This window comes from Myxococcus faecalis (genome assembly GCF_050039385.1).
GTDB lineage: Bacteria > Myxococcota > Myxococcia > Myxococcales > Myxococcaceae > Myxococcus > Myxococcus fulvus.
On record NZ_CP144336.1, the window covers coordinates 4,190,773 to 4,248,443 of the forward strand.

The following is a 57,671-nucleotide window of genomic DNA, read 5'->3' on the forward strand; positions in this document are numbered from 1 at the left end:
TAGCCCCAGTTGTGCCGGCCGGGGAAGCTGGCCACCGGCATCAACTCCAGCGCGGTGATGCCCAGTTGCTGGAGCTGGGGCAGCCGGGGGATGAGCGCCTCGAAGGTGCCCTCGGGCGTGGCGGTGCCCACGTGCACCTCGTAGAGGACGAGCGAGCGGGGCTCCACGCCCTTCCAGCCCGCGTCCGTCCACGCGAAGTCCGCCGTCACCACCTCGGACGGGCCATGCACGCCCTCCGGCTGCGAGCGCGACCACGGGTCCGGGAAGGGCCCCTCCCCATCCACGCGCAGCTTGTAGCGCACGCCCGCGCCCTGGCCCTCCAGCACCGCGCCGAAGCAGCCGTCCGCCTCGGGCGTCATGGACAGCTCGCGTCCCGGCGCGCCCTTCGCGTCGAACAGCACCACGTCGACCCGCTGGTGGCCAGGGGCCCAGACACGCCAGCGCACCCGGGGGCCCGCCTCCACCCATGCGCCCAACGAAGGGGTTTGCGACGTCTTCACGTTCCGCGTCTCCGAGAGAGCACCCATGAGGGGCCTCCCTGTAATGCGCTCGCGCCTGCCTGGGGAGCACTTGCGCGCGTGGATGTCCGACCCGTCCCGCGCGGATGTTCACGGGTGGGCGTTCCCGCCCGGCGCGGGGGCTCCCCGCTCGCCTCAGTGCAGCGTGGGCTCGCGGTGCAGGAGGAAGGGGATGACGAGGTGGCGCACCAGCGGCAGCTCCAGGTGCGTCATCGCCAGCAGCGTGTGCCCCTCCAGCCAGCGCACCTCGTCCACGAAGGGACGCCACTGCCAGCCGGCCCCACGCGGGTACTCCACCTGGAGCGAGGCGCGTCCGTCCACGCGAGAGACGCCGTCGCGCAGCACCAGCGGCACCGAGCGCGAAAGCCCCCCCTCGCGCCGCACCAGGTTCACCCCGTCGCGCCCTCCCGCCGCGAAGTCCTTGCCCCACCAGCCACGCAAGCCCAGCAGCCCCAGCCCCTGTCGCACCAGGCCCTGGAACCAGGCGGGCCCCAGCAGCTCTCCCCGGTAGCGCCCCGGCAGCGTGTCGCGCGCGGGGGTGGGGAGGGTGCGGAACAGCGCTCGCCACTCCCCGTACCGGCGCGGCTGGGTCACGGGCACGAGCGAGGGCAGGGACAGGGATGGGAGGCTCATTCCCCCACGCTATGCAGCCGGACGCCCCGCGCCCGCGCGCACCTGCCCGTCCGCCCTCCCGGGGGCTGGGCGCCGGGCCCTGCCGCTCGGGAGGGGGCTCGAGCTCGCCGGGCTGCTTGTGGACACCCCGGAGCGCCGGGATGATGCGGCCTCTCGGGTCCGGGGTCCTCCGGCCCGACGCCCCCGGAGCCATCCTCGATGACTGTCGTCCGCCATGGCCTGGAGCCCCGGCCCTCTCCCCGCGGCGAGGATGTCGTCGAGCGGGTCGCCGCCATCGAGGTCCTGTCCCCGCGCGAAATCGACGCGCGCCTCACGGACCTGGGCTACCGCGGCCAGCCCGAGGCGCGCCGCGCCGCGTCCGTGCTCGCCTACCGCCACCTGCGCCGCATCCGCCGCCTCCACCTGGAGGGGCTCGCCCCCGAGCCGGGCCTGCGGGAGAACTGCCTGTTCCTGGGGCCCACCGGCTCCGGCAAGACGTTCCTCGTGGAGCTGCTCTTCCGCGAAATCCTCGCGGTGCCCACGGTGCTCGCGGACGCCACCCAGTTCTCCGAGACGGGCTACGTGGGTGACGACGTCAACACCCTGCTGTCGCGCCTGTACGAGGCCGCCGACCGCGACACCGAGTGGGCCGCGTGCGGCGTCATCTGCATGGACGAGTTCGACAAGCTCGCCACCAGCCGCTCCGACAGCCGCTTCGCCGGACAACAGACGACGAAGGACGTCAGCGGCTTCGGCGTGCAGCGCAGCCTCTTGCATCTGTTGTCCGCGGCGCACGCGGACTTCCCGCCAGACTTCGGCTTCACCAGCCGGATGCCGCCGGACTCCATGGAGATGGCGTGTGTCACCTTCATCGCCTGCGGCGCGTTCAGCGGCCTGCGCGCGACGGCGGAGGGCATGGCGCGCACCGAGCGGCTCGGCTTCGGCCGCGAGCCCCGCCGCGAGCCCGAGGAGTCCATCGCCACCGCCGTCACCCAGGAGCAGCTGGAGCAGACCACCGCCTTCGCCCGCTACGGCTTCATCCCGGAGCTCATCGGCCGCTTCAACCGCCTGGTCTCCTTCACCCCGCTGGACGCGGCCACGCTGGGCGACATCCTCCAGCAGAACGTGCTGCGCGCGTACGAGCGCGAGTTCGAGCAGGAGGGCCTGCGCCTGCACGTGGAGCCGGCCGTGCGCGAGCACGTGGTGGCTGGCGCCCTCAAGCGCGAGACGGGCGCGCGCGGCCTGCGCACCACGCTGGCGCCGCTCTTGGAGCAGGCGGCCTACGAGCACTTCGGCCGCCCGGACGCGGCCTCCACCGTGCGGCTGGTGCTGGAGGGCGACCGGGTGCGCTCCTGCACGGAATAGCGCCCGACGCTCCCTCCCCCACCGAGCGGGGAACCGGGTCCGGCCTCCATCCCGCCCGCACGCACCTTACGGTTTGAGCGGGAACACGAACACCGGAGGGTCGCACACATGGCGCACACGGACCACACGCGAGAGATTCCCCGGGAGGGCTGGGCGGACTATCTGGCCCTGCTCAGCAACATGGAGAAGGAGCAGCCCGTCCGCATCGAGGTGGAGGGGATGGAGCTGGGAGACCAGCCGCTCGCCTCGGGGCTGCCGTTGGTGGAGATCAGCCTGGAGGAGAAGGGCAGCGACCGGGGCGTGGTGGAAATCATCGTCGGCGGCCCCGGCGGCGAAATCACCCACCGCATCCAGAAGCCGGACCACATCTACGCGGACGAGAGCGAGAGCGGCGAGCTGGAGTGCCTCGACATCGAGAGCAGCGAGGACAACACCAAGACGCTCATCTACTTCGGCCAGGCCACCACGGCCGGCGCGCGCAAGATGGACTGAGCCTGGGAGGGCGCCCCCCCGCGCCCATATCAGAAAGGCCGGAAGGCACCCCCCTCCGCGGGAGAAGGAACCTTCCGGCCTGTGGCCTTCACCCGTCCCCGCCGTCACGACGGGGATGGGGGTCGGCCGGTGCTTCAAGCGCGAATCACGGGTACAGCGCGCGGGCGCCCTGCTTGTCCAGGGTGGTGAGGATGAGGTCGCCCGTCTGGGTGCCGTTGCACTGCGGGTAGTGCATGACCGAGGAGCGGTCGTAGGACGTCAGCGCGCGCCAGTTCGCGTCCTCGTAGCAGGAGCCGTTGACGCGCGTGTGCTCGTGGCGGAAGCCCAGCACGTGGCCCAGCTCGTGGCGCAGGATGCCCGCCAGCGTCCAGGGCGCGATGCTGCCGAAGGCCGTGTTGTCCACGAGCACGTTGCGGCCCGAGCGGCCCGAGTTCGGGAAGAACGCGCGCGCCAGGTACTGGCCACCGGAGTTCACCGGACGCACGTCGAAGAGCACGCCCGTCTGGGACGCGGTGCAGCTGGCGTCGTAGCTGGTGCTGTGCGTGAAGTTCACGCTGGCGGTGGCCTCCCAGGCCGCCGTCGCGCTGTTCATCGCCGTCACCATCTTCGCCTTGTTGGTGGTGCCGAAGGTGTTGCTGATGCAGTACGTCAGGTTGCCCTTCTGCGCGGAGCTCCACTTGATGTCGCCCGCCGCGGTGCCGCCGCTGTTGTACACGGCCAGCCCGTTCTGGGTCTTGCCATGGTCCGCGACCACGTTGTTGTCGTAGTAGGCGCGCAGCTCCTCCTCGCTGTCCACGGCCTGGTCCATGTCGAAGATCCACTTGCCTTCCGGATCCTGCACGGCGCCCGCCTTGAACTCCTCCCACGTCATCTTCGGCGCCAGCGTCTCGGCGCTCTCGGGACCACACGCGGAACCCAGGAGCGTCACACCAGCCAGCAGCGCCATGGAGCGGAACTTGAGCATCGGTCTTTCCTCGGAAACACACGACTGCGGGGGATGCGCCGCCCCACCTGGTCCCTCCACCAGCCGCGGCAACGGCGCGCCCCGGCCTTGAGCAACTGTCGGGCCAACGACGCTCACATAGCTGGATAGACTGCTTTTCAAGCACAAACTGGATAGTCAGCGCTCCAGGTCAAAACAGACCGACTGTAAATGGGCCTGACAAAGTCCGGTGGAAGTCGGCGCGCCTGTGAGGGTTTTCGTTTCGCGCCGGGACTGTTCGGGAATCAGACGGATCTGTCTGCGAATCAGTCAGTCGCCCAGGGGCTGTCGGAAACCGGGTCAGGGTTTCCCCGCACACGCTTGGGGGCGCAATCAGCCACGCACCATGCAATCACCGCCGGGGCGCGTCAAGCAGCTGCGGCGCGGCGGACAGCTCGCGGCGCGCCGCGCCGTGGCGTCGTGTATAGCCGAAGGCGTCGTGGGCCCTCTTCCGTTCGACATGGCGTGGTGGTTGTCCTGGCTGGAGGCGGTGTGGCCGCACCTGGCGGCGGGGCTGACGGTGCTGGTGAGCGTGCTGGCCAGCGCGCACGTGGTGCTGCACAAGCGGGACGTCCGCGCGGCGGTGGGCTGGGTGGGGCTGGTGTGGCTGGTGCCGGTGCTGGGCGCGGCGCTGTACCTGGTGCTGGGCATCAACCGGATTCGACGGCGCGCGCGCTCGCTGACGCCCCGGCGCGGGCACGGGATGTTCCCGCCCATCCGCGGCGTGGAGGCGGTGGTGGCCGAGGGCGTGTCCCGGGTGAAGCCGGAGGCCGCGCACCTGGCGCCCCTGGCGCGGCTGGGGGACGCGGTGCTGCACCGGCCGCTGTTGCCGGGCAACCAGGTGACGGTGCTCGAGTCCCGCACGGACGCGTACCCCGCCATGCTGGAGGCGATTGCCCGGGCGAGGACGTCCATCTCGCTGTGCAGCTACATCTTCGACAACGACGTGGCGGGCCGGCACTTCGCGGGGGCGCTGGGTGAGGCGGTGCGGCGTGGGGTGCAGGTGCGGGTGCTGGTGGACGCGGTGGGCGCGCGCTACACGTGGCCGACCATCCTGGGGCGGCTCGCGCGTGAGGGGGTGACGGCCGCGCGCTTCCTGCCCTCGCTGATGCCGTACCGGCTGCCGTTCATGAACCTGCGCAACCACCGCAAGATATTGGTGGTGGACGGACAGGTGGGCTTCACCGGGGGCATGAACATCCGCGAGCACTTCTGGCCGGGGGAGCAGGCCGCGAGGGACTTGCACTTCAAGCTGGAGGGCCCGGTGGTGGCGCAGTTGCAGGAGACCTTCGCCGAGGACTGGGTGTTCACCACGCGCGAGCGGCTGAGCGGGGACGCGTGGTTCCCGGAGCAGCAGTCGGCGGGGGCGGTGCTCGCGCGGGTGGTGCCGGACGGGCCGGACGAGAACTTCGAGACGCTGCGCACGGTGCTGCTCGGGGCGCTGTCCACCGCGCGGGCGTCGGTGCGAATCGTCACACCGTACTTCCTGCCGGACGCGTCGCTCATCACCGCGCTCAACGTGGCGGCGCTGCGCGGGGTGAGGGTGGACGTGGTGCTGCCCAGGAAGGGCAACCTGCCGGTGGTGCAGTGGGCGAGCACCGCGCAGCTCTGGCAGGTGCTGGCGGACGGGTGCCGGGTGTTCCTCACCGAGCCCCCGTTCGACCACACCAAGCTGATGGTGGTGGATGGCGAGTGGGGCCTCATCGGCTCGGCGAACTGGGACCCGCGCTCCTTGCGGCTCAACTTCGAGCTGAACGTGGAGTGCTACGACGCCGGGCTGGCCCGGCGCCTGGATGCGGTGGTGGACGAGCGGCTGTCGCGCGCGCGTCCCCTCACCCGGGAGCAGGTGGACGCGCGGCCCCTGCCCATCCGGTTGAGGGATGGGCTGGCGCGGCTGTTGTCCCCGTACCTCTGAAGCGACGCGCGCCGCGCTACAGCAGCACGCGGCGCACCTTCCAGAAGGCCTCCTTGGCGGTGCGGAAGGCCTGCGAGTCCGGCGGCAGGAACGAGCGCAACAGCTCCGCCGACTGCGTCTGGAGCGGCCGCACGCAGTGCGCCTCCACCTGGCCGCGCAGGAAGCCCACCGGGTCCCTGCGGCGGTACTCGGAGAAGTACGTGCGCAGCTCGTTGCGCGTGCGCGCCTTGCCGTTGTCCGCGTACTTGGCCACGTAGGGGCTGAAGTCGGGGTAGAGCCGGCCCTCGCCGAAGTCGCCGTGCAGCGTCGTCTTCATGAAGTTGCCGATGAGCAGGTCATCGAAGACGCGGTAGCGCACCGCGGTCATCAGCGAGTGGCGCGGGGCCTCGAAGGTGATGCCCCGGCGGAAGCGGCGGCGGTGGAACTCGATGACGTGGTCCTGGCCGCCCACGCGGAAGCGCAGGAAGTCCAGCACCGAGCCCAGGTGCTCGATGGCGCCGAAGTACTCGCGCAGCATGCGGGACTCGTCGGCCTCGAGCATCTCGCCCCAGTCGTCCCCGAACTCCTTCGGGTCCACGGGCGTCAGCGCGCGCTCGGTGGGGCGGATGAGCCGCACGTCGTCCTGGGCGAAGTCCACCTGGACGAAGGCGGGCAGGAGCGAGCACGTCGGGGACTCGAAGCCGCGCGAGTAGTCCTCCAGCGTGGTGGTGTACTCGGAGGCCCAGATGCTGTCGGCGCGCTGGTACTTGTGCATGGAGCTGAAGGGCACGAAGTAGCGCGCGCCGTAGAACTCCGCCTGCCGGGCGATGGTGCGCCCCACGGGCGTCTTCGCCGCGGCGTAGGGCGCGATTCGCTGCCCGTCCTCGGTGAAGTAGTTGATCATGTCCGCGTCGCCGTAACCGGACAGGGCCAGGAGGTAGGACTGGTCATACCGGCGCACCAGGCCGCGCACGAAGCGGCCCCAGCCCCGGTCTCCCGCGTCGTTGAGGTTGACGAGCAGCCGTCCGCCCACGTCGACGAGCAGCACCGCGTCCTGGTTCATGTCGGGGATGCACATGACGCGGATGCGCGGCGACAGCTGCGTCCACACGCGGTCCACCAGCACGTGCACGTTGAAGCCCTGCTCGCGCAGGTCATCGCGGATGCGGCCGCCGAAGTGGTTGGGGACCAGGATGGTCAATTCGCGCAGCTTCTCCAGGGACTCGGGGCTCAGGTGGTCCGGGTGTCCGTGGGACAGCCACGCGTACTGGCAGCGCTGGATGGTGTCGCGCTGCTCTTCGGGAATGTCGTGGGACAGGGTCCAGCTGCCGAAGTACGCGGCACCGTGAGTCCACGGGTCGGTCACCAGCACCGGTCCGTTGTCGTGGCAGATGAGTGTGGCGTTTCCGATTGTCTCGAATCCGAGTTCCATCTTCCGCTCCCCCCTCAGGCCCGCGCGGTTGCTCGCCATCGCGGTCACAGGCCGGAAGGTGACGCGCAACGGGGGAGAGACCCACTGCCCCCGCGTGCAGCGAAAAGGACTGCACGCCCGGCAGGCTGCCCGAGGCCCGGTGGAAGGGAAGATGTTTTCCCCGGGCACGGCGTCGGGCACGCCCTCCCGCGGAGCCGGAACGGCACGGACACGGCGCGATGGAGCCTCGCGAGGGGTCGCCGCGCGCGAGGGACACACCGTCACGGGTGACAAGTGCACGGCGCGGGCGGACGGGTCGACCGCCCTCGCGTGAGAGGAGGCAGCCACCCGCGTCCACGTCGACGATGTTCGCGAGTGGAGACACCAGGGCCTCCCGGTTCGAGACATGGCTCGGGAGGGGCGCGGCGCTTGGAGCAGGCACCCAGGCGCGAGCCCCGCTCCGAGCGTGGGCGTCCCTCAGCGCTTGCGAGCCACGAGCGAGAGAATCTGGGAGCCGTAGCGCTCGGTGAGCGCGGGCCCCACGCCGTGGACGGCCATCAGCGCGGCGCCGTTCTCCGGCCGCGCGGCGGCGATGGCGCCCAGCACCCGGTCCGTGAGGATGCGGAACGCGGGCACCTTGCGCTTGCGCGCCTCGGCGAGCCGCCACGCCTTCAGCGCATCCACGAGCCCCGCGGGGGCCTCCTCCTGCGTCACCCCACGGCTCCGCGAGGAGCGAGCCCCCCGCGACACGGGCTCCTCGGGGGTGCCTCGCCCCACGGGGATGCGAGACTCGGGAGACAGCGCGGTCCTGGACGCATTCCATGAGGAGCGCTGCTCGAAGTCGTCCGAGGGAGAGGAGGCCCGCCACTGTCGGCCGCCGGCCTCGCTCCGACTGGAGCCCGCGCGCTTCTTCGTCGCGCGTCTGGTCGTCTTCCCGCGCTTCTTCTTGGACGCCTTCTCCAGCGCCAGCGGCAGGAAGACCTGCTGCGGGTCCACCACGCGCGTGCGGCGGCCCTCGTCCGTCAGCGACAGGCGCTGGAAGGAGATGACCTGGCCGTCCTTGTCGAACGAGTCGACCTCCAGCCGCGTCAGCCCCGCGCGCACCAGCCCCCCCACCAGTCGCTCGAAGTCACGCCGGGGCAGCGCATCCCCGAACAGCTCGCGGTGGAGTCGCCCGGTGGCCTGTCCATCCCGCTCCTGGAGGGACTCCAGGATGCGCTCGAGCCAGTGGCGCTCGGACGCCGACGGCTCGGCGAAGCGCAGCGTGGCGCACGACTCGGGCGAGCACACGTCACACAGGCCGCACGCCTCACCGGAGTCCTGGGTGTCACCGAAGTGAGAGACCAGCTGCTTCATCCGGCAGCCATGGGCCTCCGCGTAGCGCCCCATCTGCTCCAAGTGCAGCAGCTTGCGCTCACGCTGGGCGTTGTACGCCGCGGACCAGTTGGGACGTCCGCGCCGCACCGTCTCGTCGGGTGTCATCACCACGCCGCCGTGAATCCAGAGCTGTTCGAGCGCCTTGTCGAACACCTCCGGGTCCGTGCGCACGCGGCCCTGGAGCGACGGCTTCGGCTCGGGCTCCAGCGCCGTGGACTGGAACAGGCGCTCCAGGACGTACGCCTCGGGGTAGTCGCGCTTGTGGAAGAACTCGTGCGTGCGCCGGTCGATGTACGAGTGCAGCAGCACGGCGCGAGACGGCTTCCCGTCACGGCCCGCGCGCCCCAGCTCCTGGTAGTAGCCCTCCAGGCTGGCCGGCAGCGCGGCGTGGATGACGGTGCGGACATCCGGCTTGTCGATGCCCATGCCGAAGGCCGTGGTGGCGACGATGACCTCCAGCGAGCCCCCGAGGAACTCCGCCTGGACCTTGTCGCGGTCTCCCGGCGGCAGGCCCGCGTGGTACGCGGCCGAAGGGAAGTCGCCCGCGAGCAACTCCGCGAGCTGCTCGGCGTGCTTGCGCGTGGCCGCGTAGACGATGGCGGGCCGGTTCTCCTCGTCCTGGAGCAGCCCGTGGATGGCGTCTCCGCGAGCGCCGGGGTTCAGCTCGCGCACCTCGATGGCGATGTTGGTGCGGCGGAAGCCGTGGATGAAGGTGCGCGCCTTGCCTCCCGCGCCCAGCAGGCCGAGCTGCTGCACGATGTCCCGCTGCACGTCCGGCGTGGCGGTGGCGGTCAGGGCCACCACGGGCGCGGGACGCAGCAGGGGCAGCCGCGCGCCGAGCAGCCGGTAGTCGGGACGGAAGTCGTGGCCCCACTGCGAGATGCAGTGCGCCTCGTCGATGGCGATGAGCGTGGGAGGGCGCCGCGCGAGGAACTCCACGAAGCCCGGCACGCCGAGTCGCTCCGGCGCGATGAACAGGAAGTCGAGCTTCCCCTCCAGGTAGTCGAAGCACACCTGTCGCGAGGTGGCGCGGTCCCGGCCGGAGTGGATGCGGTCCGCCGCGAAGCCGAGCGACTGGAGCCGCAGCACCTGGTCCTCCATCAACGCGATGAGCGGACTGACGACGATGGTCGTCCCCGCCCGCGCCAGACCCGGGAGCTGATAGCAGAGCGACTTGCCCGCGCCCGTGGGCATGACGAGCAGCAGGTCCTCGCCCGCCGTGGCCGCGCGGCACACGGCCTCCTGGTACGGACGGAAGTCGGAGAAGCCGAAGGCCTCCTTCAGGAGCGGTCGGAGCCGGTCCGGAGGCGTGGGAGCGCGAGGGACACGCTCCGGGCGGCCCCCCGTCGACACGGAGACACCGCCCCGTGAGGAGCCCGGCCCACGAGACACGCCCGTGTTGAACGCGCCCTGAGCGCTCGTCCGACGAGGCGCCGACACCACGGCTGCTTCCGAGAACCCTGCACTTTGTGAGGAGCGCGAGCCGGCTGAGGCCTCCGCGCGCCAGGCCCCTCCACCGTCGGCGGCACCACCGGGCGAAGTGCCTCGCGCCGTGCGACGAGCAGGCTCCAGCTCCGAGGAGCCACCGCCGAACGAGGCGGGAGTTCCAAGCGAAGCGTTGCGCGGAGAGCCACGGCCTGCCGTCGCGAAGTCGCCTCCACGTGAGGCCTCATCCCTCGATGCGCCAGTGAACGAGTCCGTCGAGGTACGTCGTGCGCCACCGGGCGCGTCCGAGGTGCCCTGTGAGAACGAGGTCTCCGCACGATGCTCCGTCCCCATCGCGCCGCCCCACCCTCCAACCCCACCCTCGTGAGCCACCGGCCCACCGCGCCCACCCGGGACACCGGCGCGCACCGGCCCCGAGGGCCCCTGCCCCACCACCTCGATGACGTACTTCTCGATGCCCCGGATGAACTCGTCGAGCTGCCCTTCGCCCCGCTCGATGCGCTGGAGCCACGCTTCCCACTGGCCCGTCATCGCCGGCGTCTTCACGTCCGGGTGCACCACGTGGATGAGGTTCAGCCCCTTCTCCGTCGCCTCCAGCACCTTGCCCTTGCGGACCAGGTACTCGCGGTCCAGCAGCACCTCGATGATGGCCGCGCGCGTGGCGGGCGTCCCCAGCCCCGTCTCGCGCATCGCCTCCGCCAGCTCCTTCTCGTCCAGCAGCCGACCCGCCGTCTCCATCGCCGTCAGCAACGTCGCGTCCGTGAAGCGCGGCGGCGGACGCGTGCGCTTCTTCACCGCCTCCACGTCCTCCACCGTCTGCGGCTGCCCCCGCGCCAGCCCCGAGGGCAACGACTGCGAGTCATCCTCCGGCTCCGCCTCCTCGTCCCCCTTGCGCGCGTCCGACTTCGGCTTCGGCGCCTTCTTGCCCCCGCCGATGTCCAGCACCTTCCAGCCGATGCGCTCCACCTGCGTGCCCGTGCTCTGGAAGCGGTCCACCACCGGCACCGCGCTCTTCGGCCCGGGCGACGTCACCGCCGTCACCACCGTGGTGACGCGCCACACATGGTCCTCGTGCCACGCCTGCAACAGGCGCCGGCACACCAGGTCGTAGATGCGCTGCTCGTCCGAGGACAGGCGCAGCCCGTGCGGCGACGTGGGCGTGGGGATGATGGCGTGGTGGTCCGTCACCTTCCCATCATCCACGTAGCGCCGACCCAGCGGACGCACGCCCGTGCCCGGCGCCAGGTCCTCCTCGTAGGGCCCGCGCACCGTGCCCACCACCTCCGGCAGCGTGTCCGCCACCGTCTGCGACAGGTGCCGGCTCGACGTGCGCGGATAGCTCAAGAGCTTGTGCTTCTCGTAGAGCGCCTGCGCCACCTCCAACGTGCGCTGCGCGCTGAAGCCATACAGCCGGTTCGCGTGGCGCTGCAGCTCCGTCAAGTCGTAGAGCAGCGGAGGCGCCATCTTCTTCTCCTCCGCCTCCAGCGATTCGATGGTCGCCTGCCCCCGCTTCACGCGGTCGATGATGGCCTGGGCCTCCACCCCGTCCGCGTCCAGCCGGCGCGCCTCGCGCACGCCCTCCATCCCCGGAGGAATCACCGGCTTGCCATCCGGCCCCGAGCGGAACCACGTCCCGTCGTACCGCGCGCCCGGCGCCACGTCCTTGCTCCGGGGCGCGAAGGTGGCCACCACCTCCAGGTAGTCGCGGGGCACGAAGTTGCGGATGGCCCACTCCCGCTCCACCACCATGGCCAGCGTGGGCGTCTGCACCCGCCCCACGCTCAACATCTCCCCCTGCCCGCCATGCGCCAGCGTGTACAGGCGCGACAGGTTCATCCCCACCAACCAGTCCGCCCGGCTGCGCCCCATCGCCGCCGCCGCGAGCGGCTCGTACTCCCGCCCGTCCTTCAGCTTCTGGAAGCCGTCCCGGATGGCCCGCTCCGTGAGCGACGACACCCACAGCCGCCGCACCGGCTTGCGACACCCCGCCGCCTCGTAGATGTAGCGGAAGATGAGCTCGCCCTCGCGGCCCGCGTCCGTGGCGCACACCACCGCGCCCACCTCCGGCGAGGTCAGCACCCGGCGCACCACGTCGAACTGCGAGCGCGTCTGCTCGGAGACCACCAGGGGCCAGCCCTCCGGCAGCATCGGCAGGAGCGCGCGGCTCCACTTCTTCCAGTCCGGCCTTATCTCGTGCGGCTGCGCCAGGCCCACCAGGTGGCCGATGGCCCACGTCACCACGTAGCCGTTGCCACGCAGGAAGCCGTCACCCCGCTCCTGCGCGCCCAACACCCGCGCGATGTCCCGCGCCACGGCTGGCTTCTCCGCCAACACCGCCAGCAACGACGAGCGCCCCGCGCCCCGCGCCGCCGCGCCCTCCCCACCTCGCCTGTCCTCGCCGGGCACCTGGCCCATCGCTTCCCACCTCATGAAACCTGTCCCCTCCCGCCGCCCAATACCCGGGACATCCGCCCCAGGCACACGTCGCAACCGTCTTCCCTACCGCGTCAGGCTGACATGGCCAGCCCCTCACTGTCCCTACCCACGACGCCCGCTCGCCCCTCCGCCAGTCGAGGCGGACCCTCTCACTCCACCCACCCACCTCCCAGGTCTCCCTCCACTCCGGGTGGAACCCACCACGTTCGTCCCGCCGCCAGCCCTGCCGACAAGCTGGCGCGTTCGCGCAAGCATTTGGCGCTAGCGCGGAAAACTCGTTCCACGGACTGAGCCAGTATGCCCTGGTCGACACACGCCACGGAGCGTGTGGCCGGGGGGACGGCGGTCATCAGTGGGTGCGAAGGGAGAGGCGAATGTCGCACGTCGCGCATGAGTCGGGCCAGCGGGTTCCGGGGGGAAACAGCGGGCCAGGCGGTGTGAAGCGTACGGACAGGGGACGGGGGGCCGCGGCACACAGGGCCCGGGGTCGCATCCAGGGGGGACACCCCAGCGCTCTCGAAGCACGAGAGGGGGACATCGCGGTGCCGGAGCTGGCTGTCTTCGCGGGGGCGAAGCGCAGGGAGCTCGTGGCGCTGACGAAGTCGAAGGCGCTGGGGGTGTTGAGGCAGGAGATGGAGCACGTGACGCGGGTGGCTTCCATGCGCCCGCAGACGTTCGGTTGGGCCCAGACGCTGGCGCGGATGCGAGCCATCTCGCAGCCGGCGCGGTCCTGGCCCTGAAGCCGGTAGCTGAGACACCGGGTGCTTGGGGCACCCGAGGGTCCGGCCGTCGGCGAGCGCACCGGGGGGAGCGCTCGAGTCGCAGTCGAGGTCTTCGCTGGAGGGGTCCAAGGCCCTCCGGACACTCAGGGCGGGTAGGAGGGTGGCGTCGCGGGGGCGGCGTCATCCGTGGCAGGGGACCCGGAGGAGTGACGCTCGCCAGAGGGGGAGAGCGGACTCCGAGCCAGGTCATTCATCCGGGGGGTGCTCCGCGTACACCGGAGCATCCCCCGTTGCTTTTCCAGCGCACGTCACTCCAGGCGCAGCGTCGCGGTGCCGGTGAAGGTGCGGTGGAGGGTGAGCCACAGCGCGTCGCCCGCGTCGTCGACGGAGGCGAAGTAGTCCGCGTCCGCGGTGAGCACCCGCTCGTCCAGGAGCACGCGCGAAGGGGGCGTCGTGGCGGTGTAGCCGCGCAGCACCAGCACGGGGTGCTCGAGCGGTTGGGTGCCGGTGTCGAAGCGCAGCTCGGCGCGGTTGTCCGCGGCGCGGGCCTCCCACGTCGCGTAGACGGGGTTGTAGCCGGGCACGTCGAAGGGCACGGAGTCGGTGCGGCCCACGCCGCCGGGCCCTTGCGTCACCACGGTGCCCCGGGTGGCGGTGAGGCGCACGCGCTGCCAGGACTCGACCTCCGAGACGCGGCGGAGCACGGAGTCTTCCGTGTGCGTGCCCAGCACCATGAAGACCGAGTAGCTCTGGTAGGGGTGGCCGGAGAGCATGCCGTCGTCGCCGTAGCGCGCGTACTGGCGCCAGCCGAGCGCGCCGTAGTTGCTGCCCCAGGCCATGCGGTGGGAGCGCGTGGTGGCGGGGAGCTGGTACTGGTTGAGCTGGAAGGTCCAGTTCCAGTCGTCCGGCAGCGGGCCGCGCTCGTTGCGCTGGCCCCAGCTCGAGTAGAGCCAGTAGCCGCCCGCGGGCTTCTGCTGCCAGGTCTGCGTCTGCACCACGCCCATCTCCGCGTCCGGGGTGGTGGTCCACATGCGGGTGAAGGGGACGACGTTGGGCTCGCGGTAGTCCCAGCCGCTGGCCATCGTCACTGGCGAGGCGAGCGTGCGGAAGCGGTAGCGGTCTCCCCAGCCCAGCCCGGCGATTTCGGCGTTCGCGTTGCCGTCGAAGAGCAGGTCGCCATAGGGCGAGCGCACGTCCGCCTCCAGCGCGTCGGGCGCGACGCGCGAGACATCGTGGGTGATGGCGTAGAGCGGGTGGTCGCGTCCGGTGGCGAAGAGGTAGTGGACGGTGACGTCGACGATGTGGCCATCGAGCGGCAGTGGCCAGCGGAACTCGTGCAGCGCGTGGTGGCGTCCCTCGAAGAGGGTGCGGCCCGTGCCCGTCACCTTCTCGGTCCAGTTGCCCCAGTCGGCGCCGGCGCGCACGTGGCACGTCACCATGCCCCAGCCGGGGACCTCGTTGGTGGCACCGTCGCAGGTACGCGCGGCGCCGTGGGCCTCGTAGACGTAGCGACGGAGGTAGCCGCCGTGCCAGCCCGCGGGGTCCTGGGCGTCGTTGCGCACGAGGAAGGCCGAGCGGGGCGCGCAGTCGCCGTCGCGCCACGTGTAGCGGTCCGTGTGGAAGCCCTCCAGGTCCACGTCGCGCTCCAGGCTCACCGGGACGCAGGGATGTGCCTGACCGGGGCCCGCGTCCGGAGTCCCTGCGTCGGCGTCGCCCTCTGGGCGGACCTCCTTGCCACCACAGGCCACGAGCGACAGGGCGAGCAGCGCGACGGCACCCTGCCGCCAGGGCGAGCACCAGGACAGGGGAGACATCATCGTGAGTCCTCTTCGGTTGTCGGAGCCGCTGCGTCCGGGAATCGGCCCCGCATTCCGCGACATCATGGCATGTCGTGCGGACATGACGGGTTTCGAGTCGGAGGCCGGGCGTTTAGAGTCGCTGGACGCGGCCGCGGTCGGGGCCGTGCCGTCACCGTCGAGAGAGCACGATGAACGCCGAAACGCCCTTGTCCGCAGCCCGGTTCCTGGTTCCCCTGCTCATCCTGATAGGCACCGGCGTCGGCGTTTGGATCACCGTTCACCTCCTCGGGACGTGGCTCAAGCACCGGAAGGTGCGTGAGCAGGGACTGCCGGCCCGGGCCATCCTGCTGCGCAGCGAGCGCACGGCGATGAGCAACCAGAAGCGCGCCCGCTACAACCACCTGCTCGAGGTCACCCTGCCGGACCGCCCGAGCTACGAGGTCTGGGTGCTGGACCGCTACCACGACTGGAACGTGCGGGTGTTCACGCCGGGCCTGGAGCTCAACGTCAAGGTCGCCCCCGATGACCCCCAGCGGGTCGCCGTCGTCGGGCCCGTCGTCGAGCAGGACCTGAGCCAGCTCGCCGCGCTCCTGGCGGGCAAACCTGTCAGCGCTCCGAAGGACCCGGTGAAGTCCCTCGCGGACCTGCAGCGGATGCTCGGCGAGGGGCTCATCACGATGGACGACTTCGAGCGCAAGAAGGCGGAGATCCTCGGGCGACTCTGAGCACCCGGGCCGCACAGGTCCGGACACCCTCGGGTCCATGGGCCTTTGCCCTGGGAGGAGACGCAAGTACCTTCCGGCCATGCCCCGTTGGTTCAACACCGCCGGTCCGTGCAATCCGGACCACCACTACATGCTGCCGGCCATGCGACGGCTGCCCGAGGTCCGGCGACTCGTCGAGCAGCAGGGCTACTTCGTCGTCCACGCCCCTCGGCAGGTGGGCAAGACGACGGCGCTCCTGTCGTTCGCTCGCGAGCTCACGATGGAGGGACGCTACGTGGCGGCCCTCGTCAGCATGGAGGTGGGCGCGGGGTTTCCCGACGACACCGGCGCCGCCGAGGATGCCGCCCTCTCGAGCTGGCGGTCCGCCGCGCGAGCACAGCTGCCCGCCACGCAGCAGCCTCCGGAGTTCCCGGTGGCCCCTCCAGGGCACCGCATCGCCAGCGCGCTCGAAGCCTGGTCCCAGGCCGCGGGAAAGCCGCTCGTCATCTTCCTGGACGAGGTCGATGCCGTGAGGAACGAGGTCCTCGTCTCCGTGCTGCGTCAACTCCGGGATGGATACCGCAACCGCCCCCTGAACTTCCCCTCGTCGATGGCGCTCATCGGCTTGAGAGATGTTCGCGACTACAAGGTGGCCTCCGGAGGCTCGGAGCGGTTGGGAACCTCCAGCCCCTTCAACATCAAGGTGCGCTCGCTGACGGTGCGCGACTTCACGGAGGAAGAGGTCGCCGAGCTCTACGCCCAGCACACCACCGACACGGGACAGCGCTTCGAGCCCGAGGCCATCTCACTCGCCTTCGAGCTCACCCAGGGACAGCCCTGGCTCGTCAACGCGCTGGCCAAGGTGGCCGTGGAGGAGCTGGTCACCGACGTGAGCCAGCCGGTGCGCCGCCAGGACATCGAGCGCGCCAAGGCGACTCTCATCTATCGCCAGGAGACCCACCTGGACAGCCTCGCGGCCCGTCTTCGCGAGCCTCGCATCCGAGCCATCCTCGAGCCGATGCTCGCGGGCCAATTCCTGGGCGACATCCCCGAAGATGACCGACGCTTCGCCACCGACCTGGGCCTGGTGCGAAGAAATGCGGCAGGGACACTCGAGGTGGCCAACCCCATCTACCGCGAGATCCTGGTCCGAACCCTGGCCTCGGGAACGAGCGACACCCTTCCCGCCATCCACCCATCCTGGCTGCGTGCCAACGGACGAATGGACCTCGAACAGTTGCGCGAGGCGTTCCTCTCCTTCTGGCGTCAGCACGGCGAGCCGCTGCTCGCCTCGGCCCCCTACCACGAGGTGGCGCCGCATCTGGTGCTCATGGCCTTCCTCCACCGTGTGGTCAACGGCGGGGGCACCATCGAGCGCGAGTACGCCATCGGCCGGGGCCGCATGGACCTGTGCGTGCGCCATGGACCGGACACGCTCGCCATCGAAATCAAGGTCTGGCGCGACAGGGAGTCGGACCCGCTGAACGACGGCCTGGAGCAGCTCGACGGCTATCTCCAGGGCCTGGGTCTGGACAGCGGCTGGCTGATGCTCTTCGACCGTCGCTCGAACCAGCCGCCCATCGCCGAGCGCACCCGGGCCGAACAGGCCCGGACGCCCTCGGGACGTCAGGTCACCGTCATCCGCGCCTAGCGCGTGGGAGTCGCGGTGCCCTGGTCGTGCTCCTGGTGCCACGCCGCGAGCACCTCCTTCTCGCGCGCCGGAGCGATGCCCGCCTTCAGCTTCGCCTGACGCTCGGGCGGCTCCGACTTGAACCACGCCACCGTGTCGCGCACCGTCTCCTCCAGCGGCCGGAACGTGAGCCCCGCCGCCAGCGCCTTGTCGATGTTCACCCGGAGCAGGCCCGCCTCCTCGCCCGTCGGCGTCACCCACACCGGCATGTCCCCGAAGGCCTCCACCTTGTGCTTCGCCAGGAAGGACGGATGCGCCCAGATGAACGTCGCGTCACTGCGCAGCGCCTTCTTGCTGCGCTCCAGGAAGTCCCGCATCAACAGCGGCTTCTCCGGCCCCGTCGCCGTGTAGGGCCCCGCCAGGTTCTTCTCCACGCCCAGGATGATGAACGCGGCCAAGTCTCTCACGTCGATGAACTGCGTGGGGTCATGCCCCGTGCCCGGCGCGAGCACCTCGCCGCCCTGGGCCACGCGCACCGGCCAGTACGTGAAGCGGTCCGTCGGGTCGTCCGGCCCGACGATGAGCCCCGGGCGCACGTTGAACACGCGGCCCGGCATCGCCGTCTCCGCCGCCTTCTCGCACAGCGCCTTCAGGCCGCCGTAGTACTTGTTCACGTCCTCCGAGTTCGGCTCGTCCACCGTGGCCACCGCCGCCGTCTCCGTGAGGCCCGGCTTCGACGCGTCCTTGTAGACCGAGATGCTGGACACGAAGGTGTAGTGCCCCACGTTGGGCGCGAGCAGCTCCGCGGACGCCTTCACGATGCGCGGCACGTACCCCGACGTGTCCACCACCGCGTCCCACTTACGGCCCTGGAGCGCCTTGAGCCCCTCGCCCTTGTTCGGGTCGCGGTCCCCCTGCAGCTTCTCCACGTTGGGGAAGAGGCCCGGGTTCGTCTTGCCGCGGTTGAACAACGTGACGGTGTGCCCCCGGGCCTGCGCGGACTCCACCAGCGCCGGGCCCAGGAACTTCGTACCGCCCAGGATGAGGATGCTCAGGGACCTGCCCGCCTTCGTCCCTCCGCTCCCCTGACCCTGCGTCCCAGGCTCCGCCGTGCCACCACCCGACGCGCCCTTCGAGGACGCACAGCCCATGGCGAACAACGAGCCCGCGACCACGGCACCCTGAATCACATCCCTGCGAGACAGCTTCATAGCGTGTCGTCTCCTGCCACGAGGAAGCACTGCGAGGAAGATTGCTCAACGGGCGGCGGCATTGTCCGGCGCCGCGGGCGCCAGCACGTCCCCACCCTCGCGAGACAGCCGCCGCTGCTCCCGCGACAGGTACAGCGACACCCCCAGCCACAGCCCCGCCAAGGGCACCGCCGCCAACGACAGCCCCGTCATCCCCAACCCCAGCGCGGTGAGCCCACCCTGCAACCACGCGCTCACCGTGTCGCTGCCCCGGTACACCACCGTGTCGATGAAGCTCTTGGACTTGTAGCGCGCTTCGCGGTCCACCGTGGTGAAGAGGATTTCGCGCGACGGCCGCTCCAGCGCATAGTGGCTGGCCCCGCGCAGCGCCTTGAACGCCACCAGCACGCCCAGCACCGGCACCGCCGCCAGCCCCAGGAAGCCCAGCCCCGTCACCACCGGCGCCACCGCCAGCGCCGCCCCCAACCCCAGGCGCGAGATGATGCGCCCGGTGACGAGCGTCTGCAGCGCCAACGTCAACAACTGCACATAGAAGTCGATGTCCCCGAAGAGGGCCGTCCGCGACGCCGCGTCCTTGCCCACCTGCGCCACCAGCTGCACCTCCTGGAAGTACAGGAACGTGGACGTGGCCGCGTACAGGAGCACCTGGAGCCCCAGCGCCAACAACATCGGCGACGCCACCAGCAGCTTCAGCCCCGCGAGCACCCCGCCTCCCACGGGCCCCTCGGCCGAGGGCGGCTGATGCTGCACGTCACGCGCCCAGCGACTCAGCCACCGCACGCACTGCGCGCTCACCTCCAGCAGCACCGCGGAGATGAGGATGAGGTTCACCGGCCCCACCGGCTCCGCCAGCCGCCCCACCAGGAAGGGCCCCACCAGCATGCCCGTGGTGCCACCCGCGGCGATGAAGCCGAACAGCCGCTTGCCCTGCTCGCTGGCGAAGACGTCCGCCATGAAGCTCCAGAAGATGGAGACCACGAACAGGTTGTAGACGCTCAGCCAGATGTAGAAGACGCGCGCCACCGGCTCCTTCGCCACCTCCAGCTTCAGGAGCGCGAAGAAGACCAGCAGCGACACCAGGAAGAAGCGGTAGATGCGCGGCAGCACCACGCGCCGGGGCCAGCGCGCCACCAGCGCGGAGAACGCGGGCACCGCCAGCAGCATCACCAGGAACGTCGCCGTGAACAGCCACGGCAACCCCTTCACGCTGCCCGCCGTCCCCATCTCGTTGCGGATGGGGCGCAGGATGGCGTAGCCGCACATCAGCGTGAAGAAATAGACGAACGACCCGAGGACTGCGCGGACCTCCTCGTCACGGACATCCACGAATCGCTTGAGCATGGGCACGAAGGCGCGCGCGTCTCGGGTGGGGACCGGCGACAACGGATGCGTCAGCCGGGCGCGTCCCTGGCTGAACTCCGGTCCTTTCCGTGTATTCCCGGGCCCACATCCGCGTCCAGGGGGACGTGGGCCCGGGCTTCGAGCCAGCTCGACTACTTCGCGCCGAGCGCCTCGCGCAGGGTGGCCTCCACGCGGGGCAGCACGTCCTCGATTTCCGCCACGGACGTGGCGCCCACGGACAGGCGGAACCAGCCGGTGTCCTCCTTCAGGCCGAACGCCTGGAAGGGCACCACCGCGAGGCCCGCCTTCTCCAGGAGGAGCTTGCGGATGTCGTCATTCGTCTTCAGGCCGCTCTTGCCCACCAGGTCGAACTGGACGGACAGGTAGATGGCGCCCTGGGGCGCGATGTGGCGCACCGGCAGCCCCGCCTCGCGCATGCGCGACAGGCCCTTGTGCAGCGCCTCCAGGCGCGCGTCCACGCGCTGGTGCATCTCCTTCAGGAAGGACTCGGTGGCGGGCACGTCGTCCAGGTAGCGCGCCACGGCGACCTGCTCGGCCTTGGGCGCCCACGCGCCCACGTGGCCCAGCACGTCGCGCATGCGCGCGATGATGCTCGGCGGGCCCACGCCCCAGCCCACGCGCACGCCCGTGGCGGCGAAGGCCTTGGAGATGCCGTCCACGAACACGGTGTAGGGCGCCACCTCCGGCACCAGCTCCACCGGCGTCACGTGCTTCTCCGAGCCGAAGCTCAGCACCCAGTAGATCTGGTCGTACATCAGGATGAGGGGCTTCTTGCCCGTCTTCTCGCGCTCGCGATTCTCCGCGACCACGCGCTCGCAGATAGCGCCGAGCACGTCCTTCGAAATCATGGTGCCCGTGGGGTTGAGCGGGCTGCACAGGCACAGCAGGCGCGCGGTGCCCAGGTGCGGCGTGAGCTGCTCCAGCGTGGGCATGAAGCCATGCGAGGGGTCCGTCGTCACCACGACGCCCTTCGCGTTCATCATGTGGATGTAGTGGTTGTTGTTCCACGATGGCACCGGGTAGACGACCGTCTCCCCGTCATCGAGCACGCTGCGGAAGGTGCCGTAGATGATGGGCCGGGCGCCGCCCGCGATGACGATGCCCTCCAGCGGGTACTTCAGGCCCAGGGCGCGCTCGTAGAAGCGCTGCACCGCCTGGCGTAGGTCCAGCACGCCGTCCGAGGGCGGATAGTTCGTCTCGCCCGCCTGGAGCGCGGTGGTGATGTGCGTGCGCAGGCCCTCGGGGATGGGGAACTCGCGCGGGCTGAAGTCGCCCACGGTGAGGTTGCACACCTTGCGACCTTTGGCGACGAGCTCCCGGACCTCCGCGGCGATGCGGAGGATTTCGCTGCCGACGAGGCCCCGCGCCATGGTGCCGACGGTGGCGTCGTCCCTCGAGGGACGGGGGAGGGAGGTGAGGTCGAGAGCCATGGGGGATGTGTCTCCGGTTCGTGCGCGTAAGGGGGACGCGGGCTGCGGCCGGGCGCGCACCATACCCGCCACCCGGCAACTTGTGGGGTGCGTCCTGCAATCCCGGGGTGGGAGTGCCACGGCTTCACGCGTACCGGAAGCGGAACACGCGGGGCACCCGGCCCGGCGGGCCCTCCCCGGCCCGGCCCACGGGTGTTTGCCGGGCGCAACGGTTGGCGAGCCTTCCCGATATGTCCCGGAAGGGCCTTCCGTTCAGGGCTCCAGCAGTTTCGGGGCGTGGGCGGGTTCCGCGCACCGACATCCATCCCTGACAGGAAGGGCTCCTCCACGCGGGACGTCGCGGTCCGCCACGGGAGCGCCTTGCCCAGAGGTGTCCGTATGAAGTTGTTCGAGCGTGGCTCGTGGCTCGTGGCGTTCCTGATGCTCGCTTCCACCCAGGCGTCGGCGGAAGGCGGCCGCCCCCTCAACCGGAGCCTGTTCGGCACGCGCGCCATCGTCGCGTGTGACGCGGTGGAGCAGTCGTGCGGCATGGCCGTCATCTCCTTCCCGAGCGGGGTCAGCGGACTGGTGCCGTATGGGCGCTCGGACATCGCGGTGGCCACGATGGCGCTGCCCTCGGTGGATGATGCCCAGGGGGTCATCGCGCGCATCGACGCGGGCGAGGCGCCCCAGGCCGCCATCGACGCGGTGCTCGCGCTGGACCCGTACGCGCCCATCCGTCAGCTCGCCGCGGTGAAGCTGCACCCGGATGGGAGCGTGACGACGGGGCAGCGCTCGGGCGCGCAGACGAGCGCGCACACCTGTGCCATCCAGGGCGCGACGTTCGTGGTGCAGGCGAACAACATGTCCACGCCGGACATGTGTACGGCCATGGCCGCGGGCTTCCAGCGCGCGAAGGGCAGCCTGCCGCAGCGGCTGTATGCGTCGCTCGTGCACGGCGCGCGCGTGGGCGGGGACAAGAACGGCGAGCGCTCGGGTGTCATCCGCGTCTGGAACACCACGAGCGAGACGGCGTTCTACACGCACGTGCTCGCGGAGGCGGTGGTGCACGGCAGCACGAAGGCGCTCCAGGAGCTGGGCGTGGAGCTCAACCGCTACCAGGGCACGCTCGCGGACGTGTACACCCAGGACCGCGTGACGCTGACGGCGGACATCGCGCGGGACGTGAAGCAGGTGCTGCGCAAGCTCGGGTACTACCGCGGGCCCATGGATGGGAGCTGGTCCGACGCGGCGGAGCAGGCGCTGTACGACTTCAACTGGAACAATCTTTTCTTCCTGAAGCCGACGGTGGTGGAGAACGGCACGCGGAAGATGGACGGGGTGCTGGTGAAGTTCCTGCGGGACGCGGACCTGGGGGCGCTGACGCGGGCGACGGCCTCGGCGGAGTGACACTGTCGGCTTCTCGTCACGGGCCGGTGGTGCTGGCACGTGGCCCCCCTGTCGTGAGAGAGGGTGTCCTCCGTGGCCCCTCTTTCGCGGGCCCCCTGGGGAGGAACGATGAAGCGTGCGGGACGCTGGCTGTCATCGCTGTGGCTGGCCGGATGCCTCGTGGGCACCGGGTGCTCGAAGAAGGAAGAGGCCCCGCCGCATCCGGCGGCCGAGCTGCCAGCGCCCGATGACACTCCCGCGCGGCCCTCGGGTGCGCCCGAGGGCGCCGTGGCGCGGGGAGGTGAAGCCGCCGCGAAGCCTCCCGTGGCCGTGGGCGAGCTGCCTCCCGAGGAGCCCGGTGTGGAGCCGGAGGCGCCTTCGGGAGCGGGCTCGCCATCGGCGGGCGCGGGTGCTCAGTCAGGTGGTACGGCACCGGGTGGCGCGGGGACAGGGACGCCGTCGGGCGGTGGCTCGGGTGGAGTCACTCCCGAGAACCCGAAGAACCGCGAGTGGACCACGGAGGCGGTGAGCCTGGACCGCAGGGACGTGCCGCAGGCCACGCTGCGCTCGGTGCGCGCGGGAGCGCACCCGGATTACGACCGCGTGGTGTTCGAGTTCGAGGGGACGCAACTGCCCGGCTATCGCGTGGAGTACTCGAAGGAGCCCGCGGTGCAGTGTGGCTCGGGGGACCCGGTGACATTGGCGGGCAAGGGTCAGCTCCAGGTGAGCTTCACGCCGGCGAAGGCACATACGGATGCAGGGGAGCCCACGGTGGCCACGCGTGAGCTGAAGCCCGCGTTGCCGGTGTTGCTCGAGCTGAAGCGCACGTGTGACTTCGAGGGCGAGGTGACGTGGGTGCTGGGCAACAAGAGCAACGCGCCGTTCCGCATCCTGGAGCTGCGCGAGCCCACGCGACTCGTGGTGGACGTGAAGCACTGAGGCGACTGTTCCCAGGCGAACTCGGGCATGCCTCTCGCAGTCATGCGCGGCCCCGAGGCTGAAGCGGTGGGCCCCACCACTTCCGGGTCGAAGTGAAGCGCGGGGGCGCCTGTTCCGAGGCGAGCTTGGGCGTGCCGCTCCCGCGGTCATGCGCGGGACCAGGTCTGATGTGGTAGCAGCTCACCGCTTCTCGCCCGGTCTGAGCCCTGCCCACCTCGATGGGCCCCGTCGTCATCGAGCCACGGGCAGGGGCCCCTCACGTCCCACCACGCAGCTCCGCCGCCAGTCGGTCCAGTCCCGCGAGCAGCTCGCGGTGCTTCTGTCTCGCGGGAGCGCCCCCCGCGCGCAGCGCCATCGCGAGCACGCCAGGAAGGTTCATGGCCGCATCGCCGCGAAGCCGCTCGCGATACTCACGCATCCAGTCTGAGGGCACGCGCAGCGACCAGTTGCGCTCGTCGATGGTGCCCGGCTCGTTGTACGTCTCCGGCATCCCGAGCAGGTCCGTGAAGAACACCATGACGTTGCGCGCGCGACTGGCGAACAGGTCCGCCAGCTTCGCCTGCGCGAGTAGCCCCGGGTCCGTCGCCAGCTCGCGCGCGAAGGCCTCACGGTGCTCGACCTCCGGGCACAGCCGCGTCGCCAGATAGTCCGCCTGCGCCCGCAGCGTCCCGCGCCACTGCCAGTCGCCGACGAGGCGCCACAGCGACTTCGTGTCGTGGTTGCCGACCATCATCCAGTCCTCGGCCGCCGCGTTCTCGCTGCGATACACGTCCGCCGGGTTGCGCAGGTCCGCCTTCTGCGTGACGCGGAAGCGGCCCATCCCGTATCGCGCGAGCACGCGTCCCAGCGGATACGGCATCGTGCTCAGCACCTCGCCCAGCAGGTCCCCCAGCTCGCGACCATTGCGCCGGGACGCGGCGACCACCGTGTCGAAGAGGACGCTGAAGCGCTCCACCTGCTCGGGCGTCAGCGACTTCACCTCTCCGTCCACATAGCGAGGCACCGAGCGGTCCACCTGCTCCGGTGACACGAGCGCATAGCGCGCCAGCTCGGGGTGCTCGGGCAGGTCGGGTGACGAGAACAACCGCGCGCCCTGTTGAACGGCGGCCACGGGGTCCCACTGGTTCGACCGATACACCCAGGGGCACACGAGCCCATGCGGATGGTCCAGCCGCAGCCCGTCGTACTCGGCGAGCATCTTGTCCATCCGAGCATCCATGAAGCGCAGCACCGCGCCCGGGCGGAAGCCCTGGGACGGGCCCTCTCCGCCCTCCATGAAGAACTGCTCCGGGTCCAGCACCGGGTAGTTCCACGGCTGGCCGTCGGGGTTCGTGCGACTGGGCGGCGCGCCCATCAGGTACGTGCGCAGGAAGAGCCCCTGCCACGCCCACGCGTCGCGCGGTGAGAAGCCAATCTGGAGGTCGCCGTAGAGCTTCAGGCGCCATGTGGCCGTCCGTTCCCGGAGCACTTCGTGTTGCGTGTGCACCAGGAATTGGAGGAACGCGTAACGCTCCAGCGTGTCGCCGTATCGCGACTCCAGCGCCAGCACTCGAGCTGCCGCTGCGGACTCTTCACCCGGCGCCGGATTCCACAGGCGTCCATCCAGCGAGTCCGCCCAGGGCCGCCAGTCCGGGACGCCCTTCTCCTCGCACAGCACGTCGAACAGGGCATCGCGCACGAGCCATGCGCGGTGGCGTTGCCGGAAGGAGGTGAAGCGCCGGGACAGGTCCTGGATGGCGGCGGAAGGATTCGACCCCGCGCGCTGCCGGCGAAAAGACGCCCACGCCTCATCGAGCACCGCGAGCTGCGCGCGGAACGCCCATCGATAGCGCTCACCCGGATGGGCCCCATGAGGCCGAGACTGCGAGAGCGCCGCCACGCGGCCAGGAGGAAGCAGCGCCCCCCAAGGCTCATGCTCCAACGGCGCGAGCGCGACGTTCAGGACATTGCGAGAGAACAGGGTGCCGTCATACGGCGACGCGTTCGCCTCGGTGGTCTGTCCCTGGGGCCCCAGTTGGATGCCGGTGAAGCCCAGGGCGCGGGCTGACTCCAGGAAGAGGGCGGCGCCCTCGGAGTAGGGCGAGCCCCGTCCCGAGTCCTCGGATGGCAGACTGGGGAAGCTGGGGTCGTGGATGCTCAGCACCAGGTTGCGGACATCGAGCGCGGCCAGGGCTTGGGTGACGAGTCGATGGTGGTCTTCAGGCAGCGAGGCTCGGGACATGGCGGATGACGACCGACCCTAGGTGCCCGAGCCGGACACGCCAACCCTTCATCTGAGCCCACGTTCAACATCCGTCCGAGGACGACACTCCGAGCGTGCACGCGGACACCCGGAGCGGACCCAGTGTCACTTCTGCGGCGACTGCGGCACGGGGCGCGGCTCGCCACCGCCGCCCTGCGTCGGCCCCTGATGTCCCGGCCCCTGGGGCGCTCGGAAGTGGAACACCTTGCGCAGCTTGCGCCCCATCCACGTCCGGCCATCCACCAGGATTTCGTACACCGTCGGAATCACCAGCAGCGTCAGAAGCGTGGACGTAATCGTTCCGCCAATCACCGCGCGGCCCAGCGGCGCTCGGAAGTCGCCCCCCTCGCCCGCGCCAATCGCCACCGGAATCATGCCCGCCACCAGGGCGAAGGTCGTCATGATGATGGGCCGCAGACGGATGCGCCCCGCCTCGATGAGCGCCTCGCGCAACGGCATGCCCTTCTCGTGCGACCACTTCGCGAAGTCGATGAGGAGGATGGCGTTCTTCGCCACGATGCCCATCAGCAGGATGACGCCGATGAGGCTCATGATGTTCAGCGTGTCCCCGGTAATCAGCAGCGCGCCCACCACGCCAATCAACGACAGCGGCAGCGAGATGAGGATGGCCAGCGGGTCCAGGAACGAGCCGAACTGGATGACGAGGATGAGGTACATCAGCATCACCGCCACACCCAGCGCGATGAACACCCGCGAGAACACCTCCTCCTGGTCCGCGGACTCACCGCCCGTGGTCAGCTCGTAGCCCGCGGGCATCTGCACCTTGTCCACCCGCGCCTGGATGTCCCGCATCACCTCCGTCAACGAGCGCCCCTGCACGTTCGCCTGGATGTTGATGACCCGCTCGCGGTTGAGGTGCGTGATTTGCGCGGGGCCGAGCGCCTGCTGGATGTCCGCCACCTGTCCCAATGGGACGAGCTGCGGCGTCCCTCCCGGCACCGCGCCCACGAGGATGGGCAGCCGCGCCAGGTCATCCGGATTGTCCCGCGCCTCGGGCGCGAGGCGCACCATCACATCCCGAGTCTCACCAATCGGGTCCACCCAGTCGCCCACGTCCAGCCCCGCGAAGGCCGGCCGCAGCACCTGCGCCACCTGCCCCACCGTCACCCCGAGCTGACCCGCGAGCCCTCGATTCAGGTCGACCACCAGCTCCGGCTTCTGCCCTCGCGTGGACAGGCCCACGTCCACCGCGCCGGGCACCTGCTCCACCTCACGCTGCACCTGCTGCGCGAGCTGCGTGAGCGTCTTCTGGTCCGGCCCGCGCAGCTCCAGCTGGATCTGCTTCATCGCCCCGCCGAAGCCCGAGGTGAAGACAGACACCTTCGCGCCCCCCACCGCCGCGAGCTCCTGGCGCAGCTTGCTGCCGAGCGCATCCTGGCTCAAATCACGGTCCGCCTTGGGCGTGAGCCTCACGTACACCAACGCCTGGTCCACGCCCGGAGCGCTCAGCGGCAGCGGCACGCCGATGGTGCTGTACGTATAGGCGACCTCGGGGTGCGCGCGGACGATGCGCGTCACCTCCTCCACCTTGCGCCGCGTGTACTCGAGGCTGGAGCTGGACGGCGTCTCCACCAGCAGCTCCACCTCCGAGCGGTCACTCACCGGCACGAAGCCCGCGCCACCCACGGTGCCCTGGAGCACCAGCGCGCCCACGAGCGAGCCCACCGCGACCAGCACCATGATGAGCCGGTGGTCCAGCGCCCAGGCGATGACGCGCTTGTAGCGGTCCGCCTGTCGGTCGAACCAATCGTTGAAGCGCGTGAGGATGCGCGAGATGAAGCCCTTGCGAGCCCCCTTCTCCACCTGCGGGTCCGCCCAGTACGCGCTGAGCATCGGGTCCAGCGAGAAGGAGACGAACAGCGACACCAGCACCGCGCAGGCGATGGTGAGCGCGAACGGCTTGAACCACTGGCCGGCCACGCCGTACATGAAGGCCACCGGCACGAAGACGGCGACGATGGAGAACGTGGTCGCCGACACCGCGAGGCCAATCTCCGACGTGCCCTCGCGTGACGCCGTGTAGTGGTCCTTCCCCATCTCGATGTGGCGGACGATGTTCTCGCGCACCACGATGGCGTCATCGATGAGGATGCCGATGGCCAGCGTCAGGCCGAGCAGCGACATCGTGTTGAGCGTGAAGCCAAAGGCCCACACGCTGATGAACGCCGCCAGCACGCTCACCGGCAGCGCCAGCCCCGTGATGACGGTGGAGCGCCACGAGTTGAGGAAGATGAACACCACCAACACCGTGAGCAGCGCGCCCTCCACCAGCGCGGACTGCACGTTCTCCACCGCGCTCTCCACCCGCACGCCCGCGTCGCGCACGATGGCCAGCTTCACGTCCGGAGGCAGCTTCTTCTGGAGCGCCTCCACGCGCGCTCGCACCGCGTCCGCGACCTCCGTGGTGCTGTAGCCCTTCGACTTCAGCACGTCGATGCCCACCGCCTGCGCGCCGTCGTAGAGCGCCAGCGTGCGGGGCTCCTCGGAGCCCACGAAGACATCCGCCAGCTGCCCCAGCCGGATGACCTGCCCGTCGCGCGTGGCCACGACCATGTCGCGGAACTCGTCCACGTTCTCCAGGCGCCCCTTGAGGCGGATGGACTCCTCCTCGAGCTTCGAGTTGATGCGCCCCACGGGCGCGGCCAGGTTCTGCGATTGCAGCGCCTGCACCACCTCCGCCAGCGAGACGCGCGCGGCCTGGAGCGCCTCGGGCTTGAGCTGCACCGTCATCTCCCGCTCGACATCGCCGACGACGTCCGCCTGCGCCACGCCCGGCACCGAGCGCAGCTCGCCCACCACCAGCGGGTCCGCCACACGCGACAGCGCCGGCACGTCGAGCCGCTCCGAGGTGAGCGTCAGCGAGACGATGGGCGCGTCCGCCGGGTCGAAGCGCGTGAGGACGGGCTCCTCCATCTCGCGAGGCAGGTCCGCGCGCTTGCTGGAGATGGCGTCGCGGATGTCCTGCGAAGCCTCCTGGATGTCCTTCTCGAACTCGAAGAACACCGTGAAGGTGGCCAGGCCGTCGGTGGCGGTGGCGGTCGTCTCCTTCGGGTCGACGCCGCTGATGGCGAAGATGGCGTCCTCGATGGGCTCGACGATTTCGCGCTCCACCGTGTCGGGCGAGGCACCCGGGTAGACGATGGTGACGGCGATGACGGGCGCCTGCACGTCGGGGAACTCGTCCGTCTCGAGCTGCCACAAGGCGACGAGGCCGAAGACGACCAGCGTCACCATGGCGGTGATGGTGACGATGGGCCGCTTGATGGCGAAATCGGAGATGAACACGGGGTGACTCCCGACAGGAGGAGAAGGAACGACGTGGGCTCAGGGCGTGGGCTGCGTCGCGCCCTCGGTGGAGCCTCGCGGCGACTGCGTGGGACGTGTACCGTCGTCGCGCCCGGCCGGTGGTGACCTGGGCGCGGCGCCTTCGCCCTGCTGCGCGCCACCACCGCCGACGCCCGGGCCCTCGTCCCCGCGCGGCGAGTCCCCCTCACGCGGCGGCGAGACCTTCACCTGCATGCCCTCGCTCACCTCATCGCGCGCCGAGCCGAGCAACACCACGTCTCCTTGCTGGAGTCCCTGGCGCACCTCCACCCGCTTCTCGACGTCGTCACGCAGTCCCAGAGTGACGCTCACGCGCTCCACCTTCTCGTCGCGCACGCGCAGCACGGAGGGCTTGCCCTCCGCGTCGTCGATGGCGTCCAACGGCACCGCCAGCGCTCGCACCGACTCCGAGGCCACGCGTCCCTCCGCGAACAGACCCGCGAGCAATTGCAGGTTCGTGTTCGGAATCGCGACGTAGATGCGCACCTGCCCCGTGTTCGGGTCCACCACCGGGTTGATGCGCTCCACCTGCCCGGTGAACGCGCGGTTCCCATAGCCGGTGACCCGGAACTCCACGGGCGTCCGGGCCTTCACCTGGTCCAGGTTCGCCGCCGGCACGGAGGCCTCCAGGCGCAACGTGCGCGGGTCCACCACCGTGAACAACGGCGCACCGGGTTGCACCACGTCACCGGCGCTCGCCTGCCGCTCACTGACGACCCCCGCGAAGGGCGCGACGACGCGCGTGCGTCCCAACTGCTCCTGCGCCAACGCGTAGCGCGAGCGCGCCTCCGCGAGCTGCCCCTTCGCCTGCGCCACGGAGAGCTGGGCCCGCTCGAAGTCCCGCTGGGTGATGACCCCCGCCTGGGCCAGCTTCGCGCTGCGCTCCTGCTCGGCCTCGGCCACCTGCAAGGCATTGCGCGCCGTCGCCACCGCGGTGCGCGCGGCGATGACCTGGTCCCGCAGCGTCGCGTCGTCGATGCGCGCCAGCTCCTGGCCCTGCTTCACCACCTGGCCTTGCTGCGCCTTGAGGTCGAGGATGGTGCCGCCCACCTGCGCGCGGACCGCCGCCGCGGTGCGGGCTTGGAGCGTGCCGGAGATGCCGGGGCCGGAGCGCAGCTCGCTCGCCTGGACGCGCGCCACGTTCTCCTGTCCCAAGGTCAGCACGGGCGGGGCCAAAGGTGCCGCCTCCTCCGAGCCCTTCTTGCATCCGGCCACCGCGCAGGCAGCCGCCAGCAGCACCCCCTTGATTCCGCCAGCGACCGTCCCTCTCATCCGTCGGGCTCGTCTCACCGCGCGTCTCCGTCCTCCGCCAGTCCCTCCCCTGCCCCTGGCGGGCCGGCTAAACGTGGTGTCGGCCCCTCGCCTCCGGAAGTCGGCCTCTCGTGTCGCCCACCCCAGGAGACAAAGGCAGGCCGCCTGCTCCCGGGCATAGCGGGCAGCCAGCCTCACCGAGCGGATGCCACGCCCTTCGTGTCCGTGGTTACGGCGCCACCGGGACTTCACTCATCAGCAGCGTGCCGCCCGTCTCGAAGCTGGAGGACGGGCCACAGGTGGGGACCACCGTGCCCGACGCGCACGCCACCGCCTGCGTCCCCGCGCGCGTCGTCTGCGAGCGGCAGCGCGCTCCCGCCGCGTCCCACTCCGCCTCCAGGCTCCAGCTCTCGGTGTCCTGCTGCACGCCCGCGGCGTCGTACAGGTTCACCCAGTTCCCATCCGTCGTATACGACGTGCCGTCGCCACAGAAGTCCGCGCGCACCATGCGCGTGCAGGCCTGGTGCAGCTCGCCCAGGCTCTGGCCATTCACGCTGCCCACCCACGGGCGGTAGCCGAAGCGCACGCACTTGGCCAGGGCCGCGCCCTCGCACGCGAAGGTGAAGGCCTGCGCGTCCTCGAGCTTCGCGCCGCCGCCCGCCACGCCCTGCCGGTAGTCCCAGCGCCCCGTCAGCGCAATCGCCCCGAGCGCCGAGCCATCCGCCGCCTGGCACGCGGGCTTCCACGCCCCTTCGTCGGCCGCGTAGTAGGAGACGCGATACACCCAGACATCCGCGCTCGCGCCCGTGGCCGGCTGGATGTCATCGATGCGCAGGGGAACCGTGTCCCCGCTCCCGAGCTCCCCCACGAAGCGCGCCCCGAGGAAGTCCATCCCGGACACCACGCCCTGCGACGTCGCGCCGTGGAGGACGCTGCCGTCCAGCCACGTGTCCGACAGCGCGGGAGCGCCCGCGTCCGCGCGCTCGGCGCCCGCGAAGCGCACCGACACCAGCATCTGCCCCAGCTCCGTGCTGTTGAGATTGCGCCCGTTGAGGTTGCGGCCATTCAGGTTGCGCCCATTGGGCGACGACAACCCGGCCACCTGGGTCCCCAGCGTCCGGGACTCCTCGACCTCCACCGCGCTTCCACAACCCCAAAGCCCGCAGGCGATGACCATCGCCCCCACCATCCGCCTCGCCACCATGCCCCGACCCTCCCCGGCCCTGCGCTACTGGACACAAGGTTCGCAGGAGCCTGCCCGCTCGCAAGGAGGAGTGATGACCCCACGACAATCGTCCCACCCTCGAGGGGGTGGCGAGCAGGCACGACAGGGTGAACGGGCGCTTCCAACGTCCTGTGCCGGGCCACTCCCCGGACCCACATCCGGGCAGGCTCACGGCCTGGGTGCGGACAGGTCCGCGCACACGCGCAGGCCCATCGTCACGTCGCGCAACGACGGCTCGGGCAATTCGCGGTTCGTCGAGCGCGCGGAGGTGGCCGCGAACGCGAAGCTCCCACCTCGCGCCACCGCGCGCCCTGGCTCCAGCCACGAGCGGGTCCATTCCCAGACATTGCCCGCCATGTCGTCCACGCCGAACGGACTGCGCGACGCGGGGTGGCTGCCCACCTCGTCCGGACCGAAGCCTCCGGGCTGCTTGCCGTACGTGGTGTCGATGTTCGCGTCGTCCGGGCCCAGCCTGTCGCCGTGCGGGAACTCGCGCCCGTCCACGCCGCGCGCCGCGCGCTCCCACTCGAGCTCCGAGCACAGCCGAGCTCCCGGCACCCGGCCGCTGAAGGACAGCCAGGACACGTACGTCTCCGCGTCGGAGAAGGAGATGCCGCTCACCGGGAAGCGCAGCCAGTCCTGCGTCCCGCGGCGGGTGCGGTTCGCGTAGCGGATGGGCTCGTCCGCGCGGGCCTCGTAGGGCACGTTGCCGGGCTGGAAGCGCAGCCGCCAGACACCGTCCACCTGGTCCAGCGCGAGGTGCCCCGCATAGCCCCCCGTGCCCACGCGGGGGCTGTGCGCGGCGCGTGACTCGGGGGACAGGGTCTCCAGGAAGACGAGCCAGTCCGCGTACGTCACCTCGTGCCGCGCGATGAGGAAGCCCGGCACCTGCACCGCGTGCTGCGGCACCGCGTTGAAGAACTCGCGCACGCTGGCGTCCGCGGCGCTGCCGAAGCGGACCTCGCCCGGGGGAACGAAGACGAAGCCCGAGGGAATCGAGCCCTCGCGCGGCAGGCGCAACTCCAGTCGCCGTGCCTCTCCGCGACGCAGGAGCAGCGGCTGCGTCACGGCCTCGTGGTGCGGCGCGCGCAACGTGAGCCGATAGGCGCCCGGTGGCACGGAGACGTCCATCCAGGGCTCGGACTCCAGCGGCAGCGGCTCACCGGGCTGCTCGTTGCCGAGCGTGTCGCGCGTCAGCGGACGCAGCTCCACCTGCACGTCGTGCGCGGCGACGCCCAGGGTGAGTCGGGCGGGCGCGGTCCATCGCCGCCAGCGCTCACCGTGCACGTCGTAGAGGCGCAGGCGCTGGAGCAGCGTGGGCACCATGGCCACTTCTCCGTCCTGCTCGGCCCACAGGGCGCGCTCGAAGAGGAAGTCGGCGAGCGCGTCGCGGACCTCGGGCCGCTCGGGCGCGAGCGCGAGGGCCCGCTCGAGTCGTCCTGCGACTCCATCGAAGCGATGGCGAACCTGCGCGGCGCGCGCGACGCTCTTGCCCCACAGCCGCTCCGCCTCGGGCTTCTGGCCGCTGCCGTAGAGACGGAAGGCCTCCGAGCGCTCGGAGTGGAGCAGGTCCTTGGTCTCCAGCGCGGACTCGAGTGACTTGCGCGCCTCTTCGAGCTCCGCGCGCACCTGACGCTCCAGGCTCCAGCGCTCGCGCAGCTTGAGGCCGCCGTACACGAGGCCGAGCGAGAGGACGAAGCCCACCACGAGCGCGTGGCGCAGCCCGCGGCTGCGGATGAGCGTGCGGCGGGAGGCCCGCAGGAAGTCGCGCTCGCGGCGGTTGAGCTCGGCCACGTCCAGCACCGCCGCCTCGGCGAGCTGACGTGAGCCCCAGAGCAGCTCGCGCGAGTGGTGGTGCTTCTCCCAGTGGGCCGCGGCCGTCTCCAGCAGCGCCTGGACCTCGCGCCGCTCGGCGGCCTCGGTCAGCCAGTGCGCGAGCGAATCCCAGCCCGACAGGAGCGCCTCATGGGCCAGCTCATAGGACGTGCCCTCGGGGGCCTCGCGCGCCACGAGCAGGCGCGCGCGGACCAGGGCCTCGAGCGCGGCCTGGTAGCGCGGGTCGTCTCCGGCGAGCTCGCGGTCCGTCTTGCGCGCGCGGGTCCCGTCGGCGGTGACGAGTCGGAGCAGGACACCTCGCGCCGCGACGCGCTGGTCAGGCAACAGGCGCTCCACGGCCGCGTCCGCGTGTCGGGCCAGGGCTCCGGCCACGCCACCCATCGAATCGAGCGCGGCCTGGGTGATCATCTGCGTCTTCGTGTCGCGGGCCTCCCAGAGCTCGGCGAGCGCGAACTGGAGCAACGGCAGGCCCCCCTCGGCCGCGGCGGTGACGAGCGCGTCGACGAGGGACTCCGACTCGAAGCGGACGCCCTTCACGCGCGAGGGGCCGGTGACGGCCTCGCGGGTCTCCTCGGCGGTGAGGGCGCGCAGGAGGTACAGCGCGCGGGGGACCTCGGCGCCCAGGCCGGGCACGGCGGTGAGCCGGGTGAGGAAGTCGCTGCGGCTGGAGGCGAGCAGCCGCACCCCGCTGGCCCCCTCCGCGAGGCTGCCGAGGGCCTGTCCCGCGAGCGCCGCCTCGTTGGGCTCGGCGAGCGTCGCCAGCTCCTCGAGCTGATCCACGTAGACGAGCAGGCCCTCACGGGCGCCCAGACGGGCGCGCAGGCGACGGGCGAGGCACGCGGGCTCGGCGCGCAGCGCCTCGGCGAGGAGCTCCTCCTCGGTGGCGAGGAGCGCGGCGAGCGCGGCGGAGAGCGCGACCAGGGGCTTGCGTCCCGGGACCAGGCGGACGGTGTGCCAGCGACGGCCGTCCTCAAGCCCGCCATCGACGACGGCGGGGAGGATGCCGGCGAGGCACAGGGAGGACTTGCCGACGCCGGAGTCGCCGGTGATGAGCAGGAAGGACTCGCCGCGCAGGCGCTCCAGCACGGCGCGGCACTCGCGGCGGCGGCCGAAGAAGAGGGCGCGGTGCTCGGCCTCGAAGGCGCGCAGGCCGCGATAGGGATTGCCCTCGGGGACGTGGGTGGGCGTGTCCTCGCGGCACAGGGCCTCCAGGGCCTCGAGGAGCTGGGCGGCGGAGGCGAAGCGCTCGGAGGGCTCGCGGCGCAGGCAGCGGTCGATGATGGCGGCGAAGGTCGGGTCCACCTGCGGAGAGACTTCGCCCAGGGGCAGGGCGTCCTGGGTGCGCACGACGTGAGGCAGCTCGCGCCAGACGACGTCGCGGTAGGGGCCCCGGCCCACGCAGAGTTCGTAGAGGACGATGCCCAGCGAGTACACGTCGCTGCGGGCCGACAGGTCCTCGCCGGCCCAGGCCTCGGGGGACATGTAGTACGGCGTGCCGACGAGGGCGCCCTGGGGCAGCGAGGGCAGGAAGACGCCGTCGAGCGAGCGGGCGGAGAAGTGCGGGTTGAGCTCCGGGTCCAGGTCCATGGGGAGCTCGGGTGGGGTGGTGGTGCGAGGAGAGGGCACCTCGTCGCCCACCGCGCCGTCGAGCAGCTTGGCGAGGCCGAAGTCGAGCAGCTTCACGGCGCCGCTCTCGGTGAGCACGGCGTTGCCGGGCTTGATGTCGCGGTGGAGCACGCCCCGACGGTGGGCGGCGCTGAGGCCCCGGGCGAGGTCCCGACCGATGGCGAGCACACGCTCCCAGCGCAGGGGTTTGACGAGCCGGTCCAGGCTGACGCCGCGGATGAACTCGGAGATGAGGTAGGGCTGTTCGTCGAGTTGTCCCACCCGGTAGAGGGTGACGACGTTGGGGTGCTGGATGCGGGCGGCGGCGCGGGCCTCGACGAGGAAGCGCGCCAGGGCATTGGGGCCGAGGGCGGGGATGAACTTCACCGCCACGGGGCGTTCGAGCAGGGTGTCCTGGGCCAGGTACACCCGCCCCGTGCGTCCCCGGCCGATGGGCCGAACGATTCGGTACTCGTCGAACTCCTCCGGAGGAGTCCACGAGTCTGGCGGCCGGAAGGTGGCGGGGGTGCCCACTCCCACGGGCTAGGCATCCGGACGTCCAGCGGCAACCCCTTCCCCCGTCCGAAAGGGCAGGAGCGCGCTGGAAGGAGCCACCCGATGTCAGGTGGTCGTCACTTCCCGCCGGTGGGAGGTGTCAGCCTTCCTATCCGTTCGGCTTACGCGCCTTGCTCGGCTTGAGCATGTTTCGGATCTTGTTCTCCAGGTCCGAAGGCAGGCACGGCTTGGCGACGAACTCATCGGCGCCGGCCTCGCGGGCGTGCTCGGCGTTGCCCGCGAGCACGTGGCCCGTCAGCGCCATGACGGGGATATCGCGGGTCCGAGTGTCCTGTTTGATACGTCGGGTGGCCTCCCAGCCGTCCATGACGGGCAGGGACAGGTCCATGAGGATGATGTCCGGCTCGCTCGTCTGGGCCTTCTCCACCGCCTCGACGCCGTCCCGGGCGGTGTCCACCTCGAAGCCGACGAACTCCAGGTATTCCGCATACATCTCCCGGGCATCGTCGAAGTCGTCGACGACGAGGATGCGCTTGCGGTTCACGGGGGACACGGCCGGGGTCGCGTCCGCCACCGGCTCTTCCGAAGTCTGGGTGGCCGTGCGCTTCATGAAGCAGGTGCCTCGCGTGTAGGGAAACAGCGGTAGACACGACAATCTATGCACGCATCCGTCATCGCGCCCACCCCACATCGCCCCAGGGGGCACCCCACCACCGTTCAATGGAGAACGGTGGTGCACGGCGTGGCCCGTGTCGCGGGGGTCAGTCGTTGGAGATGTAGACCTGGATGAAGTGCTGCGCATTCGGCGGCTGACCCGTGGATTCGATTCGAGTCACCAGGAACCGTCCGTCCGGAGTGACTCCGAATCGGGGTGAGGGATTCGGAGTCAAATCGGGCGGCGGACGCAGCAGCCCCTCGAGAGGAACCCATTCGCCACCAACGAGCTTTCGCATGTGCAGCGTCTCGGGCTGCCCAGCGGCCTCCGGCTCCCCCAGGAGGACCACCAGCGCCCCCGAGGAATCCAAAGCGAAGCGACGCACTTCAGCCCTAGCCCCAGCTGGGAACCGTTCTTCGAAGGCACTGCCAAGCTCGCGCCATGCAGCGCTCCACCACTCCCAAAAAGAGAGTTTTTCCGCATCATGAATCGCCACGAGAGGGCGCCCAGGGGCCCCCACACCCCAGGCCCATCCACTCGGGTGCCCCAGCGTCAATGGCGTGCTCTTCCATTCTCCCTCACTCCACCAGCGCGTCTCGTAGCGAATGGTATCACCCGAGGCATTCATCTCTCCCCAGATGACAACTGGATTCCCGCCCCCATCGAGTTCCATCGCCGTCGAGCCCACACTCCAATTTTCTGCGGGTCGAAACAGGCCCCGTCGAAGCCAGGTTGTGCCATCCCATTCATAAACGAAGAACTCCTCGCGGATGGCGAAGCTCACGAACCAACGCCCCTTCCCATTCGTTCTCAAGGAGAGTCCCCAACAGTAGGTTTTCGGGGCACGAATCACGGCACCCATCGAGACCCATTCACTCCCCGTCCATCGCCGGACATGAACTTCCCCCACTTCATCGTCGAGCCACCCCACCACCGGGTGCTGACTCTCATCCAGGCGCGCATTGAAATAGGTGACCCTCCCAGCAACCCTCAGTGGAGTTCCGCCCAGCAATTCCCAGGCAGCGCCCGCCCATTGATGAATGAACACGCCTCCGCTACCGCTGTCTCCCCATGCGACAAGGGGCCTGCCCGACGTCGGGACGAGCACCTCGGGAAAGCTGGGCGTGCTGTATTGAGGAGGGTCGCTCGTAAGCGCATTGCCCAGCGGGAGGAAGCCAGGAACCGTCCAGCGCCATTCATCACCCTGCTGAATTGAGTTTCCAGCCAAGTCTGTCACAGAGGAATCCATCACCACCTGGACAGCCACATCCTTCGGCAGTCGGCTCGCTGGACTTATCGTCAACACCCTACCGTCTGAGGACAGGGCCACGTCCCCTGCGATGACTTTGGAGTCCACCTCCAGACGAACGGAGGACACATGAACTGTCGACGGCTCGAGCCCCTCTGAAAACTCAGCGCGAACCGTATGACCAGCTCGGACTTGAGAGTCGCCTGGCGAGGGAACGCGCGACAAGAGGACCGGAGCTGTTCTATCCACCCTCAACAATCGTGGCTCGCTCAGGAACACCCGCTCCGCCAGTATCGTCCGCACGAGCAGCTCGTGGTCTCCCTCTGACAACGACTGCGTCTCCAGGCGCAGCCTGTACGGAGGAAGCAACGTCTCCACCGCAATACCATCCACCAGCAACTCCACCTTCTCCGGTGAGGCTCCCGTCAGTTCGACCTGGAGGTCGACACCACCGTTCGTCGCCGCCCGGGACAGGATGAGCCGTGCCCCCACGGTGGGCACCCCAGCGTCGAGCTCGACCACCGGAGGCTCCTCCACCTGGATGCCTGGGATATCGATGCAAGCGCTCCAGAGGAGCCCGAGGGAGACGACGACAAGACGCAATGTGGAATGACGCATGACGTGACAGGAGGGCAATTTGCATTCCATCGATGCCGGGCCTCGCTCAGCCCCCGGGACGGAGCCCGGCCACTCACAAGGCCCCTGAAGAAATCTCAAACAGCAGACGGGCGTCCACATGGAAGGACACTTCGTCGACCTACTGGGCCCATGAATCCTCGATGGGCCTCCACAAACAGCAACGCCCCCGTGGAAATCCACGGGGGCGTCATCAGCCTCGGACGGCGATACGTCGAGCCATCATTCGGCGGGGCTGTCTCAGGGAGTCGGGGCGGGGGTGATGCCCAGGCCAGTCACCGTGAGGTCCGTGACGACAGGCTGGCCCCAGATGTTCTCGTACGTCTGGTTGATGCCACGGCTGGCCAGCTTCGAGAACGCAACCGTGAACCCAGAAACGAGGGTTGGATTGATGGGCGCATAAGCCGCCCCAGAGGGATGCTCGAACGTGAAGTAATAACGGGTGCTGAATCCGGATCTCGTGATGGCGAAAACGGGCCGCTCGGGCTGGCTTGCATTCGTGATGAACGGCGCGGTCGGCTCATCCATGTACAGGGGGAAGCCCTGTCCACTGATGTTATTGACCTCACCGTACGAGACACCACCCACAGTGCCGTTGCCGTCGAGGTCGTAATTGAACAAGACCTGGACCTGCCCGTCCCCGACACGCAACGGGGAGAGGGGCGAGCTGAAGGTGAAGTAAACGCGTTCCCCTGTCGTGAGCTGCTGCGCAACGGGAGGAAGCGAGCTCTCCCTGTAACGAGCTTCCGTGACGGTCACCGCCGCGGGGGCCGTCGGCTCACCGCCAAAGAAGAAGCCGACTCGCTCGTAGAGCTGCCCCGTCTCCACGGAGACGGCCCTCAGGTCCAGGTTGTACTCCTTGCCCGTCTGAATCGCGCCAGTGGAGGGGGTGATGGTGGCGCTGTAGCCGCCGTTCCCCAGGGCCACGGTGACGGGCAGCGCCTCCTTGGCGTACTCGTCCGTCAGGCGCGCCAGCAGCGAGCCCTGCTGCACGGGCTGGTTGAAGTACAGATAGATGGGCTCGCCCGGGCGCACCATGTTGTGCAGCGGCTGCGAGCTCGAAGCTCCACGCAGCATGGCCACGTTGCTGGACTCGACGACCAACGCGCTCCCCGTGGGACGCGACGCCGGCAGGTTGAGGATGCGCGTGGTGCCGACCGACACCACGGACGCGGCCGAGTAGGTATCCACGTAGCCGTTGATCTCCGGGACGCCGTCGCCGTTCGAGTCCGTCGGCGCCACCCACAGACGGTACTGCCCCGTCTGGTTCGTGAAGCGCGCCAGTTCCTGCGCGGTCGGGATGTTCTGGAACAGCAGCACGCCCTGCTCGTCGGACGTCGCTTCCACCACCACCGTGCTCACCACGCCCGTCGTGTTGTCACCGTTCGACAGGACCACCGTGCCCGCGGGGGACGCCTCGAGCGTCGCGCGCACGTTCGCCGCGGGGCGCCCCTGCGGGGTCACCAGCAGGAAGCGCAGCGAGCCATCCAGCCGCGTCAGCGTCACCGGACCGAAGCTCACGTTCGCGTTGTTGAGGGGCACGTTGCCCGCGGACGACGGAATCTCAGAAGTGGCGCGCAGCGTCGCGTAGCCCGTCTTCGTGAACGTCAACAGCACCTGCGAGCCCGCCGGGACACCCTTGAACTCGAAGTTGCCCTTCGCGTCCGTCGTCCCCGCCAGCGGCTCATCCGAGCTGCCAATCGTGATCTCCACCGACGCATCCGCCAGCGGCTTGAGGTCCGTCCCCAACACCTGGCCCGACACCGTCCCCTTCGGCGTCGCCGGCGTCACCACCGTGACGTTGTCCGGCTCACGCACGCCGTCCGCGATTCCGTCCCCGTTCTCGTCCTTGAAATCGTCTCCACACCCGAGCGCCAGGAACGGCACCACGGCCATGACCAGATGCTTCTTCATCTTCCCCACCTTGTATTGGATTGGCTCTGACGCCCCAAAACCCCGAAAGAGCGCGCATCGGACACTCTCCGACCCGGGCCCTCCACGTCAAGAAGGCGACAGTCGCGGGTGCAGCACCACTCGGTGGCCTGCCCCGCGGATCACATACCTCCCGGGTCCGACAACGGGGTCCATCCAGACCCTGATGGGTTGAATCTCATCCATTGAGACGCGTTACCTGAGCGGATGGCTGATACCTTGCCCGCATGGTGGATGTGAATGAACCGTGTCTCGGCTGCGCCATCACTCGCGGTGAGCACCGCCCCGTCGGAGGCATCCTGGCTCGCGCTCCCGGGCTCGTGCTGCACGGCGTCGCCGGTCCCAGCCCCGTGCCGGGGTGGGTGGTCATCTCCAGCGAGCAGCACGCCCGCGCCTGGTACGAGCTGGATGACGGGACCTCCCGGGAACTGGGAGCCTTCGCCGCCCGCGTCATGAGGGCCCAACGCGAGGTCCTTGGCGCCGAGCACGCCTATGCCTTCGCCATCGGCGACGTGCTCCGGCACTGCCACCTGCACCTGGTGCCTCGTTTCGCCGGGACGCCCCAGCGCCTGTGGGGCCGCGCCGTGTTCGACGCCCCTGTCGCCGACCACCTGCCCGCCGAGGCGCTGGAGGCCGCCGCTCGCGCCCTGGCCGCCGCACTGTCCGGCTGAGGTCCCCACTCGGGGGGACGTGCTAGACCCACCCTCTCCCTCCTCCCGAGAGGTACCGCCCGTGTCGTCCGAGCCCCGCAACCGCGTCCTCGAGAAGATGCTCGAGCGCCTCTACGCCGCGCTCGCCTCCGGCCCCAGCCTCAACTGCCGCCCCCACCACAGCCGCCAGCGCCTGGACCTGGCCACGCTGACCCGACTCGACGGCACCTCACCTCACGCCGTGCTGGCCGCGCTCCTCGGCGACAAGGCCACCGTCCGGCTCGCCGTGAAGCCTCCCGTGTCCAAGGGGCGTCTGACCGCACCCGGCGGCGCCAGGACCAGCTCCGCTCGCCTGGCCGCCGACGCCCGCGACGAGAACTCCGCCCCGCCTCGTGCGGCGAGCATCTCGACACGCCACGAGGACAAGACCCGCGACGAGAACTCCGCCCCGCCTCGTGCGGCGAGCATCTCGACACGCCACGAGGACAACACCCGCGACGAGCCCCCCGCCCCTCCTCGTGCGGCGAGCACCTCGACGCGCCACGAGGACAACACCCGCGACGAGCGCACCACCCCCGTGGGGGATGACGCGATTGCGCTCGCCGCATCCTCCCGGCCCGAAAGCGACTTGAGTATCGAGCGCGACACCCCAGCGCTCATCCGCGACGAGCGTGCCTTCGAGGACGAAGCCCGTGACGACCGCCCATCCCCCACCCGCGCCGAGGAGGAGCAACAGGCGCTGCTTCGCAAGCTCGCCGCCATCGTCGAGGACGCGCGCATCTTCGAGCAGGACACCGGCGCGCACGTCCTCCACGTCGGCTTCCCACTGCTGCAGCTCCCCCCGGGCCCCAAGGACAAGCGCGGCTTCGGCACCCGGCGCATCCTGGCCCCCATCGCCTTCGTCCCCGTGCGCATCACCCTCAAGAAGGGGCGCACCCCGTCCGTGGAGCTCGAGGGCGCCGAGGAAGGGGTCGACCGCGTCGCCCCCAACACCGCCCTCCTCGCGTGGCTGGAACAGCAGACCGGCCAGCGCTTCGGCGAGCTCTTCGCCGACGAGACCGGCGAGGACCCGTGGCGCGAGGTCAACGAGCTGGTCGCCCTCGTCTCCAAGTCGCTGGAGCTGCCCGTCCCCGAGCCCTTCACGGCCCAGACGGCCCTGTCCGCCGTGCCCCGTCCGGACGAGGACGCCGCCACGCAGGCCGCCATCCTCCCCAGCGCCGTGCTCGGCCTGTACCCGCTGTCCAACCAGAGCCTCGTGGACGACATGCGCGCCCTCGTGGACGGCGAGCCCCTCTCCGGCCCCATCGAGAGCTTCCTGCGCGTGGACGTGTCGCTCGACCAGCCCACCCACCCAGGCGGCGGAGAGCGCAACCTGGAGGGACTCAAGCGCGCCGAGGACGAGCGGCTCGTCACCATCGCGGACCCCTGCCAGGCCCGCGCCGTGCGCCTGGCGCGCAGTCGCCGAGGGCTCGTCATCCACGGCCCTCCGGGCACCGGAAAATCCCAGACCATCGCCAACGCCATCGGAGACCATCTCGCCCGGGGTGAGCGGGTGCTGTTCGTCTGCGACAAGCGCACCGCGCTCGACGTGGTGAAGCACCGCCTGGACCACCTGGGCCTCGGCAGCCTGTGCGCCGTCGTGCACGACGCCCAGCGAGACCAGCGCGACCTCTACATGGGCATCCGCGAGCAGCTCGACACGCTGGCGGAGACCCGCACCGACGCCGCCGTCCCGCGCGAGCTGTCCCGCGTGGACACGGAACTCCAGTCGCTCCACGACGAGCTCACCACCGCCGAGCACGCCCTCTCCGCACGCCCCGAAGATGGCTCCGCCCCGTCCTTCCACGAGCTGGTGGGCCAGTGGCTCGCCCTCGAGTCCCCCGAGGCGCTCACGCCCGCCACCGCGTCACTCACCTCCGCGCGCCTCGCCGACGTCACCGCTCGCGAGCGCGAGGCACGCGAGGTGTTCGAGCGCGCCCTCAAGGAGGGCTACCCGGACAACCCCTGGCGCGAAGCCCTGGGCGTCGACCTGGCCACCTACCTCGCCACGCCCCTCACCACCTGGCGCGAGCGACTCGGCGCCACCGTCGAGGCGGCCCGTGACGCGGACGCGCTCACCTCGCCGGACATCCCAGCCTTCGGCGCGGAGCCGGAAGCCGAGGGGCTCGCGCGCGCCCACTTCGCCGAACAGCTCGCCCCCGTGTTGGAGACCACGAACCCGGAGTCCCTCGCCCGCTGGGCCGCGGCCTCACCGGACACGGTGCGGACCGCGAAGGCCCAGCTCGAAAGCCTCTCCCCTCAAGTCCAGGTGCTCTCCGAGGGCCCGCTCGACACCGAGCTCGCGCTGATTCACCGCGAGCAGCCGCAGGCCCTGGGTGCGCTGTCCACCGCGCTCGCCACGCTGGGCGCGTACCTGGGCATCGCCCGCAAGTGGTACGCGTTCTTCTGCTTCGCCCGGAAGGCCGACGCGCGAAAGGTGCTCCAGCAGTTCGGCCTCACCCTGGGCTCGGCCACCGCCGAGCGCGTCCGTCACTTCCTCACTGGCGCCCGCGCTCGCGCGCTCCTGGGCGAGTTCCACCGCGCCACCCTCGCATCCACCTCCGCGAGCCTGCCCGATGAGACGCTCGCCCGGGACTTGCGCGCCCACGCCGCGCTCTTCGAGGTCCTCGGTGCGCTGGACTCGACGCCACGACTCGCCTCGTGCCGGGACGCCGTGCGACGGGCCCTGACGACGGACGCCGCGACACGAGCCGCGCTGCTGACGGGACTGCGACGCTCCGCCGCCCGGGGCGCGGCCGTGGCGAGGCTGGAGCAGCGGCTCGCCGAGACAGGGCTGTGCTCCTCCGAGTGGCTCACCCTCCGCGTGCACGAACTGCGCGCCAGCGCCCTGCTCACTCCCGTCGCCACCGCGCTCCAGTCACGTCTGTCCACGGTGGAGGGGATGCTGCGTCTGCGCTCGCTCCTGTCGGGCATGCCATCGGCGTTGGCGACCTCGGTCGAGTCGCTCGCGCGCCTGGGCACGGACGCGCGGACGGGCTGGACGGCCGTGCTCAAGGCCACGCTCGCCGCCGAGGCGACCTCGCGCCTTCGCGAGGACTCCACCCTCCAGCACGTCGACGCCGAGCGCACCCAGGCCACCCAGGCGCGCTACCGCGTGCTCGAGGAGAAGAAGCGCGGCCTCGTGCGCGACGCCATCCTCCACCGGTGGACGCAGCGCCAGCGTGAGCGGCTGCTCGCGGCCAACGGCGGTCGACTCAACAGCCAGGGCGCGGAGCTGCGCCGACGCCTCATGTTGCGCGGAGAGCGCGCCATGCGCGTGCGACAGGTCATCGCCACCGGCCTGGACATCGACGGCGGAGACCCGCTCTTCGACGCCCGACCCGTGTGGATGGCCAGTCCCCAGACGGTGGCGCAAATCTTCCCGCGCCGCCCCATCTTCGACGTCGTCATCTTCGACGAGTCCTCGCAGTGCCGACTGGAGGAGGCCCTGCCCGTGCTCACGCGCGCCAGGCGCGTCGTCATCGCCGGAGACCCAAAGCAGCTTCCGCCCACGCGCTTCTTCGAGTCCGCCGTGGTCCAGAGCCAGCAGGACGCCGAGGCCGAGACCGAACAGGGCCTCTTCGAGGAGCAGCAGTCCGAGGTGGAGGACCTGCTCTCCGCCGCCCTCAACCTGGACATCGACCAGTGCTACCTCGACGTGCACTACCGCTCGCGCGACGCGGACCTCATCGCCTTCAGCAACGAGCACTTCTACGACAAGCGCCTCCAGGCCATCCCCGCCCACCCCTCACACCGCGCGCCGCACGCGGCCCTGCGCCTGCTCCCCGTGGGCGGCACCTATGAGAAGCGCGTCAACCAGGTCGAGGCCCATGCCGTGGGCCAGCTCGTGAAGGAGCTGCTCGCCCGGCCCGAGCCCCCATCCATCGGCATCGCCTGCTTCAACCTGTCCCAGCGCGATGCCATCACCGATGTGCTCGACGAACTCGCCGCTGAGGACGCCACCTTCTCCGCACGACTCGCCACCGCGCGCACCCGCCGGGGTGCCGGCTCCTTCGAGGGCCTCTTCGTGAAGAACCTGGAGAACGTCCAGGGCGACGAGCGCGACCACCTCATCATCAGCACCACCTACGGCCCGGACCGACAGGGCCGCTTCTACCGCCGCTTCGGACCGCTCGGCAGCGCGGGCGGTGGCCGGCGCCTCAACGTGCTCGTCACCCGCGCACGCCAGCAGGTGCACCTGGTCACCTCCATCCCTCGCGACGCGTACACCGCCCTGCCCCCCGTGGAGCCCGGCCGGCAGCCCAACGGCGGCTGGCTGCTCTTCGCCTACCTCCAGTTCGCCGAGTCCCTCTCCCAGCCACAGCGTCCCACCACGCCCGAGGCCGCCCCCCGGGAGCTCGTCGTCCACGAGCACGAGACCGACGCGGGCTCCACCTTCGCTCGCGCGCTGGCCCACCACCTGGCCCGCCGCCACCAGGTCTCCTCCGACGTGCACTGGGGCAACGACGGCTTCTGCGTGGACGTGGCCCTGCACCACCCCACCTCGCCCGGCGACGTCACCGTGGGCCTCTTGTGCGACGGCACCCGCTACCCCAAGGCCGCGGACCGCGTGGAGTGGGACCTGTTCCGCACCGGCGTGCTCGAGGGCCAGGGCTGGAAGCTCGTGCGGCTCTGGACGCCCCACTTCTTCCGTGACCCGGAGGGCGCCACCACCCAGGTGCTCCAGCGCGTGGGCGAGGTGCTCATGCGCCAGCCCGCCCCGCTCACCGTGGACACACCCGACAAGCGCGCCCTGCACTGAGCACCCGGCTCAGGGCGACCCGGGCTTCACCTCCGCAGTCAGCCACAGGTCGCCCAGCGCCAGCTCCAGCGCCTCGAAGGGCTCGGCCCGCACCCGCTCGTCTCCCGAGTAGGTGCCGAGCTCGACCCACCGCGCCCCGTCCCGTCGGAACACCTCCAGCGTGCGCGCCTTCGGGTCCACCAGCCACACGTGGCCCACACCCTCGCGCGCGTAGATGCGCTTCTTCTTCACCCGGTCCAACGGCGCCGTGGAGGGAGAGAGCACCTCACAGACCCAGTCCGGCGCGAGCGTGAAATACGGCACGTCCGGGATTTCCGGCATCCGCTCCCTTCGCCAGGCCGCCAGGTCGGGCACCAGCACGTCCTTGCGGAAGTGCAGCTCCGGCTCCACGAGGAACCACCACCCACCGGGCCCGCCTCGTCCCCGCTCGAAGGGACCATAGAGCTCGCCATACAAACCCGAGTTGGCCTTCGCATGCGGACTCGCCGGCCGGGGCATCACGATGAGCTCCCCGTCGACTATCTGCCCGACCACATGCTCCGGCAGTGCGAGCAGGTCCTCGTACGTCGCCGGTCGCTTCGGTCCTTCTCCCATCGCCTTGCTCCTCTCACCGCCCGCACCCCACCCCTCCAACATCCGCGCCGCCTCCCCGAAGTGGAACCCCACCCCATACCGCGTGTCCACTCATTCCTACTTCATGGGTCTGACATCTGAACCCCCACCCAAAAGCCCCCATGGACCTCCCATTCCATAGAGGGAAGAATGTCGCCGCCCCATGGTTCCCTCACGCTCTGGCCTGCTCGTCCTGTCGCTCCTGCTCCTGTCCTCCCCTTCGTGGGCGGACAACAACGCCGACGAGGCGGATATCGCCTTCGAGCTGGGCAATGACGCCTACGCCAAGGGGCAGTACACCGAGGCGCTGCGCTCGTACTTCACCAGCTACCGGCTGGTGCCCAACCGCAACGTGCTCTTCAACATCGCCCGCTGCTTCGAGGCGCTGGGCAAGTTCAACGAGGCGTACCGCTACTACAACGACCTGCTCACCGAGGACCTGCCCACCGAGGACGCCTCGGAGGTCTCCCGCTCGCTGGACCGGCTGCGCCCCAAGGTCGCGCTGGTGAAGGTCACCACCGTGCCCAAGGGCGCGGACGTCTACGTGGACCGCATGGACCTGGGCAGCCGGGGCCGCTCGCCGCAGACGCTCGCGCTGTCGCCGGGCCGGCACAAAATCATGGTGAAGAAGGACGGCTACCGTCCCACCGAGGCCACCGTCACCGTGGCGCGCGGCAAGGAGACGGAGCAGACCTTCGACCTGTTCCTCATCACCGGCGGCGTGGAGCTGACCGGCACCCCCGAGGGCGCCGAGGTGCGTGACGCCCCCAACGGCCCCGTCATCACCAAGCTGCCCGGCCGCGCCCGCCTGCCGCCCGGCCAGCGCATCCTCTACGTGCGCGCGCCCGGCTACGCCCCCGGCCAGTACGTGGTGGACGTGCCCGCCGACGGCAGCGTGCCGCTCTCCGTGTCGCTGCGCGTGCAGGACCGCCCCTCGGGCCGGCTCGTCGTCACCGCCAACCGCGACGGCGCCACCGTGCGCGTGGACGGCCAGCCCGCGGGCTTCACGCCCACCGTCGTCACCCTCCCCGAGGGCGAGCACCAGCTGGAGGTCGAGAGCCGCGAGGTGCGCCCCCTGCGCCAGAAGGTGACGGTCATCGCCGACCAGGAGGTGAAGGTCCACGCGGAGCTCAGGTACGCGCCCCCGCCCGTGCGCGCCGCGTCCAAGAGCCTGGTCGCCGTCGACGACGCGCCCGCCTCCACCACGGTGCTCACCCAGGAGGAGCTGCGCGCGTTCGGCTGGCGCACGCTCGCCGAGGCGCTGTCCGGCGTGCGCGGCTTCTTCCTCACCGACGACCGCACGTACACCTATCTGGGCGTGCGCGGCTTCTCGCCCCCGGGCGACCTCAACACGCGCATCAGCATCCTCTGGGACGGCCACCCCATGAACGACGTGTGGGCCGGCCAGGGCTTCGCCGCGCACGACTTCAACGTGGACCTGCTCGAAATCGAGCGCATCGAGGTGGTGCGCGGCCCGGGCAGCTCGCTCTACGGCACCGGCGCCTTCTTCGGCGTCATCAACGTGGTGCCCCGCGAGTCGCTCGGCCAGGACAAGCACCTGGAGGTGACGGGCGCCGTGGGCGCGCTGGGCACCACGCGTGGACACGCCACGGCGGCGTGGGCGAACGGCAACCGCTCCATCCTGGTGAGCGCCGCGGCCCTGACGGCCTCGGGCGCGGACACCACGCGGCTGCTCGCCGACCGGGAGTACCTGGTCACCGGCCTGGACGCGGAGCGAGCCGCCACCGGCTCCATGCGCGCGCGCGTGGGCGACTTCGCCTTCCAGGCCATGCTCAACGTGCGCTCCAAGGAGCTGCCCACCGCCCCCTACGGCACCGTCCCCGGCACGGAGGGCAACCGCGTGAAGGACCTGCGCTTCTTCGCGGAGGGGCGCTACGAGCACGAGTTCTCGGAGAACTTCAGCCTGTCCGCGCGCGGCTCGTTCGACCTGAGCCGCTACGACGGCATCTACGTGTACCAGGAGTCGGCCGGCGGCCCGCGCGAGGAGACCGGCGACGCGGACTGGGTCAACGCGGAGCTGCGCGCGCGGGTGGGGCTGTTCGAGGGCAACCGGCTCACCCTCGGCGTGGAGGCCCAGGGCCAATTGGGCGTGCGGCAGTCGACGAACCCCGGCCCCATCCTCGAGACCAAGACGCGCACCATCCTGTCCGCGTACCTGCTCGACGAGTGGAAGCTGCACCCCCGGCTGAGCCTGTCGGCGGGCCTGCGCCTGGACAAGTACACGGACGTGGACGAGACCCCCATCACGCCTCGCGTGGCGCTCATCGCCCGCCCCTACGACGCGGGCCTCACCAAGCTGGTGGCCGGTAACGCCTTCCGCGCGCCCACCATCTACGAGCTGCACTACGCGGACGGCATCACCCAGGCCGCGCCGGAAGCGCTGGACCCGGAGACCATCACCACCTTCGAGCTGGAGCACGGCCACGATTTGACGGACGAGCTGCGGCTCACCGTGGCCGGCTACCACAACCGCATCTCCAACCTGGTCCGGCTGCAGGAGGAGGCCAACCCCTCCGGCCAGTGCGGCACCAGCACCCAGTGCCTCGTGTTCGGCAACGACAGCGGCACCACGCTGGCGTGGGGCGCGGAGGCGGGCGTGCACTGGCAGCCGGGTCGCTACCTGCTGGTGGACATGAGCTACTCGTACGTGCGGCTGCGCAACGCCTCGGACGAGGTGGCCGCCGCGGCCCCCGCGCACCTGGTCTCCGGTCGCCTGCTGATGCCCATCGGCGGCGGCGACATGCGGCTGGCCACCCAAGCCACCTACCAGAGCGCGCGCCCCACCGGAGAGGGCGGCGCCGACAGCGGCGAGGCGCTGCTCATCAGCTTCGGCCTCTCCGGTGACTATGGCCCGCTGCGCTACTTCGCCGGCGTCCACAACCTGCTCGACACCAGCTATCGGATTCCGGTGTCGGACGAGAATTCCATCGCGCCGGTGCCCCAGTACGGTCGCACCTTCACCCTGCAGCTGACCGGGACGTTCTGATGAGCGCGTCCGGCGCCGCGCCGTCCGGGCTCGCGCTCGACTTCATCCAACCCGGCCACGCGCTGTATGCCGGGGAGCTGGAGCTGCGCTTCCGGGTGCTGCGCGAGCCGCTCGGCTACACGCGCGAGCAGGTGACGTTCCCCTTCGAGGACACAAGCCTCCATCTGGTGGCGCACGCGGGCGGACAGGTGCTCGGCTGTGTCCTCTTCCATCCCGAGGACCCGCGGGGTGGCCGGCTGTTCCAGATGGCCGTGACGCCAGAACTCCAGGGCCGCCAACTGGGCGCCCGACTGGTCCGGACGTTGGAGGCGGAGCTCGTGCGGCGAGGCCTCACCCAGGTCCACCTGCATGCCCGACAGGCGGTCGTCCCCTTCTACGAACGGCTGGGTTATTCCACGTACGCGGAAGCGTTCCTGGAAGTCGGCATTCCACACCGGCACATGCGGAAGTCACTCGGGACGTAGGCGCGGGAGCGGTGCTCACCAGCGGACACCGGCGCATGTCGTCGAGCATCCGGGCGGACCATCGCCGTGTCGCCCCCTGACCTCAACAACCGGGGGATGCTGGTAACCTTTCCAGCGCGGTCAGCGAGCCAGCGACATCGAGGAGAGACGATGAACGGAACGAACGACGGACGCGGCGCGCCCCCTTCCCATCGGGCCGGCCCCTCGGGAGCTCCCAGAGACAGCGAGCTGGAGGACGAGGGCCTCGCCTCCGACGCGGAGGCCGAGCGCGCGCCTCGCCGCCCCATCCAGGTGATGGAGGACAACACGCTGCACACGCGGCTGACGAAGGACCTGGGGGTGCACTACCCCTTCGTCAGCGCGGGCATGGCCTTCGTGGCGCTGCCGCCGCTGGTCATCGCGGTGTCGGAAGCAGGTGGCATCGGCATGCTGGGCTCGGCGCCCGAGCCCGCTCCGTTCCTGCGCGCTCGCATCCAGGCCATCCGCGCCGGCACGCAGCGGCCCTTCGGCGTGGACTTCATCCTGGACCATGCGCGGGCCGGGGACCTCACCACGCGCGAGCACATCGACACGTGCATCAGCGAGCGTGTCCCCGTGGTCGCGTTCCACTGGGCCCTGCCTCCGGCCGCGTGGGTGAAGGACTTGAGGGCCGCGGGCATCCGCGTCTGGGTGCAGGCGGGCTCGGTGGAGTTCGCGAAGGACGCGCTGGCGCTCGGCGTGGACGGGCTCATCGCGCAGGGGCGACAGGCGGCGGGCTACAACCGGGGGACCACGCCCACGTTGAAGCTGGTGCGGGAGCTGCGCGCGTTGACGAGCGAGCTGCCCCTGTTGGCCGCGGGAGGCATCGCGGACGCGCTGAGCGCGGCGCGCGCGATGTATCACGGCGCGGACGGCGTCTGGGTGGGCACGCGCATGGTGGCCTCCGTGGAGGCATACGCGCATCCGGGCTACAAGCAGCGCCTGGTGGACGGGGACGCGCGCGACTCGGACTTCACCACGCTCTTCGGTCCGGAGTGGAGCGGCCCAAGGCAGCGGGTGCTGCGCAACCGCGTGGTGCGCGAGTGGGCGGGCCGGGAGGCGAAGGCGCCGACGCAGACGCAGGACACCATCGGCACGACGCGGCTGTTCCCGGGGCTCGCGGGTGGTGACGCGCTGTACACGATGCCGCGCTTCAGCGCCTTCGTGCCCACGCCCGACACGCAGGGGGATTTGGAGGAGATGGTGCTGCCCGCCAGCGGCTCCAGCATGGCGCGCATCGAGAGCGTGCAGCCCGCCGGGCAGATCGTGGTGGAGATGATGGAGGGGGCGCACCGGCTGCTCGCGAACCCGTACGAGCTGGAGGCGGACACCGACGAGAACGACCGCTCCTGAGGCCGGACGGACGGCGCTCCGCCCGCCTGGTCTCGGGCGGAGGATTCGGGTGATGCGGCCGTGGGAGTTGGAGTAGGAACCCATCGACGACGGGTGGGCTCCATGACGATGACGAAGACGCAGGCGCACTGGCGACGCGTGGCACTCTCGGGATGGCTCGGGCTCGCGCTGTGCGGCGGCGTGGTGGTGGCGCGGGCGGTGACTTCGGAGGTGAGGGCCCCCTCGCGGCGCCTGTCCCCGGAGGAGCGCGAGCTGCTGGGCAGGATGGCCGCGGAGGCCGAGCCCCACTGGCGGCGGCGCTCGATGCACTCGTTCCCCGGCGACCACTGGTCCCAGGATGACGACTTCGGCGCCTCCGAGCGCGGCTGGGTGATGAACGAGGCGCGGCGACGTGACGTGCCGGTCACGGACGTGTTCGACGCCATCGACACGGAGCTGCGCGCCTCGTCGCCCGTGACGGCGCCTCGCAAGGCCACCGCGAGCCCGTGCAAGCCGCGGCCGTTCTACGACTGATGCGCGGCGAGACCTCTCACCTCGCGTGGTCTGCGCGTGCCTCGCGCGACGGCGGCGCTCGCGAGCGGGCGGATGATGCGTGCGCTCCGACGCAAGGGGGCTTCCGGCGCGTGACGTCGCCCGGGGCAACCGGAGCGCTTGGCCTCGCCGGTTGCTCACTGCAACCACGGTGGGCAGCGACAGTCGCTGACCTCCCGATGCCACGGGCGAGCCTCCCACACGAGGCGTCGCCCGGGACGGACGGAGCGCATCGCCCCGCCGACTCCTCACTGGCTCCTCGGTGGGAGCCGCTGGCCGATGCGCTCTCGCCGATGCGCGGGAGCACCTCGCACGTGACGTCGTGTGGAGCCGATGAAGCGCTCCGTCCTATCGCTTCCTCACTGCATTCTGGGTGGGCGGCGACGGCCGATGTTCACTCGCCGATGCGCGGAAGTACCTCGCGCGTGACGCCGCCCGGAGCCGATGAAGCGCTCCGTCCCACCGCTTCCTCACTGAATTCTGGGTGGGAGCCGCTGGCCGATGCTCTCTCGCCGATGCACGGGAGCACCTCACACGTGACGCCGCCCGGAGCCGATGAAGCGCTCCGTCCCACCGCTTCCTCACTGAATTCTGGGTGGGAGCCGCTGGCCGATGCTCTCTCGCCGATGCACGGGAGCACCTCACACGTGACGTCGTACGGAGCCGATGAAGCGCTCTGCCCCACCGCTTCCTCACTGCATTCTGGATGGGCGGCGACGGCCGATGTTCACTCGCCGATGCGCGGAAGTACCTCGCGCGTGACGCCGCCCGGAGCCGATGAAGCGCTCCGCCCCACCGCTTCCTCACTCCATCCTCGACGGATGCGAGCCACCTCTCCCGCTCTCGCGCTCCACGGCGCGCCCCTTCGCGCATGACGACCTCGTCCCACGGATTGCTCCGCGCCGTGCACCGCGCCGCCTCGCTCACCAGCGTGCGCCTGGCCCTCTTCGGCGTCATCGCGCTCATCGCGTGCTGGCGGCCCCTGTCCGTCGCCGGCGGGCTGAACGACTTCCGCGACTCGCATCTGCTCGACTCGTACGAGGACGCGGGCACCCGCAGCGTGACGAACTACGGACAGCTCCCGCTGTGGAACCCCTGGTCCTGCGGCGGCCAGTACGCGCTCGGCAGTCCGCAGACGCGCGTCTTCGCGCCCACCGTGCTCGTGTCCTCGCTCATCGGTCCGCGCCGCGCGGAGCCCGTGCTGCTGTGGATGTTCCTCGTGCTCGGCATGGAGGGCTTCTTCCACTACGCCCGACGACGCGTGGGCTCCGCGGCAGGCGCGCTCGGCGCCGCGCCCCTCTTCGGGTTGATGGGCTTCACCGCGCTGTCCTGGTCCATCGGCTGGCTCAACTTCGCGGGCTTCCTCCTGCTGCCGTGGCTGCTCGTCGGCACCCGCCGCGCCGTCGAGGGCAGACTGTCCGGCGCCGCGCTCGTGGCCGCCGTCTTCTCCCTGCTGCTCGCCTTCGGCGGCACCTACCCGGTGCCCATGGGCGCCCTCTTCGTCGTCCTCGAGACGGGCCGCTCGCTCTACACCCTTCGCGGCACGCCCCGCCGCCTCCAGGCCCTGTGGTCCCTGGGCGCCACCGCGTGCTTCACGCTGGCCGCCTGCGCCTTCCGCCTGTGGCCCATCCTCGAGACGATGCGCTCCTCGCCGCGCGTCATGGCCGGCACGCCGGGCAACGACCTCACGCCCCTCGTGAAGATGCTGCTCGAGCTGCCGGCACGCTCCGGCTACAGCGATACCGGCAACTTCTACTTCGCCCCCGCCGCGCTCGCGCTCGCGCTGCCGGCCCTCGCCTTCGCGTGGCGGCGCGCGCTGTACCCCGCCATCGTCGCCGGCCTCTGCGCGTGGATGGCCGCGGGCTACGCGGCGTCACCGTCCCTGTTCGCGGGCCTGCGCACGCTGCCCATCTTCGAGACGTTCCGCTACCCCGAGCGCTTCCTCGTCCCCACCTGCTTCTTCCTCGCCGAATTGGCCGCGCTGGGCCTCGCCGTCCTGCTGGCGCGCACGTGGCGCTCGCCCGCGCGGTGGACCTGGGCCGCGGCGGCCGCGTGCGCGGTGGCCCTGGCGAGCTGGGGGCTCCAGCTTCGCGCCTTCGACAACCTCTCCCACTGGGCGCAGATGATTCCGCAGCCCGTCGAGAAGGAGCAGCCCTTCGCGCAGGCGCGCGGCAACCGCTGGTCCCAAGGCCACCTGCTCGCGCTCAACCGAGGCTCCATCGCCTGCGGTGAAGCGTGGCCCGTGCCCATGTCCTCCAAGCTGCGCGGCGACCTGAACCAGGAGGAGTACCTGGAGGAGCCCGGCTCCGGCACCGCGCGCCGCGTGGAGTGGACGCCCAACCGCGTCACCGTGGACGTGGAGGCCACGCGGCCCACCGTGCTCCTGGTCAACCAGAACTGGCACCCCGGCTGGAAGTCCTCACAGGGCGAGGTCGTCTCGCGCGACGGGCTGCTCGGCGTGCGCGTGCCCGAGGGTCGCCATCAGGTGGTGCTGAGCTTCCTGCCCCGCTCGGGGCTCGGCGGCACCCTGGTGTCCGTGCTCGCGTGGGTGGGGCTCGGCTTCCTGTTGTGGCGCGAGCGTCGGGGACAGCGGCTGTCCTGGCCCGCGACGGTGGGCGTGGCCCTGGTGCCCCTCGTCGCGTGGGGCGCCGTGGCCACCGCCTGGAGCGAGCCCGTGGCGAAGCCGGACCCGCGCAACCAGGATGGCTCTCCGCTGACGGTGGCGCAGCTGCCCGCGAAGGCCACGCCCATCAACGCGCGCTTCGGTGTGCCCGTGGAGCTGGTGGCCGCGGAGATTCCCGAGGAGCCCGACGCGGAGGGCATCGCGTCCATGGTGCTGAACTGGCGCGTGACGGGGCCGGTGCCGCGCTCGGTGGGCATCTTCGTGCACATCGTCGCGGCGGACGGTCGTCGGCTCGGCGCGGACCACGACGTGGTGGGCGGCACCTGGTTCTTCACCGACGCACCCAGGGACACGCTGCTGCGCGACGCGTTCTCCGTGTCCACGCGCGGCTGGCCCCAGGGCGAGTGGACGGTCATGGTGGGGCTGTGGCACGCGGGCGGCGACCAGTCGCGCGTGCCCCTGCTCGAGGCGCCGGGACGGCCGATGTCCGATGGCCGGGTGGCCGTGGGGACGTTCACCGTTCCACGGAAGGTCCGGGCCAACGAGTCCTCCGTGAACCCATAGTCCGAGTGCCGACAGCCCGCGCGAGACGCGCGGCGCCCGGGGCGTTATGAAGCGCGGCATGCGAATCCTGCACACCATGTTGCGCGTGGGGAACCTGGAGAAGTCGCTCGACTTCTACACCCGGATCATCGGCATGACGCTCTTGCGCCGCCGCGACTACCCCGATGGGAAGTTCACCCTGGCCTTCGTCGGCTTCGGCCCCGAGGACACGCATCCCGCGCTGGAGCTCACCCACAACTGGGGCGTGGAGAAGTACGAGCTGGGCACGGCCTACGGCCACGTGGCCCTGGGCGTGAAGGACATCCGCAAGACGTGCGACGCCATCCGCGAGGCCGGCGGCAAGGTCGTCCGCGAGCCGGGGCCGATGAAGCACGGCACCACCGTCATCGCCTTCGTCGAGGACCCGGACGGCTACCGCGTCGAGCTCATCGAGCAGGGCACCTGAAAGCCCCCGTCCCCACGCGAGGGAGGGCTGACGTGACGTCCCAGCCCCCCGCGCCACGAACCCGTGAAGCCACCCGGGGCCCCCGGAACGAGTCCTGCGTGCGTGGGCCCGGCCCATTAAGCTGCCCCCCGTGAGCCCCACCCCCATCTTCCTCCCCAGCCACGAGCCGCCCGCGCGTCCTCGCGACACCGCGCTGCTCTTCCTCGCGCGCGGCATGGAGCTGCTCATCTCCGAGCGCGATGGCGCCATCGTCCTGCCCACCGGCGCGGCGTTCCCCGACGTCGTCCCGGCGGCGCACTACCTGGGCACGCTGGACGGCGTGGACTGCTACACCGCGCCGCTTCCCCGGGACTTCACGCCGCCCGAGGGCACCACGCTGGTGCCCGCCCGCGCGCTCTACAAGCGGCTGGACGAGGTGCGCTTCGCCATCGCGGGGCGCGCGCTCGCCATCTCCGAGTGGGACGTGCAGCACCGCTTCTGCGGACGCTGCGGCCAGCCCACGCAGCTCGTCTCCGGGGAGCGCGCCCGCAGGTGCCCGGTGGACAACACTCCGTTCTATCCGCGCATCTCCCCCGCGATGATTGTCCTCGTCACCCGGGGCGACACGATGCTGCTCGCGCGCAACTCCACCCTGCCGGAGCCCATGTTCAGCACGCTCGCGGGCTTCGTGGACGCCGGTGAGTCGCTGGAGGAGTGCGTCGCGCGCGAGGTGAAGGAGGAGGTCGGCATCGAGGTGAAGAACATCCGCTACTTCGGCTCGCAGCCCTGGCCCTTCGGGCGCTCGCTGATGGTGGGCTTCACCGCCGAGTACGCGGGCGGCGACATCCAGGTCGACGGCAAGGAGATCGCCGAGGCCCACTGGTTCCACCCCGACCACCTGCCCCGCGTCCCGCCGCGCCTGAGCATCGCCCGACACCTCATCGACGCCTTCGTCGAGCGCGTGAAGGCCAGCCCTCCCACCGGGCGGTGAGCCCGCGAGTGCCAACAAGCGGGCGCCACGGGCATTCGGTACAGTGCCCGCCAGCTCTCGCAGGAGGGACCCGGATGAAGCGCTTCGCGCTGCGCGACCGAACCGACCGCCTGGACGCGGTGACGCAGTACGAGGACATCGTCCGCATCCTCGCCACCCAGGAGTTCCCCTGGGACATCACCCAGGCGCTCAGCTTCGCGCTGTTCCGCACCTACGCGGTGCCGAGCATCGGCGTGCTGCTGCACGACACCGGCGAGTTCACCGCGCGCCCCCAGAAGCGCTACGACGACACCGTGCTCATCCTCGACGCCATCCTCGAGCACGGCATGGCCAGCACCGCGGGGCGCACGGCCCTGCGCCGGATGAACCAGATGCACGGCGCCTATGACATCTCCAACGATGACATGCGCTACGTGCTGTCCACCTTCGTCGTCACGCCCGTGCGCTGGCTCGCGGAGTTCGGCTGGAGGGCGCTGACGCCCCACGAGGTGACGGCGTGGACGCACTACTACCGCGCCATGGGTCGCCACATGGGCATCCAGGACATCCCCGGGACGTACGAGGACTTCGTCACCCTCCTGGACGACTACGAGGCGAAGCACTTCGCCTTCGACTCGCGCAGCCGCGCCGTCGCCGACGCCACGCTGGAGCTGCTCACCACCTTCCCTCCGTCGAACCTCGCGCCCAAGCCGCTCGTCACGCTGTTCGCGCGCACGCTCATGGAGGATGCGCTGCTGGACGCCTTCCACTACCCGCGCCCGTCCTCGCTCAGCCGGAAGGTGTTCCGCTCCGCGCTGTGGCTGCGCGGCCGGTTCGTGCGCTACGCGCTGTCGCCTCGCGAGACGCCGCTGTTCGGGCGCGAGGGCTCCAACCTGCGCACCTACCCCCAGGGCTTCGACGTCGAGAAGCTGGGCACCTTCCCCAAGGGCTGCCCCGTGCATCACCACCGCACGGCCGCCGCCCCCACCGCGGAGCCCGAGGCCGCTCCGCCCCGTCAGGGCACCGCCGGCACCTGAAGGCCTGGGCGCACCCGGGCGTCCGGACAGCCGCAAGTCCTCCAGATTGCTCGGGGTTCCCGCCCCCTGGCGCCCTGGGGCCGGGCGGGGAATCCGGTGGCGCGGCCGGGGCGTTGGCTCGGGATTGGGGGAGCGGCTTGACCTCGTGGGCTGACTGGGGTTGAAGCGCCGCTCCCTCCCGTCTCACGAAGAAGCCATGCCCGCCGCGCGTCCGCACATCGAGCCCCGTCTGGTCCCCACCGCCGACTCCGTGGTGGTGAAGGAGATCTACCTCTCCCTCCAGGGCGAGTCCTCGCACGCGGGCCTGCTGTGCGCCTTCGTCCGCCTCACCGGCTGCCACCTGCGCTGCACGTACTGCGACAGCGAGTTCGCCTTCCACGGCGGCACGCGCATGAAGAACGCGGACGTGGTGGAGCAGGTGAAGGCC

Annotated in this window: 37 protein-coding genes (2 of these 37 only partly in view); 19 read left to right on the forward strand and 18 right to left on the reverse strand. The window is 70.6% G+C overall.

Annotated elements, in window-relative coordinates; genetic code table 11:
- Both treZ and VZQ01_RS16620 read right to left on the reverse strand, forming a co-directional pair.
- On the reverse strand, positions 1-500 hold the beginning of the coding sequence (gene treZ / locus VZQ01_RS16615) for a malto-oligosyltrehalose trehalohydrolase (protein ID WP_426748337.1). The gene continues 1,342 nt to the left of window position 1, outside the view; only the first 500 of its 1,842 coding nucleotides appear in the window; it begins with the start codon at positions 498-500; its stop codon lies off the left edge, out of view.
- A gap of 153 nt (positions 501-653) precedes the next feature.
- Positions 654-1,151 carry a hypothetical protein gene (locus VZQ01_RS16620; RefSeq protein ID WP_426748338.1) on the reverse strand — a complete coding sequence of 166 codons (498 nt, stop codon included), beginning with the start codon at positions 1,149-1,151 and terminating at the stop codon, positions 654-656.
- A 198-nt stretch (positions 1,152-1,349) separates the two neighbouring features.
- On the opposite strand from VZQ01_RS16620, the gene VZQ01_RS16625 reads away from it, so the two are divergent.
- Together VZQ01_RS16625 and VZQ01_RS16630 are read left to right on the forward strand one after the other, a co-directional pair.
- Positions 1,350-2,495, forward strand: a complete 1,146-nt coding sequence (locus tag VZQ01_RS16625; RefSeq protein ID WP_223749821.1) for an AAA family ATPase — start codon at positions 1,350-1,352, stop codon at positions 2,493-2,495.
- 108 nt (positions 2,496-2,603) lie between these two features.
- Complete coding sequence (locus VZQ01_RS16630; protein WP_046710694.1) at positions 2,604-2,987, forward strand: DUF5335 family protein; 384 nt, start codon at positions 2,604-2,606, stop codon at positions 2,985-2,987.
- Between the two features lie 145 nt (positions 2,988-3,132).
- Here the strand turns inward: VZQ01_RS16630 and VZQ01_RS16635 are convergent, their stop codons facing one another.
- On the reverse strand, positions 3,133-3,951 hold the full coding sequence (locus tag VZQ01_RS16635; protein ID WP_223749820.1) for a M57 family metalloprotease: 819 nt from the start codon (positions 3,949-3,951) through the stop codon (positions 3,133-3,135).
- A 478-nt stretch (positions 3,952-4,429) separates the two neighbouring features.
- On the opposite strand from VZQ01_RS16635, the gene cls reads away from it, so the two are divergent.
- A complete protein-coding gene (gene cls / locus VZQ01_RS16640) occupies positions 4,430-5,884 on the forward strand; it encodes a cardiolipin synthase (protein WP_426748972.1) in 1,455 nt (484 codons plus the stop codon).
- A gap of 16 nt (positions 5,885-5,900) precedes the next feature.
- Here cls and VZQ01_RS16645 read toward each other — a convergent pair whose 3' ends face one another.
- Both VZQ01_RS16645 and VZQ01_RS16650 read right to left on the reverse strand, forming a co-directional pair.
- The gene (locus VZQ01_RS16645) at positions 5,901-7,295 is read right to left on the reverse strand and encodes an MBL fold metallo-hydrolase (protein WP_426748339.1); all 1,395 of its coding nucleotides are present in this window, start codon (positions 7,293-7,295) and stop codon (positions 5,901-5,903) included.
- A 456-nt stretch (positions 7,296-7,751) separates the two neighbouring features.
- Positions 7,752-12,527 (reverse strand): DNA topoisomerase 3, encoded by a 4,776-nt coding sequence (locus VZQ01_RS16650; RefSeq protein WP_426748340.1) that lies wholly within the window; start codon positions 12,525-12,527, stop codon positions 7,752-7,754.
- 548 nt (positions 12,528-13,075) lie between these two features.
- On the opposite strand from VZQ01_RS16650, the gene VZQ01_RS16655 reads away from it, so the two are divergent.
- Positions 13,076-13,273 carry a hypothetical protein gene (locus tag VZQ01_RS16655; RefSeq protein WP_074948654.1) on the forward strand — a complete coding sequence of 66 codons (198 nt, stop codon included), beginning with the start codon at positions 13,076-13,078 and terminating at the stop codon, positions 13,271-13,273.
- A 290-nt stretch (positions 13,274-13,563) separates the two neighbouring features.
- On the opposite strand, the gene VZQ01_RS16660 is transcribed toward VZQ01_RS16655, so the two are convergent.
- Positions 13,564-15,072, reverse strand: a complete 1,509-nt coding sequence (locus VZQ01_RS16660) for a hypothetical protein (RefSeq protein WP_426748341.1) — start codon at positions 15,070-15,072, stop codon at positions 13,564-13,566.
- 170 nt (positions 15,073-15,242) lie between these two features.
- Here VZQ01_RS16660 and VZQ01_RS16665 point away from each other — a divergent pair, with 170 nt between their 5' ends.
- Together VZQ01_RS16665 and VZQ01_RS16670 are read left to right on the forward strand one after the other, a co-directional pair.
- Positions 15,243-15,779: an SHOCT domain-containing protein gene (locus tag VZQ01_RS16665; RefSeq protein ID WP_223782295.1), complete on the forward strand. Its 537-nt coding sequence runs from the start codon at positions 15,243-15,245 to the stop codon at positions 15,777-15,779.
- Positions 15,780-15,858: 79 nt separating this feature from the next.
- A complete protein-coding gene (locus tag VZQ01_RS16670) occupies positions 15,859-17,409 on the forward strand; it encodes a hypothetical protein (protein ID WP_426748342.1) in 1,551 nt (516 codons plus the stop codon).
- Here VZQ01_RS16670 and VZQ01_RS16675 read toward each other — a convergent pair.
- From VZQ01_RS16675 to VZQ01_RS16685, 3 genes are all read right to left on the reverse strand, one after another.
- The gene (locus VZQ01_RS16675) at positions 17,406-18,599 is read right to left on the reverse strand and encodes an NAD-dependent epimerase/dehydratase family protein (RefSeq protein ID WP_426748343.1); all 1,194 of its coding nucleotides are present in this window, start codon (positions 18,597-18,599) and stop codon (positions 17,406-17,408) included. The two genes, VZQ01_RS16670 and VZQ01_RS16675, sit on opposite strands and share 4 nt — an antisense overlap.
- 45 nt (positions 18,600-18,644) lie before the next feature.
- Positions 18,645-19,940 carry an NTP/NDP exchange transporter gene (locus VZQ01_RS16680; RefSeq protein WP_408888306.1) on the reverse strand — a complete coding sequence of 432 codons (1,296 nt, stop codon included), beginning with the start codon at positions 19,938-19,940 and terminating at the stop codon, positions 18,645-18,647.
- Positions 19,941-20,092: 152 nt separating this feature from the next.
- The gene (locus VZQ01_RS16685) at positions 20,093-21,391 is read right to left on the reverse strand and encodes a pyridoxal phosphate-dependent aminotransferase (protein ID WP_223749812.1); all 1,299 of its coding nucleotides are present in this window, start codon (positions 21,389-21,391) and stop codon (positions 20,093-20,095) included.
- A gap of 378 nt (positions 21,392-21,769) precedes the next feature.
- Here VZQ01_RS16685 and VZQ01_RS16690 point away from each other — a divergent pair, with 378 nt between their 5' ends.
- The gene (locus tag VZQ01_RS16690; protein ID WP_223749811.1) at positions 21,770-22,780 is read left to right on the forward strand and encodes a DUF1028 domain-containing protein; all 1,011 of its coding nucleotides are present in this window, start codon (positions 21,770-21,772) and stop codon (positions 22,778-22,780) included.
- A 108-nt stretch (positions 22,781-22,888) separates the two neighbouring features.
- A complete protein-coding gene (locus tag VZQ01_RS16695; protein ID WP_426748344.1) occupies positions 22,889-23,698 on the forward strand; it encodes an AMIN-like domain-containing (lipo)protein in 810 nt (269 codons plus the stop codon).
- Positions 23,699-23,954: 256 nt separating this feature from the next.
- Here VZQ01_RS16695 and VZQ01_RS16700 read toward each other — a convergent pair whose 3' ends face one another.
- The 8 genes from VZQ01_RS16700 to VZQ01_RS16735 all read right to left on the reverse strand — a co-directional run bounded on the left by VZQ01_RS16700 (position 23,955) and on the right by VZQ01_RS16735 (position 40,172).
- Positions 23,955-25,919, reverse strand: a complete 1,965-nt coding sequence (locus VZQ01_RS16700) for a 4-alpha-glucanotransferase (protein ID WP_426748345.1) — start codon at positions 25,917-25,919, stop codon at positions 23,955-23,957.
- 126 nt (positions 25,920-26,045) lie between these two features.
- Entirely contained in the window at positions 26,046-29,246 is a 3,201-nt protein-coding gene (locus tag VZQ01_RS16705) for an efflux RND transporter permease subunit (RefSeq protein ID WP_426748346.1), read from the reverse strand.
- A 39-nt stretch (positions 29,247-29,285) separates the two neighbouring features.
- On the reverse strand, positions 29,286-30,557 hold the full coding sequence (locus VZQ01_RS16710) for an efflux RND transporter periplasmic adaptor subunit (protein ID WP_426748348.1): 1,272 nt from the start codon (positions 30,555-30,557) through the stop codon (positions 29,286-29,288).
- 208 nt (positions 30,558-30,765) lie between these two features.
- Positions 30,766-31,740 (reverse strand): ADYC domain-containing protein, encoded by a 975-nt coding sequence (locus VZQ01_RS16715; RefSeq protein ID WP_426748349.1) that lies wholly within the window; start codon positions 31,738-31,740, stop codon positions 30,766-30,768.
- Between the two features lie 189 nt (positions 31,741-31,929).
- Entirely contained in the window at positions 31,930-35,736 is a 3,807-nt protein-coding gene (locus VZQ01_RS16720) for an nSTAND1 domain-containing NTPase (protein ID WP_426748973.1), read from the reverse strand.
- Between the two features lie 130 nt (positions 35,737-35,866).
- Entirely contained in the window at positions 35,867-36,328 is a 462-nt protein-coding gene (locus VZQ01_RS16725; protein WP_426748350.1) for a response regulator, read from the reverse strand.
- A 151-nt stretch (positions 36,329-36,479) separates the two neighbouring features.
- Complete coding sequence (locus VZQ01_RS16730) at positions 36,480-38,144, reverse strand: Ig-like domain-containing domain (RefSeq protein ID WP_426748352.1); 1,665 nt, start codon at positions 38,142-38,144, stop codon at positions 36,480-36,482.
- A 354-nt stretch (positions 38,145-38,498) separates the two neighbouring features.
- Positions 38,499-40,172, reverse strand: a complete 1,674-nt coding sequence (locus VZQ01_RS16735) for a carboxypeptidase-like regulatory domain-containing protein (protein ID WP_426748353.1) — start codon at positions 40,170-40,172, stop codon at positions 38,499-38,501.
- A 245-nt stretch (positions 40,173-40,417) separates the two neighbouring features.
- Here VZQ01_RS16735 and VZQ01_RS16740 point away from each other — a divergent pair, with 245 nt between their 5' ends.
- Entirely contained in the window at positions 40,418-40,861 is a 444-nt protein-coding gene (locus tag VZQ01_RS16740; RefSeq protein ID WP_223749802.1) for an HIT family protein, read from the forward strand.
- 61 nt (positions 40,862-40,922) lie between these two features.
- Positions 40,923-45,641: an AAA domain-containing protein gene (locus VZQ01_RS16745; RefSeq protein WP_426748354.1), complete on the forward strand. Its 4,719-nt coding sequence runs from the start codon at positions 40,923-40,925 to the stop codon at positions 45,639-45,641.
- 9 nt (positions 45,642-45,650) lie between these two features.
- Here VZQ01_RS16745 and VZQ01_RS16750 read toward each other — a convergent pair whose 3' ends face one another.
- Positions 45,651-46,235: a Uma2 family endonuclease gene (locus VZQ01_RS16750; protein ID WP_141333526.1), complete on the reverse strand. Its 585-nt coding sequence runs from the start codon at positions 46,233-46,235 to the stop codon at positions 45,651-45,653.
- 181 nt (positions 46,236-46,416) lie between these two features.
- On the opposite strand from VZQ01_RS16750, the gene VZQ01_RS16755 reads away from it, so the two are divergent.
- The 9 genes from VZQ01_RS16755 to VZQ01_RS16795 all read left to right on the forward strand — a co-directional run.
- Complete coding sequence (locus VZQ01_RS16755) at positions 46,417-49,260, forward strand: TonB-dependent receptor domain-containing protein (protein ID WP_223782283.1); 2,844 nt, start codon at positions 46,417-46,419, stop codon at positions 49,258-49,260.
- Positions 49,260-49,724, forward strand: coding sequence for a GNAT family N-acetyltransferase (locus VZQ01_RS16760; RefSeq protein WP_426748355.1), 465 nt, complete (start codon positions 49,260-49,262; stop codon positions 49,722-49,724). Before VZQ01_RS16755 ends, VZQ01_RS16760 begins: the two co-directional genes overlap by 1 nt.
- Positions 49,725-49,874: 150 nt before the next feature.
- The gene (locus tag VZQ01_RS16765) at positions 49,875-51,095 is read left to right on the forward strand and encodes an NAD(P)H-dependent flavin oxidoreductase (RefSeq protein ID WP_223749798.1); all 1,221 of its coding nucleotides are present in this window, start codon (positions 49,875-49,877) and stop codon (positions 51,093-51,095) included.
- Positions 51,096-51,197: 102 nt separating this feature from the next.
- Positions 51,198-51,608, forward strand: a complete 411-nt coding sequence (locus VZQ01_RS16770) for a hypothetical protein (RefSeq protein ID WP_408888318.1) — start codon at positions 51,198-51,200, stop codon at positions 51,606-51,608.
- 889 nt (positions 51,609-52,497) lie between these two features.
- The gene (locus VZQ01_RS16775; RefSeq protein ID WP_426748357.1) at positions 52,498-54,813 is read left to right on the forward strand and encodes a hypothetical protein; all 2,316 of its coding nucleotides are present in this window, start codon (positions 52,498-52,500) and stop codon (positions 54,811-54,813) included.
- Positions 54,814-54,871: 58 nt separating this feature from the next.
- Positions 54,872-55,258 (forward strand): lactoylglutathione lyase, encoded by a 387-nt coding sequence (gene gloA, locus VZQ01_RS16780; protein WP_223749795.1) that lies wholly within the window; start codon positions 54,872-54,874, stop codon positions 55,256-55,258.
- A gap of 130 nt (positions 55,259-55,388) precedes the next feature.
- On the forward strand, positions 55,389-56,228 hold the full coding sequence (gene nudC / locus VZQ01_RS16785) for an NAD(+) diphosphatase (protein ID WP_408888321.1): 840 nt from the start codon (positions 55,389-55,391) through the stop codon (positions 56,226-56,228).
- Between the two features lie 74 nt (positions 56,229-56,302).
- The gene (locus tag VZQ01_RS16790) at positions 56,303-57,244 is read left to right on the forward strand and encodes an oxygenase MpaB family protein (RefSeq protein WP_408888322.1); all 942 of its coding nucleotides are present in this window, start codon (positions 56,303-56,305) and stop codon (positions 57,242-57,244) included.
- Positions 57,245-57,440: 196 nt separating this feature from the next.
- Positions 57,441-57,671 carry the start of a radical SAM protein gene (locus VZQ01_RS16795; protein ID WP_267698347.1) on the forward strand. The gene runs 462 nt beyond the window's last position, so the window shows 231 of its 693 coding nt (coding positions 1-231); it begins with the start codon at positions 57,441-57,443; the stop codon falls past the right edge of the window.

Bases quoted from the DNA above. Each gene is read 5' to 3' on its own strand.
- VZQ01_RS16755 (WP_223782283.1), top strand. From the start codon at position 46,417: ATGGTTCCCTCACGCTCTGGCCTGCTCGTCCTGTCGCTCCTGCTCCTG.
- VZQ01_RS16750 (WP_141333526.1), bottom strand. From the start codon at position 46,235: ATGGGAGAAGGACCGAAGCGACCGGCGACGTACGAGGACCTGCTCGCA.
- VZQ01_RS16650 (WP_426748340.1), bottom strand. From the start codon at position 12,527: ATGAGGTGGGAAGCGATGGGCCAGGTGCCCGGCGAGGACAGGCGAGGT.
- VZQ01_RS16695 (WP_426748344.1), top strand. From the start codon at position 22,889: ATGAAGCGTGCGGGACGCTGGCTGTCATCGCTGTGGCTGGCCGGATGC.
- VZQ01_RS16625 (WP_223749821.1), top strand. From the start codon at position 1,350: ATGACTGTCGTCCGCCATGGCCTGGAGCCCCGGCCCTCTCCCCGCGGC.
- VZQ01_RS16700 (WP_426748345.1), bottom strand. From the start codon at position 25,919: ATGTCCCGAGCCTCGCTGCCTGAAGACCACCATCGACTCGTCACCCAA.
- VZQ01_RS16765 (WP_223749798.1), top strand. From the start codon at position 49,875: ATGAACGGAACGAACGACGGACGCGGCGCGCCCCCTTCCCATCGGGCC.
- VZQ01_RS16725 (WP_426748350.1), bottom strand. From the start codon at position 36,328: ATGAAGCGCACGGCCACCCAGACTTCGGAAGAGCCGGTGGCGGACGCG.
- VZQ01_RS16710 (WP_426748348.1), bottom strand. From the start codon at position 30,557: ATGAGAGGGACGGTCGCTGGCGGAATCAAGGGGGTGCTGCTGGCGGCT.
- VZQ01_RS16670 (WP_426748342.1), top strand. From the start codon at position 15,859: ATGCCCCGTTGGTTCAACACCGCCGGTCCGTGCAATCCGGACCACCAC.
- VZQ01_RS16645 (WP_426748339.1), bottom strand. From the start codon at position 7,295: ATGGAACTCGGATTCGAGACAATCGGAAACGCCACACTCATCTGCCAC.
- VZQ01_RS16660 (WP_426748341.1), bottom strand. From the start codon at position 15,072: ATGATGTCTCCCCTGTCCTGGTGCTCGCCCTGGCGGCAGGGTGCCGTC.
- VZQ01_RS16735 (WP_426748353.1), bottom strand. From the start codon at position 40,172: ATGAAGAAGCATCTGGTCATGGCCGTGGTGCCGTTCCTGGCGCTCGGG.
- VZQ01_RS16775 (WP_426748357.1), top strand. From the start codon at position 52,498: ATGACGACCTCGTCCCACGGATTGCTCCGCGCCGTGCACCGCGCCGCC.
- VZQ01_RS16760 (WP_426748355.1), top strand. From the start codon at position 49,260: ATGAGCGCGTCCGGCGCCGCGCCGTCCGGGCTCGCGCTCGACTTCATC.
- VZQ01_RS16790 (WP_408888322.1), top strand. From the start codon at position 56,303: ATGAAGCGCTTCGCGCTGCGCGACCGAACCGACCGCCTGGACGCGGTG.
- VZQ01_RS16680 (WP_408888306.1), bottom strand. From the start codon at position 19,940: ATGCTCAAGCGATTCGTGGATGTCCGTGACGAGGAGGTCCGCGCAGTC.
- VZQ01_RS16620 (WP_426748338.1), bottom strand. From the start codon at position 1,151: ATGAGCCTCCCATCCCTGTCCCTGCCCTCGCTCGTGCCCGTGACCCAG.
- VZQ01_RS16690 (WP_223749811.1), top strand. From the start codon at position 21,770: ATGAAGTTGTTCGAGCGTGGCTCGTGGCTCGTGGCGTTCCTGATGCTC.
- VZQ01_RS16685 (WP_223749812.1), bottom strand. From the start codon at position 21,391: ATGGCTCTCGACCTCACCTCCCTCCCCCGTCCCTCGAGGGACGACGCC.
- VZQ01_RS16675 (WP_426748343.1), bottom strand. From the start codon at position 18,599: ATGAAGCTGTCTCGCAGGGATGTGATTCAGGGTGCCGTGGTCGCGGGC.
- VZQ01_RS16665 (WP_223782295.1), top strand. From the start codon at position 15,243: ATGAACGCCGAAACGCCCTTGTCCGCAGCCCGGTTCCTGGTTCCCCTG.
- cls (WP_426748972.1), top strand. From the start codon at position 4,430: ATGGCGTGGTGGTTGTCCTGGCTGGAGGCGGTGTGGCCGCACCTGGCG.
- VZQ01_RS16635 (WP_223749820.1), bottom strand. From the start codon at position 3,951: ATGCTCAAGTTCCGCTCCATGGCGCTGCTGGCTGGTGTGACGCTCCTG.
- VZQ01_RS16715 (WP_426748349.1), bottom strand. From the start codon at position 31,740: ATGGTGGCGAGGCGGATGGTGGGGGCGATGGTCATCGCCTGCGGGCTT.
- VZQ01_RS16630 (WP_046710694.1), top strand. From the start codon at position 2,604: ATGGCGCACACGGACCACACGCGAGAGATTCCCCGGGAGGGCTGGGCG.
- VZQ01_RS16770 (WP_408888318.1), top strand. From the start codon at position 51,198: ATGACGATGACGAAGACGCAGGCGCACTGGCGACGCGTGGCACTCTCG.
- VZQ01_RS16740 (WP_223749802.1), top strand. From the start codon at position 40,418: ATGGTGGATGTGAATGAACCGTGTCTCGGCTGCGCCATCACTCGCGGT.
- gloA (WP_223749795.1), top strand. From the start codon at position 54,872: ATGCGAATCCTGCACACCATGTTGCGCGTGGGGAACCTGGAGAAGTCG.